Origin of the sequence: Tardiphaga sp. OK245 (genome assembly GCF_900108575.1) — a bacterium.
Classification (GTDB): domain Bacteria; phylum Pseudomonadota; class Alphaproteobacteria; order Rhizobiales; family Xanthobacteraceae; genus Tardiphaga; species Tardiphaga robiniae.
The window spans coordinates 198097-253965 of the sequence record NZ_FNWZ01000004.1 but is presented as its reverse complement, the minus strand read 5'-3'; the positions used below and the strand labels follow the sequence as shown (position 1 = coordinate 253965).

At 61.5% G+C, this 55869-nt stretch carries 55 protein-coding genes (2 of these 55 cut by a window edge); 35 read left to right on the top strand and 20 right to left on the bottom strand.

Annotated elements, in window-relative coordinates; genetic code table 11:
• On the top strand, positions 1-455 hold the 3' portion of the coding sequence (locus BLW80_RS19780; RefSeq protein ID WP_093759309.1) for a DUF1501 domain-containing protein. It extends 772 nt beyond the left edge of the window; the window shows 455 of its 1227 coding nt (coding positions 773-1227); the start codon falls outside the window, past its left edge; its stop codon occupies positions 453-455.
• A gap of 68 nt (positions 456-523) precedes the next feature.
• Here the strand turns inward: BLW80_RS19780 and BLW80_RS19775 are convergent, their stop codons facing one another.
• The 3 genes from BLW80_RS19775 to BLW80_RS19765 form a co-directional block, all read right to left on the bottom strand.
• Positions 524-1465, bottom strand: a complete 942-nt coding sequence (locus BLW80_RS19775; RefSeq protein ID WP_093759308.1) for an aldo/keto reductase — start codon at positions 1463-1465, stop codon at positions 524-526.
• A 96-nt stretch (positions 1466-1561) separates the two neighbouring features.
• Positions 1562-2416, bottom strand: coding sequence for a lyso-ornithine lipid O-acyltransferase (gene olsA, locus BLW80_RS19770; protein WP_093759307.1), 855 nt, complete (start codon positions 2414-2416; stop codon positions 1562-1564).
• Between the two features lie 222 nt (positions 2417-2638).
• Positions 2639-3235 (bottom strand): PAS-domain containing protein, encoded by a 597-nt coding sequence (locus BLW80_RS19765; protein WP_089261730.1) that lies wholly within the window; start codon positions 3233-3235, stop codon positions 2639-2641.
• Between the two features lie 207 nt (positions 3236-3442).
• Here BLW80_RS19765 and BLW80_RS19760 point away from each other — a divergent pair, with 207 nt between their 5' ends.
• The gene (locus BLW80_RS19760; RefSeq protein WP_068731204.1) at positions 3443-3799 is read left to right on the top strand and encodes a DMT family protein; all 357 of its coding nucleotides are present in this window, start codon (positions 3443-3445) and stop codon (positions 3797-3799) included.
• 7 nt (positions 3800-3806) lie between these two features.
• On the opposite strand, the gene BLW80_RS19755 is transcribed toward BLW80_RS19760, so the two are convergent.
• The 4 genes from BLW80_RS19755 to BLW80_RS19745 form a co-directional block, all read right to left on the bottom strand.
• Positions 3807-4970, bottom strand: coding sequence for a PQQ-dependent sugar dehydrogenase (locus BLW80_RS19755; protein WP_093759306.1), 1164 nt, complete (start codon positions 4968-4970; stop codon positions 3807-3809).
• Between the two features lie 82 nt (positions 4971-5052).
• Complete coding sequence (locus BLW80_RS30440) at positions 5053-5226, bottom strand: hypothetical protein (RefSeq protein WP_170849741.1); 174 nt, start codon at positions 5224-5226, stop codon at positions 5053-5055.
• Between the two features lie 140 nt (positions 5227-5366).
• Positions 5367-6020: a glutathione S-transferase family protein gene (locus tag BLW80_RS19750; protein WP_089261726.1), complete on the bottom strand. Its 654-nt coding sequence runs from the start codon at positions 6018-6020 to the stop codon at positions 5367-5369.
• 181 nt (positions 6021-6201) lie between these two features.
• The gene (locus tag BLW80_RS19745) at positions 6202-7422 is read right to left on the bottom strand and encodes a glycosyltransferase family 87 protein (RefSeq protein WP_093759305.1); all 1221 of its coding nucleotides are present in this window, start codon (positions 7420-7422) and stop codon (positions 6202-6204) included.
• Positions 7423-7639: 217 nt separating this feature from the next.
• On the opposite strand from BLW80_RS19745, the gene BLW80_RS19740 reads away from it, so the two are divergent.
• The 9 genes from BLW80_RS19740 (at position 7640) to BLW80_RS19700 (ending at position 16754) form a co-directional block, all read left to right on the top strand.
• Positions 7640-8842 (top strand): pyridoxal phosphate-dependent aminotransferase, encoded by a 1203-nt coding sequence (locus BLW80_RS19740; RefSeq protein WP_068731379.1) that lies wholly within the window; start codon positions 7640-7642, stop codon positions 8840-8842.
• 119 nt (positions 8843-8961) lie between these two features.
• Positions 8962-9492 (top strand): DUF992 domain-containing protein, encoded by a 531-nt coding sequence (locus BLW80_RS19735; protein ID WP_068731210.1) that lies wholly within the window; start codon positions 8962-8964, stop codon positions 9490-9492.
• 179 nt (positions 9493-9671) lie between these two features.
• Positions 9672-10148, top strand: a complete 477-nt coding sequence (locus BLW80_RS19730) for a DUF992 domain-containing protein (protein WP_068731211.1) — start codon at positions 9672-9674, stop codon at positions 10146-10148.
• A 184-nt stretch (positions 10149-10332) separates the two neighbouring features.
• The gene (locus tag BLW80_RS19725; RefSeq protein WP_093759304.1) at positions 10333-12396 is read left to right on the top strand and encodes an elongation factor G; all 2064 of its coding nucleotides are present in this window, start codon (positions 10333-10335) and stop codon (positions 12394-12396) included.
• Positions 12397-12407: 11 nt separating this feature from the next.
• Positions 12408-12917, top strand: a complete 510-nt coding sequence (locus tag BLW80_RS19720; RefSeq protein WP_093759303.1) for a P-loop NTPase family protein — start codon at positions 12408-12410, stop codon at positions 12915-12917.
• Positions 12918-12981: 64 nt separating this feature from the next.
• The gene (locus BLW80_RS19715; RefSeq protein ID WP_089261718.1) at positions 12982-13269 is read left to right on the top strand and encodes a helix-turn-helix domain-containing protein; all 288 of its coding nucleotides are present in this window, start codon (positions 12982-12984) and stop codon (positions 13267-13269) included.
• Between the two features lie 55 nt (positions 13270-13324).
• Positions 13325-15064 (top strand): SulP family inorganic anion transporter, encoded by a 1740-nt coding sequence (locus BLW80_RS19710; protein ID WP_093759302.1) that lies wholly within the window; start codon positions 13325-13327, stop codon positions 15062-15064.
• Between the two features lie 142 nt (positions 15065-15206).
• Positions 15207-16052, top strand: coding sequence for a shikimate dehydrogenase (locus BLW80_RS19705; RefSeq protein WP_093759301.1), 846 nt, complete (start codon positions 15207-15209; stop codon positions 16050-16052).
• 72 nt (positions 16053-16124) lie between these two features.
• Entirely contained in the window at positions 16125-16754 is a 630-nt protein-coding gene (locus tag BLW80_RS19700) for a hypothetical protein (RefSeq protein WP_093759300.1), read from the top strand.
• Positions 16755-16878: 124 nt separating this feature from the next.
• Here BLW80_RS19700 and BLW80_RS19695 read toward each other — a convergent pair whose 3' ends face one another.
• Positions 16879-18018 (bottom strand): alpha-hydroxy acid oxidase, encoded by a 1140-nt coding sequence (locus BLW80_RS19695; protein ID WP_093759299.1) that lies wholly within the window; start codon positions 18016-18018, stop codon positions 16879-16881.
• Between the two features lie 123 nt (positions 18019-18141).
• Between BLW80_RS19695 and BLW80_RS19690 the strand changes: the two genes are divergently transcribed.
• From BLW80_RS19690 to BLW80_RS19630, 13 genes are all read left to right on the top strand, one after another.
• The gene (locus BLW80_RS19690) at positions 18142-18339 is read left to right on the top strand and encodes a hypothetical protein (RefSeq protein WP_093759298.1); all 198 of its coding nucleotides are present in this window, start codon (positions 18142-18144) and stop codon (positions 18337-18339) included.
• A 250-nt stretch (positions 18340-18589) separates the two neighbouring features.
• The gene (gene glmM, locus BLW80_RS19685) at positions 18590-19936 is read left to right on the top strand and encodes a phosphoglucosamine mutase (RefSeq protein WP_089261706.1); all 1347 of its coding nucleotides are present in this window, start codon (positions 18590-18592) and stop codon (positions 19934-19936) included.
• A gap of 473 nt (positions 19937-20409) precedes the next feature.
• Entirely contained in the window at positions 20410-21279 is an 870-nt protein-coding gene (locus tag BLW80_RS19680; protein WP_068731233.1) for an outer membrane protein, read from the top strand.
• Positions 21280-21432: 153 nt separating this feature from the next.
• A complete protein-coding gene (locus BLW80_RS19675; protein ID WP_093759297.1) occupies positions 21433-22275 on the top strand; it encodes an outer membrane protein in 843 nt (280 codons plus the stop codon).
• Positions 22276-22380: 105 nt separating this feature from the next.
• On the top strand, positions 22381-22962 hold the full coding sequence (locus BLW80_RS19670) for a glutathione S-transferase family protein (RefSeq protein WP_093759296.1): 582 nt from the start codon (positions 22381-22383) through the stop codon (positions 22960-22962).
• A complete protein-coding gene (locus tag BLW80_RS19665; protein WP_093759295.1) occupies positions 22959-23423 on the top strand; it encodes a GNAT family N-acetyltransferase in 465 nt (154 codons plus the stop codon). Before BLW80_RS19670 ends, BLW80_RS19665 begins: the two co-directional genes overlap by 4 nt.
• Before the next feature lie 84 nt (positions 23424-23507).
• On the top strand, positions 23508-23810 hold the full coding sequence (locus BLW80_RS19660; protein ID WP_093759975.1) for a hypothetical protein: 303 nt from the start codon (positions 23508-23510) through the stop codon (positions 23808-23810).
• Positions 23811-24062: 252 nt separating this feature from the next.
• On the top strand, positions 24063-24305 hold the full coding sequence (locus BLW80_RS19655) for a hypothetical protein (protein WP_093759294.1): 243 nt from the start codon (positions 24063-24065) through the stop codon (positions 24303-24305).
• 105 nt (positions 24306-24410) lie between these two features.
• Positions 24411-25583 (top strand): phosphoserine transaminase, encoded by a 1173-nt coding sequence (locus BLW80_RS19650; RefSeq protein WP_093759293.1) that lies wholly within the window; start codon positions 24411-24413, stop codon positions 25581-25583.
• A 191-nt stretch (positions 25584-25774) separates the two neighbouring features.
• Positions 25775-27364, top strand: coding sequence for a phosphoglycerate dehydrogenase (gene serA / locus BLW80_RS19645; protein WP_089261694.1), 1590 nt, complete (start codon positions 25775-25777; stop codon positions 27362-27364).
• 202 nt (positions 27365-27566) lie between these two features.
• The gene (locus BLW80_RS19640; RefSeq protein WP_093759292.1) at positions 27567-29246 is read left to right on the top strand and encodes a methyl-accepting chemotaxis protein; all 1680 of its coding nucleotides are present in this window, start codon (positions 27567-27569) and stop codon (positions 29244-29246) included.
• A 291-nt stretch (positions 29247-29537) separates the two neighbouring features.
• Positions 29538-31226, top strand: a complete 1689-nt coding sequence (locus BLW80_RS19635; protein WP_093759291.1) for a cache domain-containing protein — start codon at positions 29538-29540, stop codon at positions 31224-31226.
• 178 nt (positions 31227-31404) lie between these two features.
• Positions 31405-33090, top strand: coding sequence for a methyl-accepting chemotaxis protein (locus tag BLW80_RS19630; protein WP_093759290.1), 1686 nt, complete (start codon positions 31405-31407; stop codon positions 33088-33090).
• Between the two features lie 118 nt (positions 33091-33208).
• Here the strand turns inward: BLW80_RS19630 and BLW80_RS19625 are convergent, their stop codons facing one another.
• The 3 genes from BLW80_RS19625 to BLW80_RS19615 all read right to left on the bottom strand — a co-directional run bounded on the left by BLW80_RS19625 (position 33209) and on the right by BLW80_RS19615 (position 36295).
• On the bottom strand, positions 33209-34564 hold the full coding sequence (locus BLW80_RS19625) for an esterase-like activity of phytase family protein (RefSeq protein WP_093759289.1): 1356 nt from the start codon (positions 34562-34564) through the stop codon (positions 33209-33211).
• Positions 34565-34865: 301 nt separating this feature from the next.
• Positions 34866-35156 carry a GIY-YIG nuclease family protein gene (locus BLW80_RS19620; protein ID WP_093759973.1) on the bottom strand — a complete coding sequence of 97 codons (291 nt, stop codon included), beginning with the start codon at positions 35154-35156 and terminating at the stop codon, positions 34866-34868.
• A gap of 152 nt (positions 35157-35308) precedes the next feature.
• Entirely contained in the window at positions 35309-36295 is a 987-nt protein-coding gene (locus BLW80_RS19615) for a Bug family tripartite tricarboxylate transporter substrate binding protein (protein ID WP_093759288.1), read from the bottom strand.
• Between the two features lie 402 nt (positions 36296-36697).
• Here BLW80_RS19615 and mbfA point away from each other — a divergent pair, with 402 nt between their 5' ends.
• Both mbfA and BLW80_RS19605 read left to right on the top strand, forming a co-directional pair.
• Positions 36698-37669: an iron exporter MbfA gene (gene mbfA, locus BLW80_RS19610; protein ID WP_093759287.1), complete on the top strand. Its 972-nt coding sequence runs from the start codon at positions 36698-36700 to the stop codon at positions 37667-37669.
• Positions 37670-37822: 153 nt separating this feature from the next.
• The gene (locus BLW80_RS19605; RefSeq protein WP_089263582.1) at positions 37823-38116 is read left to right on the top strand and encodes an antibiotic biosynthesis monooxygenase; all 294 of its coding nucleotides are present in this window, start codon (positions 37823-37825) and stop codon (positions 38114-38116) included.
• 62 nt (positions 38117-38178) lie between these two features.
• Here BLW80_RS19605 and BLW80_RS19600 read toward each other — a convergent pair whose 3' ends face one another.
• Complete coding sequence (locus BLW80_RS19600) at positions 38179-38982, bottom strand: sugar phosphate isomerase/epimerase family protein (protein ID WP_093759286.1); 804 nt, start codon at positions 38980-38982, stop codon at positions 38179-38181.
• Between the two features lie 47 nt (positions 38983-39029).
• Positions 39030-39944 carry a DMT family transporter gene (locus BLW80_RS19595; protein ID WP_093759971.1) on the bottom strand — a complete coding sequence of 305 codons (915 nt, stop codon included), beginning with the start codon at positions 39942-39944 and terminating at the stop codon, positions 39030-39032.
• Between the two features lie 367 nt (positions 39945-40311).
• Here BLW80_RS19595 and BLW80_RS19590 point away from each other — a divergent pair, with 367 nt between their 5' ends.
• From BLW80_RS19590 to BLW80_RS19575, 4 genes are all read left to right on the top strand, one after another.
• A complete protein-coding gene (locus BLW80_RS19590; RefSeq protein WP_244528349.1) occupies positions 40312-42021 on the top strand; it encodes a methyl-accepting chemotaxis protein in 1710 nt (569 codons plus the stop codon).
• Between the two features lie 221 nt (positions 42022-42242).
• On the top strand, positions 42243-44567 hold the full coding sequence (locus BLW80_RS19585; RefSeq protein WP_093759285.1) for a TonB-dependent siderophore receptor: 2325 nt from the start codon (positions 42243-42245) through the stop codon (positions 44565-44567).
• A gap of 133 nt (positions 44568-44700) precedes the next feature.
• Positions 44701-45855 carry a PepSY-associated TM helix domain-containing protein gene (locus BLW80_RS19580; protein WP_349633116.1) on the top strand — a complete coding sequence of 385 codons (1155 nt, stop codon included), beginning with the start codon at positions 44701-44703 and terminating at the stop codon, positions 45853-45855.
• Entirely contained in the window at positions 45852-46037 is a 186-nt protein-coding gene (locus BLW80_RS19575) for a hypothetical protein (protein ID WP_089261676.1), read from the top strand. Before BLW80_RS19580 ends, BLW80_RS19575 begins: the two co-directional genes overlap by 4 nt.
• Before the next feature lie 105 nt (positions 46038-46142).
• Here BLW80_RS19575 and BLW80_RS19570 read toward each other — a convergent pair whose 3' ends face one another.
• The 3 genes from BLW80_RS19570 to BLW80_RS19560 form a co-directional block, all read right to left on the bottom strand.
• Positions 46143-46445, bottom strand: a complete 303-nt coding sequence (locus tag BLW80_RS19570) for a DUF3551 domain-containing protein (RefSeq protein WP_093759283.1) — start codon at positions 46443-46445, stop codon at positions 46143-46145.
• Positions 46446-46563: 118 nt separating this feature from the next.
• Positions 46564-47037, bottom strand: coding sequence for a Cys-tRNA(Pro) deacylase (ybaK, locus tag BLW80_RS19565; RefSeq protein WP_093759282.1), 474 nt, complete (start codon positions 47035-47037; stop codon positions 46564-46566).
• Positions 47038-47060: 23 nt separating this feature from the next.
• Positions 47061-47585 carry a carboxymuconolactone decarboxylase family protein gene (locus BLW80_RS19560; protein ID WP_093759281.1) on the bottom strand — a complete coding sequence of 175 codons (525 nt, stop codon included), beginning with the start codon at positions 47583-47585 and terminating at the stop codon, positions 47061-47063.
• Between the two features lie 202 nt (positions 47586-47787).
• On the opposite strand from BLW80_RS19560, the gene BLW80_RS19555 reads away from it, so the two are divergent.
• Positions 47788-48909 carry an HPP family protein gene (locus tag BLW80_RS19555; RefSeq protein WP_089261668.1) on the top strand — a complete coding sequence of 374 codons (1122 nt, stop codon included), beginning with the start codon at positions 47788-47790 and terminating at the stop codon, positions 48907-48909.
• A 111-nt stretch (positions 48910-49020) separates the two neighbouring features.
• Complete coding sequence (locus BLW80_RS19550) at positions 49021-50583, top strand: serine hydrolase domain-containing protein (protein ID WP_093759280.1); 1563 nt, start codon at positions 49021-49023, stop codon at positions 50581-50583.
• 50 nt (positions 50584-50633) lie between these two features.
• Here the strand turns inward: BLW80_RS19550 and BLW80_RS19545 are convergent, their stop codons facing one another.
• Positions 50634-51881 (bottom strand): cupin domain-containing protein, encoded by a 1248-nt coding sequence (locus BLW80_RS19545; RefSeq protein ID WP_093759279.1) that lies wholly within the window; start codon positions 51879-51881, stop codon positions 50634-50636.
• A 109-nt stretch (positions 51882-51990) separates the two neighbouring features.
• The gene (locus tag BLW80_RS19540) at positions 51991-52776 is read right to left on the bottom strand and encodes an alpha/beta fold hydrolase (protein WP_502688620.1); all 786 of its coding nucleotides are present in this window, start codon (positions 52774-52776) and stop codon (positions 51991-51993) included.
• A gap of 263 nt (positions 52777-53039) precedes the next feature.
• Here BLW80_RS19540 and BLW80_RS19535 point away from each other — a divergent pair, with 263 nt between their 5' ends.
• Positions 53040-53951 carry a PhzF family phenazine biosynthesis protein gene (locus BLW80_RS19535; protein WP_093759278.1) on the top strand — a complete coding sequence of 304 codons (912 nt, stop codon included), beginning with the start codon at positions 53040-53042 and terminating at the stop codon, positions 53949-53951.
• 6 nt (positions 53952-53957) lie between these two features.
• Here the strand turns inward: BLW80_RS19535 and BLW80_RS19530 are convergent, their stop codons facing one another.
• Positions 53958-54659, bottom strand: a complete 702-nt coding sequence (locus BLW80_RS19530; protein WP_093759277.1) for a class I SAM-dependent methyltransferase — start codon at positions 54657-54659, stop codon at positions 53958-53960.
• 268 nt (positions 54660-54927) lie between these two features.
• On the opposite strand from BLW80_RS19530, the gene BLW80_RS19525 reads away from it, so the two are divergent.
• The gene (locus BLW80_RS19525; RefSeq protein WP_068731259.1) at positions 54928-55137 is read left to right on the top strand and encodes a cold-shock protein; all 210 of its coding nucleotides are present in this window, start codon (positions 54928-54930) and stop codon (positions 55135-55137) included.
• Between the two features lie 174 nt (positions 55138-55311).
• Positions 55312-55503: a hypothetical protein gene (locus BLW80_RS19520; protein WP_093759276.1), complete on the top strand. Its 192-nt coding sequence runs from the start codon at positions 55312-55314 to the stop codon at positions 55501-55503.
• Positions 55504-55511: 8 nt separating this feature from the next.
• Here BLW80_RS19520 and BLW80_RS19515 read toward each other — a convergent pair whose 3' ends face one another.
• Positions 55512-55869, bottom strand: partial view of a response regulator gene (locus BLW80_RS19515; RefSeq protein WP_231077883.1) — the 3' portion only. The gene runs 35 nt beyond the window's last position; the window shows 358 of its 393 coding nt (coding positions 36-393); its start codon lies off the right edge, out of view; it ends in the stop codon at positions 55512-55514.

Sequence of the window (55869 nt, the reverse complement as noted above, 5' to 3'; positions counted from 1 at the left end):
CGCGCATCGCGGCACTCGCCTTCGATGGATGGGACACCCATGCGCAGGAGGGCGGGCCGGTCGGCCGCCTCGCGCAATTGCTCGGCGGTCTGGATGGTGCACTGGCGGAATTCGAGAGCGGGCTTGGGCCACATTGGCGCGACACGGTGGTGGTCGTGGCCACGGAGTTCGGCCGCACCGCCAAGATCAACGGCACGGCCGGCACCGATCACGGCACCGGCACGATTGCGCTGCTTGCGGGTGGCGCGGTCAAGGGCGGCCGGGTGATTGCGGACTGGCCGGGGCTTGCGAATGGCAAGCTCTATGAAGCCCGCGATCTCGCCCCCACCACGGATCTGCGCGCGATCTTCAAGGGCGTGCTGCACGATCACCTCGGCATCAGCGAGCGTGCACTGGCCGAGCAGGTGTTTCCTGACAGTGCGCTGGTGAAGCCGGCGAAGGGATTGGTGGGGTAGCTTGCTTCCCCTCTCCTGCGGCGCGCGGCTTTGCCGCGCTGGGGGAGAGGGGAAGAATCTGCGCGCAACTACCCCAGCGTAATCCCGTCGATCTCCGTCATCTCCTCCGCCGTCAGCTTCCACTGCGCCGCCTTCACATTTTGCTCGATCTGCTCGGGCGATGATGCGCCGGCGATGACGCTGGAGACTTGCGGGCGGGCGGCGAGCCACGAGAAGGCGAGCTCAAGCATCGAATGGCCGCGCGCGCTGACGAAGGCCTGCAGTTGATCGACCAAGGCGATGTTGCGCGGGTTCAGATAGCGCTCCTGCATATAGGGGGTCTTGCCGAAGCGCGTATCGGCGGGGACGTTCTTCAGGCCGGCATATTTACCGGTCAGCATGCCGCCGGCGAGCGGGAAGAACGGCAGCAGGCCGAGATTGAAATGCTGCGCGGCCGGCAGCAGGTCCTTCTCGATGTCGCGGACGACGAGACTGTATTCGTCCTGGCACGACACGAAGGGCGCGACGCCCATCTGGCGCGCGGCCATCTCGGCTTCGGCGATGCGCCAAGCCGGGAAGTTGGAATTGCCGATATAGCGCACCTTGCCCTGACGCACGAGGTCGTCGAGCGTGCGCAGCGTCTCTTCGATGGGCGTCAGCGCATCGTAATCGTGCTGTTGATACAGATCGATATAGTCAGTCTTCAGCCTCCTCAGGCTGGCCTCGACGGCGCTCATGATGTAGCGGCGCGAGGCGCCCTGCTTGCTGCCGTCATTGCTCATCGGCTTGCAGTATTTCGTCGCGAGTACGATGTCCTTGCGGCGATCGCCCAGCACTTCACCCAGCACCGTCTCGGAGCCGCCCATGCCGGCATAGATGTCGGCGGTGTCGAACAGCGTGATGCCGAGATCGATCGCCTTGTGGATGACCTTGCGCGCGGTCTCCAGATCGGTGCGCTGGCCGAAATTGTTGCAGCCGAGACCGACGGCGGAGACGCGAAGGCCGGAGCGGCCGAGATTGCGGATTTCCATGATGAGTGTGCCTTGTGAGGGAAGCGCGGACCAAGGTTATGGCGCGCGCCTCATCGCGCAGCAAGACGCGCTGCATCATGGCAGTCGCGCGGGCGCTCAGGCGATTGCGGAAGCGGACTCGGGCGTTTGAACTTCGGGTGCGGGCGCGGCGGTCGGGGTCTTCCGCGGCGGGCCGGCGCGCAGGGCTGCGGATGTCATGCGCCGTACAGCGTTTTCCGCGTTACGCGTGATGGTCTTGCGATCAGCGGACATGTCATAGGCGACGGCTTCGCCCCAGCTTACGACGACGTCGATGGCGCCCGACGACAGGATGCCGATGAAATGCGGGATCAGATCGATGTCGCCATACCACGCCACGTTTTCGCGAAAGGCGCGGCCGACCGGCAATCCACCGAAGCCGACATAGGCGATCGACATCGGCTGCACCGTGATCTCTTTGTGATGCGTGGAATCGCCGAGCGCGTGATGCACCGAGCCGACCAGTGCCGAGCGAAACGGCAGCACGCGCATGCCGTCGCTGGAGGTACCCTCCGCGAACAGGACCACCGCGTCGCCGGACAGCATGCGGTCGCCGATTTCCTGCGCCGTCGCGCCGGTCTTCTGCCGGCGTTCGCGCTCGACAAAAATCGTGCGCTGCAATTTGGCGAGCCAGCCGAACACGGGCCATTTGGCAACTTCGCTCTTGGCGACGAACACCACGGGCGCCCTGGCGCCGATGATGATGATGTCGAGCCATGAGACGTGATTGGAGAGGATCAGGACCGGCGTGTCCGTCGTCTGCTTGCCGACCTCGTGAATGCGCACCCCGATCAATGCGCAAAGCACGCGGTGAAACAGATGCGGAATGCTCTGCTGCCAGCGCAGGCCGAAGGCCAGTGCGGTCAGCTGAAACGGCGCCAGCAGCAGCGTCAGCATGGTCAAGGAGATCAGGACGGCGGCGAAACGGATCATGGGTTTATTATACCGGGGCCGACTTCCGCAGGCAAAGTCAGTTGCATGAATTAAGAGAAACCACGGCAAAAAGAAGCGGTCCCGGTCAGCGCGGCAACTGACGGAGACCGCTGGGAAGCACCCGATTGGCGACGGGGGGAAGCAACCGGCTGCATGAGGAGCCTAGCCGGGGCGAGTGACATCGCCATGACAACCCGGGATATCCACAGGCGGCGTTGTGCCCTATTCGGCGGCGTCCAGCCGGTGGGAGCTGAACACGTCGCCCTCGCGCAGCGCCAGATAATAGTCGCGCTCGGAGAGCTCGTCGGTGTGACGAATGAGGTCGGTCACCGGAGTGTAGCTCAGCATCCGCCCGCCATCGGGCAGCACGGCGCAACTCATCCGCAGCACCCGACCATTGGCGAGGCGCAACGTCGTCGGCGTGGAAGTGCCGGCGCGGATCATCTCGACGCGCCTGGCGATGAAGCTGTCGACCTCGTCGTCGGGGAGGGCGTAAGCGTGGATATCGCGCGCGTGATACATCAGCGCGATCAGCGGCGGCTTGCTGTCAGCCTTCTCGTCGGGGAGCGTGAAGTAGTCGCGGAAGGCGCGGTTGATGAATTCGGCGCGGGTGTCGGCATTGAGAAGCACGACACCGATATCGATCTGGTCAAGTGCAGCCGAAAGGCGCTGGGCAGTGGCGTGCTGCTCGTTCTCGCGGGCCCGGGCCGCGCGTCGCAGCCGGAAGAGGCGGATTGCCAAAGTAATCCCGACGGCTGCGATCACAATGATCGCCGTTTCAATTCCCGGATCGAGAATCAGTCGCCAATCGTACTGCATCGGCTGTACCTGTGTCCGTACAAAGGTAAGAAACGCAGGTTGGCCTCTGGTTGCAAAAAGGCCCACAATTTCCCGCCGGTATAGCTAACGGCGCGTGAAGAGCCCGGCATCATTTTCCCCTTGTTCGCTTCAAATGCTATCGATGCCACCGGAACCGGCGCCGGCCCTTGAATGTTAGCGCCGGGATTTAAAAAGGACCCCGATCGAATGCCCTTCACCATTCCGCCGCTGCTGCTGCCGATTTTGATGCTGCTGGCCTCGAATATCTTCATGACCTTCGCTTGGTATGGCCATCTCAAATTCAAGGATCACTCGTTGCCCCTCGTCATCATGGTGAGCTGGGGCATTGCCTTCTTCGAATATTGGCTGGCAGTGCCCGCCAATCGCTGGGGCAGCGAGGTCTACAATGCCGCCCAGTTGAAGACGATGCAGGAAGTCATCACGCTGGTCGTGTTTGCTGCATTTTCGGTGCTGTATCTGAAGGAGCCGCTCGGCTGGAATCACGCGCTGGGCTTTGCCTTCATCGCGCTCGGGGCGTTCTTCATTTTCCACAAGTGGTCGTAGCGACCGCTTACTTCCCGGCCGGCGTAATCCGCAGGATTCGTCCTGCCGAACTATCCGTCAGCAGCCACAGCGCGCCGTCCGGTCCCTGCCGGACGTCGCGGATGCGTTCGTTGAGATTTTGCAGGACGCGCTCTTCGGACGTGACCGTGTTTCCGTTGAGCTGTAGCCGCACCAGCATCTGGCCTGCCAGCGCGCCGGTGAACAGGCTGCCCCGCCAGCGCGGGAAGAGATCGCCGGTATAGAACGTCATGCCGGACGGGGCGATCGACGGCACCCAGTATTTCACCGGCTGCTCCATGCCCGCCTTCGACGTGGTTTCGTGGATCTTCGCGCCGGAATAGTCGATGCCGTAGCCGATCACAGGCCAGCCGTAATTCTTGCCCTTGCCGATGATGTTCACTTCATCGCCGCCGCGCGGCCCGTGCTCGGTCTCCCACAACTCACCGGTCGCCGGATTAATGGCGAGGCCTTGCTGGTTGCGATGACCGTAGCTCCAGATCTCCGGCCTGGCACCGTCGCGGCCGACAAACGGATTGTCCTTCGGTACCGAGCCATCCGGCGCGATGCGGATCAGCTTGCCGAGATGATTATCGAGACTCTGGGCCTGATCGCGGCCGCTATAGTGTTCGCCGAGCGTAACAAACAGGTTGCTGTCAGGCGCCTGAACAATACGGCAGCCGTGGTGATTGCCCGACGACAGCGGGCCGTCCTGGCGAAAGATCACCTTCATGTCGTCGAGACGCGGCGCGGTGCCGTCGATGAGCTTGCTGCGCGCGATGGCGGTGCGAGCGCCGCTGCCCGAACGTTCCGAGTAGCAGAAGTAGATCGTGTTGTTCTGCGCGTAGTTCTTGTCGGTGATGACGTCGAGCAAACCGCCCTGGCCGATGGCCATCACCTCGGGCACGCCTTTCACCGCAGGCGACAACTGTCCCTGCGGCGAGACGATACGGATGCGACCGGGCCGTTCTGTAACGAGCATGCGGCCCTCGGGCAGAAACGCCAGCGCCCATGGATAAGCGAGACCGGAGGCGACGGTCTGTACTTCGAGCCTGCCGGCCGACGAGCCGAACGAGGTGTTTTCGCCACGGGTGGTCGTGGCGATCAGAAGGGTCGCGGTCACGACGATAGCCGCCGTCAACGTGACAGTGACCCAGATCACGGGCCTTTTCATCGAAATGGCTCCATCACGGAGTCGCAGGTTGCATAAGCGATGCGCGGCATCGCGGCTGAGTGTTTATGAGTTGTGGGGACCGTCAGAGCGGCATCGCACTCGCCACCGGGATCGACATCACGGTGAGGGCGACGATGACGCAGAGCGACAGACAGCCAACCGCGAGCGACGCCGCTACGGCGTGGGTCAACCGGGTGGATGCGATGGACGTGGGGCGTGCCTGAAATCCTGCACCCACGCGAAGCGACCGTATCATGGCCGTAAATCCTTCAAATCGCGGGCGAATCACCCGCGTGCTACAAATTCGCAGCTGCGGCAGGCGAGATTTGGGCGGGAATTGCCCAAACTATGGCGGGAAAATGGCATTCACAGCGGTTATGCCCGCTATTTCAGGACTTAAGCGTCGGCGACTACGTCCAAGGTATCGTATTCCGACGACGTCGGGTGCCAGTCCATGGAGATAAAACCCGGCTGGGTTTCCACCAGACGCAGCCAGCGGCGGATCGACGGAAAGCTGGAGAGGTCGAAATCGCACTTCTCGGCGACGTGGGTGTAACCGTATAGCGCGATGTCGGCGATTGTCAGCTGGCCCGCGGCGAAGAAGTCATGGATCTTGAGGTGATTCTCCATCACCTGCAGCGCGGCATAGCCACGCTCCATCCAGTCTTCCAGCGCGTGGGTCTGCAGGTCGCGGCCACCGCGCACCAAGCATAGCCAGAAATAGGCGGCACCGAGATTCGGCTCAAGGGCGTGCTGCTCGAAGAACATCCACTGCATGGCTTCGGCACGGTCCATCCGCGATTCCGGCGCCAGAGATGTACCGATGGCGACATACCACAGGATGGCGTTGGATTCGGCGAGATAGCGGCCTTCGGCGATCTCGAGCAGCGGCACCTGACCGCTGGGGTTCTTGGCCAGAAATTCCGGGGTACGGCTCTCGCCGCGCAGAATGTCCACTTCGATGGCGCGATAAGGCGCGTCCAGGAACGCCAGCGCAAGGCGAACCTTGTAGCTATTGCCAGAGCGCTGCATCGAATAGAGTTTGTACATTCGCAGATGTTCAATTCATTTCAGGTCAAGGCAACTGCGCGATTGGCCAGCGCAGATCGCGGTTAGACAATGATGCTGATGCGAGCCTGTCGCAAGGCCCACGGAATGGAAAAAGTCGAAAACGGCTGCGGCAGTCTGGATTGAGAAAAATGTATGTCAGGCCGCATTCGGCAATGGAAGATCACGCTGCCGCGATCTGTGTGTGAAGGTGCCGCGATGTGCTGTTATCAGCGAGTGCGCGCCGCAGCACGATGATATAGAAAGCGACCATCACCAGAAAGCCGAGCGGCAGTTCGATGGCGCCAGCGATGCTGCGCGTCAGCAGCGGCATGATCCAGGTCAATGCGAGCAGGCTGATCTCGCCCGCGCGAAAGCCATGATCGAGTCCATGCCGCGCGAAGAAGGCGATGGCGAGCACCATGAGATCGTAGTCGAGCACATGGGGCGTCGCCAGCAGACTGCCGATCGCGAGCGCTGTTGCCTTGAGTTCGAACGCTGCATGGCTGCGCCATAGCCACATCAGACTGATGGCAATGCCGGCTGCGAGACTGAACTGTGCGGCATAAGCGACAGGAAGACCGGCGCCCCACATCCGTGTCGCGGCGAAGATCGACTGGATTTTCTGCCACCCGGTGCCGCCTTGTTCGAGTACGACGTCGCGAGTGAAAGCAGTGGAGTCGGCAAAGGCCTGCCAGATGCTGGCGCCGAACAACCCCGTGCTCAATACGATGAGGACAGCGACGGTGAGTGCGGCCGATACCATCGTGATCCAGCGTCTGTCGGCGAGCAGGGCGAGAGGAATCAGCACACCGAATTGCGGCTTGTAGGCCAATAGCCCGATCAACACGCCGGCCAGCCACGGCCGGCGATGGAGCAGAAGCAATGCGCCGCCCAGCAGTGCGGTGGTTAGAAATCCGTTATGGCCGTGACCGACATTGATGAAGACGGCAGGAAAGGCGGCGGCCACCAGCAGCGTTTCCCGGCGGGGCAGGATCGTGCGGATCGCGGCGAGGTAGGCGGCGAAGCTGGCGACGAGCCACAGACCGAGCCCCCATCCATAGGGCACCGTGGCCACCAGCGCGGCAATTCCGAGAAAGAACGGCGGATAGTGCCAGCCGTAGAACGGCACGTCGCGGCCAAACACCCGCTGTTCCGCGGCGTGTTGCAGGGCGGGATCATACGCGTCGGCGGGTTTGCCTTCGAGGGTGAGCCGGCCCGCCGCATAGATGTTGGAAAAGTCGGTCCCGATCGGCTTGCCATTGCGGTCGATCACGCCGTCCGAGACCGCAATCCAGCCGGCGAAGGCCAATGTGCCCAAAGCGAGCACGATCAGGCTGTAAGCCCGCACGCGTTCGAGGGGCAGCCATGCGCCGCTTTCAATGTGCTGCCAGATCCAGATCATTTTAAGGGTGCATTTTGGCCCAAATCGTCGATTGCGACGTGCGGTTGACGCTACCGTCCCCCGTTTAACGCTTGCTGAATTGCATCACTTCCAGATGTGTTTTTGCCCAAGCTTCTTGCGATGCAACGTCGCACGCACTAGGGTGCGCCGATCCCAGCAGGATCAGCCATTTTGACGTCGCCGACCGCGGGTCCGCGACCTTTCTCAGGAGAAGATGATGTCGTTTTTGTCCGCTGCGCTCGACCGTGTGAAGCCGTCCGCGACGATCGCGGTGACGGATAAAGCACGTGCGCTGAAAGCAGCCGGCCGCAACGTCATCGGTCTTGGTTCGGGCGAGCCCGATTTCGACACCCCGGCGAACATCAAGCTGGCAGCGATTCACGCCATCGAGGCCGGTAAGACCAAGTACACCGCCGTGGACGGTATTCCCGAACTGAAGGAAGCCATTATCGGCAAGTTTCAGCGCGAGAATGGCCTGACCTACAAACCGAACCAGATCATCGTCGGCACCGGCGGCAAGCAGGTGCTCTACAACGCGCTGATGGCGACGCTGAACCCGGGTGACGAAGTCATCATCCCGGCGCCGTATTGGGTGAGCTATCCGGAAATGGTGGCGCTGGCCGGCGGCACGCCCGTGTCCGTGGTCTGCACCGCAGAATTCGGCTTCAAGCTGCAGGCTTCCGCGCTGGAAGCAGCGATCACGCCGAAGACCAAGTGGATCATCCTGTGCTCGCCGTCGAACCCGACGGGCGCCGCCTACAAGAAGTCGGAGCTCAAGGCGCTCACCGATGTCCTCGTGAAGCATCCTCACGTTTGGGTGATGACCGACGATATGTATGAGCACCTCGTCTATGACGACTTCGAGTTCACCACGCCGGCACAGATCGAACCGTCTTTGTTCAATCGCACGCTGACCGTGAACGGCGTCTCCAAGGCTTATTGCATGACCGGCTGGCGCATCGGTTACGCCGGTGGTCCCGCCGAGCTCATCAAGGCAATGGCGACGATCCAGTCGCAGTCGACCTCGAACCCGTCGTCGATCGCGCAGTGGGCGGCGGTGGAAGCCTTGAACGGTCCGCAAGATTTCATCCCGAAGAACAATGCCGTGTTCAAGGAGCGCCGCGATCTCGTGGTGGCAATGCTGAATCAGGCCTCGGGCATCAACTGCCCGCGTCCGGAAGGCGCATTCTACGTCTATCCGTCCTGCGCCGGCACCATCGGCAAGACTGCGCCTTCGGGCAAGGTTATCGCCAATGACGAAGACTTCGTCACAGAACTGTTGGAAACCGAAGGCGTGGCGGTGGTGCAGGGTTCGGCCTTCGGCCTTGGCCCGGCATTCCGCATCTCCTACGCGACGAAAACATCCGATCTCGAAGATGCCTGCAAGCGCATCCAGCGCTTCTGCGGAAATCTTCGGTAACAAAACCTGCTCCGAAACTTTTGACGGTTTCGGGGCTTATTCCGGGAAGCGCCTTGTTTTCGACACGGCGCTTCCTTCTTGTCCCCTCGCTATCAAAATCCCCAAGGTGGAGTAACACTATGCGACTTTCCAAGATGTTCGGCCTGACGGCCGTGGCCTTTGCGGCGTCGGTTGCGACCGCAAATGCACAGCAGCCTGGCAGCGTTCAGGTTGGCGTGCTGGAGTGCCGTGGCGGCCAGAACGTCGGCTACGTGGTCGGTTCGAATGCGCACCTCAACTGCGTCTTCCAGAGCGCCGGTGGCCGCGCCGAAGGTTACGTCGCCAACATCCGCCGTTTCGGCCTTGATCTCGGCTTCACCGAAAACACCACGGTGCAGTGGGCTGCCTTCGCTCCGACCACCCGCGTGCCGCGCGGCGCACTGGCCGGCAGCTACGGCGGCGTTGGTACCAACGCATCGGTTGGCCTCGGTTTCGGCGGCAACTTCCTCGTTGGCGGTCCGGGCAACACCTATTCGCTGCAGCCGATCTCGGTGCAGGGCCAGACCGGTCTGAACGTCGCCAGCGGCATCGTTCAGCTCGAACTGGAAGCGACCGGTCCGGTCAGCGGTCATCGCTACAACAAGAAGCGCCGTCATCGCAGCCATCGCTAAGCGATCGCAAGCGATCGGTGTGATCGCGTAAGCGATCCGGCAAGGTTAACGAAAAGGCCCGCGCGAGCGGGCCTTTTTTGTTGCGCGCGCTGCGCGTGCGCCGCTGTCATTGGGCGGTATCATTAGCTATGGATAGTCGATCCACATCCTTACTTCCGTTCATCACCCGGAGATTCCTGATGGTCCGCCTCTCATCGCTTGTTCTCGGTATCGCTGCCGCCGCCTTTTTCACTGCATCGCAAGCGCAGTCGCAGCAAGGCGTGCAGGTCGGCGTCTTGAACTGCCGGGGCGGAGCCAGCGTCGGATTCGTCGTGGGCTCGGTGACCAATCTCGGCTGCGTGCTCACCGGTACCGGTCGTCCAGATCAGCCTTATGTCGCCACGATCCGCAAGGTGGGCATCGATCTCGGTATTACCGAACAGACCGCGCTATCCTGGGCCGTGTTCGTGCCGGTGAACTATAGCGGTCCCGGCGATCTGTCCGGCAACTATGCGGGCGCACAGGGCAGTGCGTCGGTTGGTGTCGGCGTCGGCGCGAATGTCCTGGTTGGCGGTTCGCAAAACGCCTTCTCCCTGCAGCCGCTCAGCCTGCAGGGGTCGGTGGGACTGAATGTCGCCGCCGGTCTGCAGAGCCTGGAGTTGCGCCCCGGTCGCTGATCCCGCGGCGATCGCTCGCACAAATTCATCCGGCTTCGCCCATGGCGGAGCCGGATTTTTTATGGCGCAATCCGATCACGTTCATCGCAGCGCAGCAACTTTTCCATCTTGCCAAATATCCTGACCGGGCGGAGCATTGACCGCCGACCCAATCATGGGCCGAGCTCCACATGAGGAGGCGGCAATGGGACAAGACCTGAGAAGTCCCCGCGGTCCACAAGGCAATGCCGCAAAGTGCATTGCGCTGGTGGGCCCTTTCCAGAGCGGAAAAACCACACTGCTTGAAGCGATCATGGCCCGCACCGGGGCGATTCCGCGGGCCGGCAGCGTCGACAATGGGACAAGCATCGGCGATGCCAATACGGAAGCCAGAGCCCACAAGATGGGCGTCGGCCTGACGGCTGCGACCACCACCTTCATGGGCGACAGCTACACATTCATCGACTGTCCGGGTTCGGTGGAATTCGCGCATGACATGCGCGCGGCATTACCCGCCGTCGATGCAGCCATCGTGGTTTGCGAGGCGGATGCGCGAAAATTGCCGCAGCTGCAATTGATCCTGCGCGAACTCGAAGACCTCGGCATTCCCAGATTTCTGTTTCTCAACAAGATCGACCGCGCCCACAAGCGCGTGCGCGAGACGCTGGCGACATTGCAGCCGGCCTCGCGCGTGCCGCTGGTGCTGCGGCAGATCCCGATCTGGAACGGCGATCTGGTCGCCGGTTTCGTCGATCTCGCGCTGGAGCGCGCTTTCGTCTATCGCGAGCACAAGGCGTCCGAAGTCATCAAGCTCGAAGGCGGCGATCTCGATCGGGAGAAGGAGGCGCGTTTCTCCATGCTGGAGAAGCTTGCGGATCATGACGACGCGCTGATGGAGCAGTTGCTTGACGACATCGCGCCGCCGGCCGACGCCGTGTTCGACGATCTCGCGCGCGAATTGCGCGAAGGTCTGATCTGTCCGGTACTGCTGGGCTCGGCAATGCGCGAGAATGGCGTGCTGCGGCTGATGAAGGCGCTACGCCACGAGGCACCCGGCGTGGCCGAGACGGCCAAGCGCCTCGGCGTGCCTGACAGCAAGGATGCGATCGGTTACGTGTTCAAGAGCAGCCATCTACAGCATGGCGGCAAGCTGTCTTACGCGCGCGTGCTGAGTGGTCATCTCGATGATGGCGCAACATTGCTGTCCTCGTCGGGCGAAAGCGGGCGTGTCTCCGGCATTCTTGCGGCGAGCGGCGGACATGACAGCAAGCGCGCATCGGCCGAAGCGGGCGAGACCGTCGCGCTCGGCAAGCTCGATCATGTCAGGACCGGCGACACGATCTCGACCGGCAAGACTGCGCCGGCCTCTGTCGTGAGTGTCATAGCTGCATCGCCCGTGCTGGCCATGGCGCTTGCGTCCGCCGATCGCAAGGACGACGTCAAGCTCGGGCAGGCGCTGTTGCGGCTGACCGAGGAAGATCCGTCGCTTGCGGTGGTCAATAATGCGCAGACCCATGACGTGGTGTTGTGGGGGCAGGGCGAGATGCATCTGCGCGTGGCGATGGAGCGCCTGCACGAACGCTTCGGCATCAACGTCAAATCGCATGCGCCGGTGATCGGCTATCAGGAGACCATCCGTAAACCGATCACCCAGCGCGGCAGGCACAAGAAGCAGTCCGGCGGTCACGGCCAGTTTGGCGACGTTGTGCTGGAGATAGGCCCGTTGCCGCGCGGCGAGGGCTTTGCATTCCAGGAAAAGGTGGTCGGCGGCGCGGTGCCGCGCAACTACATTCCCGCGGTGCAGGAGGGCGTCGTCGACGGGTTGCAGCGTGGTCCGCTCGGTTTTCCTGTCATCGACGTGCAGGTGACGCTCACCGATGGGTCGTATCACAGCGTCGATTCATCCGATCAGGCGTTCCGGACCGCTGCCCGGATCGGTTTCACCGAGGCGCTGCCGCAATGCCAGCCGGTGCTGCTGGAGCCGATCCATACGGTGGAGATCGTCTGTCCCACCGAGGCCACGGCCAAGGTCAACGCCATCCTGTCAGGACGGCGCGGCCAGATCCTTGGCTTCGATACCCGTGACAACTGGCCGGGCTGGGATACGGTGCGCGCGATGTTGCCGGAAGCGGAGATCGGCGACCTGATCGTCGAACTACGTTCGGCCACCGCGGGTGCCGGCAGCTTCACCCGCAGCTTCGACCACATGGCCGAAGTCTCGGGCCGCGCCGCCGACCAGATCGTTGCGGCGCATCGGGTGGCGGCTTAGTACAGTGGCCCATGACGCTTGGACCGCGGGTTGTAATCATTGGCAATAGCGGCTCGGGCAAGAGCACGCTGGCGCGGCAGCTTGAAAGCCGCGTCGGCGGCGAACGCACGGATCTCGATCATATCCATTGGCTGGACAGGGTCGGTGTGAAGCGCGACGAGGGGCAGGCCAAAGAACTGGTGGCCGCCCTTGCCGTGAAGTCGAACTGGATCATCGAAGGCGTTTACGGCTGGCTGGTCGAAGCGGCATTGCCGCGCGCCACAGCATTGATCTGGCTCGACATGAGCCCGGAGGTTTGTCGTGATAGCCTCGCTCTCCGGGGCCCCTGGGGTGGCGCGACGGCCGAGGAACATGCAGATTTTCTGGCTTGGGCCGAGGCCTACTGGCAGCGCAAAACGTCGAGTTCGTTCGTTGGCCACCTGGCGCTGTTCGACGACTTCGGCGGCGTCAAACGACGCCTGACATCGCGCGCCGCTGTCGCCCAGTTCGTGGCGACCATGGCGGCTTCGCCGATCGAGTGATGTTTTATACATCATTGAAGATATCTCACATATGATATAAGACTCGTGAAACTGGAAACCGCCCTTGATTACATCGTTTCAGATGCGGGCCGCCCGTGCGCTGCTGGGTATCGATCAAAAGCGGCTGGCCGAAATGGCCGGCGTGTCGCTACCGACCATCCAGCGCATGGAAGCGAGCGAAGGCAATGTCAGGGGCGTGGTGGATTCGCTGATCAAGGTTGTCGATGCCCTCGATCGCTCAGGCGTCGATTTGATCGGCGAGAACGTCCGCAGCGATTCCGGCGGACGAGGGGTGAGGCTGAAACAGCCCGGTCCACCACCGAAACTTGAAGAGCCAAAGCTGACGGATTGAGAACGGGCCGCGGCCTCGATCGAGATCCGCGGCAGGTGACAGGGGCGAGTCGGGAATGGACATGTCCAGAAATCGCGCGTGGGGGCCGCATCAGCCGACCTTCGCCGAACTGTTCACGCCGAAATTGATCACGGTGTTGCGCGAAGGCTACGGCATCGCCGATCTGCGCGCCGACATCTTGTCCGGCTTGACGGTGGCAATCGTCGCGCTTCCGTTGTCCATGGCGATTGCCATAGCCTCGGGGACGTCGCCGGATCGTGGCCTCATCACCGCTGTGATCGGCGGCTTCCTCGTGTCTGCGCTGGGTGGAAGCCGCTTTCAGATCGGCGGTCCAGCCGGCGCCTTCATCGTGCTGGTGGCTGCCACCGTGAGCCGCCATGGCATCGACGGACTGATCCTCGCGACCATGCTCTCTGGCGTGTTCCTGATGGTGGCGGGCTATTTGAAGCTCGGCACTTACATCAAGTTCATTCCCTATCCGGTCACGGTGGGATTTACCGCCGGTATTGCCGTCATTATTTTCGCCAGCCAGATCAGGGATCTCCTCGGGCTCACACTCACCGGCAAGGAGCCTGGCGAACTGATCCCGAAGCTGCAGGTGCTCGGAAGTGCGATCCACACCGTCAACCTGTCGGCCGCCGCGATCACCATCGCGACCATTGCGATCATCCTTCTGCTCAAGAAGCTGCGGCCTTCCTGGCCGGGCATTCTGATCGCGGTTGCCGCAAGCGCGGTCGCGGCATGGTTCTTTGCGCTGCCGGTTGAAACCATCGGCACCAAGTTCGGCGGCATTTCGCAATCCTTTCCGCTGCCGTCGCTTCCCGCGATTTCCCTGGCAAAGCTGCAGGCCATTCTGCCGGACGCCATCTCCTTTGCGCTGCTGGGCGCGATTGAATCTTTGCTCTCAGCTGTCGTCGCTGACGGCATGACCGGCCGGCGGCATCGCTCCAATTGCGAACTGGTGGCGCAGGGCATCGCCAATATCGGCTCGGCGCTGTTCGGTGGAATCTGCGTGACCGGCACCATCGCGCGAACCGCCACCAATGTCCGCGCCGGCGCGCACGGCCCGATCTCGGGCATGCTGCATGCGGTATTCCTGCTGGTATTCATTCTCGTCGCGGCGCCATTGGCAAGTTACATTCCGCTGGCGGCGCTCGCCGCGGTGCTTGCCGTGGTCGCCTGGAACATGGCGGAGAAGCATGAATTCGCGACGTTACTGCGGTCATCATGGGGCGATGCTGCCGTGCTGTCGGCGACTTTCCTGCTAACGATCTTCCGCGATCTTACCGAAGGCATTGTGGTCGGCTTCGCGCTTGGCGCGATTCTGTTCATCAACCGCATGGCGCAAACAACCGGCATTGAGGCGGATAAGCCGCTGGTCGTGGCCGACAAGGCCGACGACGCCAATGGCGACCGAAAACCCTATGATCCCGGTCTCGCTGCCGATCCCGACGTCGTTGTCTATCGCATCACCGGCGCATTTTTCTTCGGCGCGGCCTCCACCATCGGATCCGTGCTCGAGGGCTTCTCGGATCGCCACAAGGCTTTTGTGATCGATTTTGCCGCGGTCCCCTTCCTGGATTCGACTGCTGCGAATGCGATCAAGGGCATTGCCGAGAAGGCAAAGCGACAAGGTGTCCGCGTCATTCTCACCGGCACCTCGCAGGGCGTGCGCCGGGCGCTGCTGACCCACGGCGCGCGACCGCCACTGGTCAAATACCGTGCTGATGTTGCAGTGGCCGTCAGCGAGATCAAGATCCGACGCGCTGCAGCGATCCAGGAGACGTCGAGCTGATGGCATCGGCAGTTGCTCGCAGCTGCAGTATTGATCGTCTGCATGGTTGTCGGACTTGCTGTGCGCCGCAAAACTGTCTGATGATTAAGAGCCCCTGCATGATTTTTATGCTACGCACGCTTCCGCCTGAAGCGAAGGATGAATGATGCCGAACGAGACCACGCCCCGCGCCGCCTGTTTGATCGGCTGGCCTGCCGCGCATTCGCGCTCGCCGCTGATCCACCATCACTGGCTGCGCAGCATGGATATTCCGGGCGGTTACAGCATCGAGTCGATTCCACCGGAAGGCGTGGCCGAATTCGTGATGAACCTCTCCAAGCATGGTTACATCGGCGCCAATGTCACGATCCCGCACAAGGAGCGCGTGCTGAAATTGACCTCCCCGGATCGCCGCGCGCGGGCGGTCGGGGCTGCCAACACGCTATGGTACGACCACGGCACGCTGCGCGCGACCAATACGGATATCGAAGGCTTCATCGACAATCTCGATCACGCGGCTCCCGATTGGGACCACACGGACGATGCACTGGTGCTCGGCGCCGGCGGTTCGTCGCGTGCAGTGGTGTTCGGATTGCTGGAACGCGGCATCAAGCATATCTATGTCGCCAATCGCAGTCTCGATCGTGCCGAGGCGATGGCTGCGCAATTCGGGTCGCGGGTCGTGCCGCTGGCGTGGGAGCATGTCGCCAGCATGTTGCCGCGCGCATCCTTGCTGGTGAACACCACGTCGCTCGGCATGAGCGGCCAGCCGCCACTGACCATCGATCTCGATCAGCTGCCTGACCAGGCGGTCGTCGCCGATCTCGTTTACGTGCCGCTCGATACGCCGCTGCTCGCCGGCGCCCGCACGAGGGGCCTCCGCACCGCCGATGGTCTCGGCATGCTGTTGTATCAGGCCGTGCGTGGCTTCGAGCTGTGGTTCGGGCAGCGCCCCGATGTGACGCCGGAACTGCGTCGCCTCGTCGAGGCCGACCTCACAGTGGCGTGAGCGGGGAATAGCTATTTGGCCTTGGGGTTTCCATCTGCAGCGGTGGGCGCTGCCTTCAAAGGAAATTCCCCTATGGTTCAGATCGTATCGACTTCGGCTCGCTTGTTCGCGGGCTCACTTCTTGCTGGTTCATTGCTGATTTCCGCCGCATCGGCGCAGCAGCCGCAACCCCTGCGCATCCGTGGTGCCATCGAAGCCGTCGATGGCACGGTGCTGACGATCAAGACGCGCGACGGCGATGAGCGCAAAGTGAAGATGACGGACAATGTCACCGTGACCGGCATTGCCAGAACGACAATGGCCGAGGTGAAGCCCGGCTCCTATATCGGCGTGACCGGCATGCCGCAGGCCGATGGCACGCAGAAGGCCATCGCGATCCATATCTTTCCAGAAGCGATGCGCGGCACCGGCGAAGGCTCGCGCCCCTGGGATCTGCGCCCCAACAGCAGCATGACCAATGCCACCGTCGATCAGAAGGTCCAGGCCTCCGATGGCCAGACGGTGACGGTGAAGTACAAGGACGGGGAAAAGAAAGTGACCGTGACGCCTGACACGCCGATCGTGACATTCGTGCCGGGCAACAAGGATGAACTCAAGCCTGGCGCCAAGATCATCATCATGGGCGCTACCAAGAAGGATGACGGCACCTTCGAGACGGCACGCGTCAATGTCGGGCTGGATGGGCTGACGCCGCCGATGTGAGCTAGAAAGCTTGCACTAGAACACGATCGTCATGCCCGGCCTTGTGCCGGGCATCCACGTCTTGGGCAAGGCAGAAGACGTGGATGGCCGGGACAAGCCCGGCCATGACGACTGAGAGAGGCATTCAGCTCACCAGCACGTGCCTGTCGATCTCGGCGATCGAATTCACGCCACACAGGCCCATGGTGACGCTGAGTTCGTTGCGCAGGATGTCCAGGGCCTTGGTCACGCCGGGGCCGCCATAGGCGCCGAGACCGTAGATATAGGCGCGGCCGATCATGCAGGACTTGGCGCCGAGGGCGAGCGCACGCATCACGTCCTGCCCCGAGCGGATGCCGCTGTCGAACATCACTTCGATCTCCGAGCCGACCGCATCGGCGATCCCCGGCAGTACCGAGATCGACGACGGCGCGCCGTCGAGCTGACGTCCGCCGTGGTTGGACACGACCATCGCCTGCGCGCCAACCTTTACGGCTTCGCGGGCATCCTCGATATCGTGAATGCCCTTGATCACGATCTTGCCGGGCCAGATGCTGCGGATCCAGTCGAGATCCTTCCAGTTCAACGACGCATCGAATTGCGATGCTGTCCACTGCGCGACGGAGCCGAGATCGTCGGTGTTCTTCACGAAGCCGGCGATGTTGCCGAAGTTGCGCCGCTTGGCTTTCAGCGTGCGCACCAGCCAGCCGGGCTTGCTCATGAAATCGATCAGGTTCTTCACATTCAATATCTGAGGTGGCACCGACAGGCCATTCTTGATGTCGGCATGACGCTGGCCGATCACCTGCAGATCGACGGTCAGCACCAGCGCGCTACACTTCGCCTTGATGGCGCGCTCGATCAATTCCTTGATGAAGCCGCGATCCTTCATGACATAGAGCTGAAACCAGAACGGTTTCTCGACATTCTCGGCGACGTCTTCGATCGAATTGATCGACATCGTCGAGAGCGTATAGGGAATGCCCGCCGCCTGCGCCGCCCGGCAGGCGTGAATTTCGCCGTCGCCATATTGCAAGCCGGTTGAGCCGACCGGCGCGCAGATCAGCGGCATGGTGGCCTTCTCACCGAGGATGGTCGTCGAGGTGTCGCGATTGGCGATGTCGACCAGAATACGCTGGCGGAACTTCAGCTTCTGCAGATCCTCGCAATTCGCACGGAACGTGTCTTCGCTATAGGAGCCGTGGTCGACATAATCGAAGAACGCCTTCGGCACGTTGCGCTTGTGCTCGAGGCGAAGATCTTCGATGCAGGTGATATGCTTCATGAGATGTCCCAGCCGTTCTTGTCTTTGCTTGTATTTGCTTGTTTCGGTGTCATCTAGCATGGTTAAGCGGTCCGCCATATCATCCTTGTCATCGGGATGTCGTCGAAATTGAAGGAGGGCAGAATGTCCGGCTCCAAGGCAAATTCAGCGACAAATCCAGCAGGCCACGGGGCCGGCAAGGCAGCCGCGGACGACGAAAAGCGACAGCTGGAAGTTGCGCTGGACGAAGGGTTGGAGGAGACTTTTCCGGGCTCCGATCCGGTCAGTGTAACCCAGCCTGCCCATTCAAAGGCTGACGCGCATATCAAGCGAAAGGGCTGAGCGGGCCGGGTTCCGGTTAGCCGATGCTCCATCGAAGGCATTACATGAAAGGTAAGGTATATAAGTAATATCAATGGCTTGTCGTTAATTACGTGTTCCGGGCCTTGGTAATGATTCATCATATTTTTTGAAGCGATTTTAGGGGCCCGAGCCTTATAAGTCCGTCACATATATGGCGCTGCCAATGGGTCAGTCGCCTGAGACAGGGTTTTGAGCCCTCGCGCGAAGCGCGAGGGCATTGGGGGTTACCATGAGCCGTAAATATTTCGGGACAGACGGCATTCGCGGCCGCGCCAATGGTCTGATCACGCCGGAACTGGCACTGAAGGTTGGGCAGGCCGCAGGTCTTGTGTTTCAGCGCGGCGAACACCGTCATCGTGTCGTGATCGGCAAGGACACCCGGTTGTCCGGCTACATGATCGAAAATGCGATGGTGGCAGGCTTCACGTCGGTCGGCATGGATGTGCTGCTGGTCGGGCCGATGCCGACGCCCGCCGTGGCGATGCTGACCAAGTCGATGCGCGCCGATCTCGGCGTGATGATTTCCGCATCGCACAATCTGTTCGAGGACAACGGCATCAAGCTGTTCGGACCGCTCGGCTACAAGCTGTCGGACGATGTCGAGAAGCAGATCGAGGAATTGCTCGACGAGAATCTCGACAAGAGACTGTCGCAGAGCGCCAGCCTCGGTCGGGCGCGCCGCATCGACGGGGTGCATGATCGTTACATCGAATTTGCCAAACGCACGCTGCCGCGAAATCTCAGCCTCGATGGTTTGCGCGTCGTCATCGATTGCGCCCATGGCGCCGCCTACAAGGTGGCGCCGGAGGCGCTCTGGGAACTCGGCGCGGACGTCATCTCCATCGGCGTCGAGCCGGACGGTTTCAACATCAACAAGGAATGCGGATCGACTGCACCGGAAGCGCTGAGCCGCAAGGTGCGCGAGATGCGCGCCGATATCGGCATTGCGCTGGATGGCGACGCTGATCGGCTGATCATGGTCGACGAGCGTGGCCATCTGGTTGATGGCGATCAGTTGCTCGCCGTTATCGCGCAGAGCTGGAAGGAAGACGGGCGGCTTGCTAAGCCAGGCATTGTCTCCACCGTGATGTCAAATCTCGGTCTGGAGCGCTTCCTGAAGGGGCAGGGCATCGATCTCATCCGCACGGCAGTGGGTGATCGCTATGTGCTCGAGCAGATGCTGCAGCATGGCTACAATGTCGGCGGCGAACCATCGGGCCATATCATCATGTCGGACCATGCGACGACAGGCGACGGTTTCGTAGCTGCGCTGCAGGTGCTGGCCGTGGTGACCAAGCTCGGTCGGCCGGTGTCGGAAGTCTGCCACCTGTTCGATCCGTTGCCGCAGATTCTGAAGAATGTGCGTTATCGCAGCGGCAAGCCGCTCGATGATGCGGAAGTGAAATCCACCATCGCTGCCGGCGAACAGCGCCTCAATGGTCATGGTCGCCTCCTGATCCGCCCGTCGGGCACGGAGCCAGTCATCCGCGTGATGGGAGAGGGCGATGACCGCGTGATGGTCGAGGAAGTGGTGGATTCCATCGTTGACGCGCTGGGCCACGCAGCCGCGGCGTAAGATTCCTGTTCGTTCGCTCTGGCCAAGGCGCCAGCGCGATGACTGCCGAGCTGACATGAAGAGCCGTCTTGCCCGAATATTTATCGGGTGAGGCGGCTCTTTTGCATTTTGATAGTTCGCGTTGGAGCGCTTTCGAGCGAAGTGGGCACCGGTTCGCATCAAGGAAACGCGTCTCAACAAAAAGCCGGAGCCTCGGTTCTGATCCGGTCAGAGCCGAAATCTCCGGGCAGGTAAGTCCTCGTTAACACCTGGCGATGCCGCGGCGCATTGCAGCGCGGTTTGATAGCAAGACATTGTTAGTAACTGTGGCGACGCAGTGGCGTGATGGAATTTGCGCGCATTTTCGTCACCAAATATCAACCTTAAAAGTTAGGGTTAAGCGCCGCTTAAGGAGTTGGTGTCATCGTCCGTTTGTGAGTTTCCGAGTGTGAGGCCTCCATTAGTTGCCTCTTTGGCCCAAAAGGACGAAGCCAATGCGTAGCGTTAAATTCATTCTGGCCGCGGGCGCGGCTTCCCTGATGTCGACCGCCGTTCTCGCTGCCGACATGCCCATTGCTCCACCGCCTCAGATGTATGCGCCGCCGCCGGTTGAAGACTTCGGCGGTTGGTACCTGCGCGGCGATATCGGTTTCAGCAACCAGCGCGTCAAGAACATCGAGATGGGTGATGGTCGCAACGCCAATCTGCTCTCGCTTCAGCAGACCACTGCCTTCGATACGGCTGGCATCTTCCAGCTCGGCGTCGGTTATCAGTTCAACAACTGGTTCCGCGGTGACATCACCGGCCAGTATCGCGGCAATTCGAATTTCAAGGGCACCGATCACGTGACGTTCCCGTCGAGCGGCCTCGTTGGTACCGGCGTGAACAACTACAACGCCACCAAGTCCGAATGGGTGGTGATGGCCAATGGTTACGTCGATCTCGGCACCTGGTGGTGCGTGACCCCGTTCGTCGGCGCCGGCGTCGGTATGGCTCGCGTCAATATCGGGAACTACACGGATAACGGTGCGATCAATGTCGGTTCCGCCGGCGGCGTGCCCTTCATCGGCGGCCCGTTCCCGAGCTATGCCAGCGCGCCGGCAGCATCGAAGTGGAACTTCGCATGGGCCCTGCACACGGGCCTGGCTTACAAGGTCAATCCGGCTATGACCGTCGAACTCGGCTACAGCTACATGAATCTCGGCGATGGCCAGACCGGGCCGGTCTCGACTTATGACGGCTTCACCCGCGGCGTGGCGATGCAGTTCAAGGACATCACCTCGCATGACCTGAAGCTCGGCGTGCGCTGGAACCTCGACAGCCCGCCGGCCTATGCGCCGCCGCCGTTGATCCGCAAGGGCTAAAGCTAAGCGGATCGCCTCAACTATCTTAAGACATCTTAACGGCGCGGGAGCTTCCCGCGCCGTTTTGTTTTGCACGGGTAGTATCATCGCAACCAATGATTAAGGTTAACAGCGGATGATCGGGACAGTTCGGTGAGTTGAGGAATTGTCGTGATGCGTAGACTTCTGATCGCTGCAGCGCTGCTGGGCGCAGTGCAAACCGCTCAAGCTGCCGACATGCCGGAGTTCCCGGCGCTGCGCGGTTCGTTCCCTGAGGGACTGAGCCGCGACCGCCCGACATGGGAAGGCTTCTATGTCGGTGGGCAGGCCGGATACGGCACTTCCGACGAGAAGTTCACGGGCTCCAACTCGAACATGACGGCGGCCCTGCTCGCCAATACTCTGGTCGAAAGCGAGATGGGCGTGTCGCAATGGCCGCTCAGCTTCTCGAAACAGTCGTCGCATGGCCACGGTTATGGTGGCTTTGCGGGTTACAATTCGCAGTGGGATGACGTCGTCATCGGCCTTGAAATGAGTTATCTGCACGGCAAATTCGGCGGTTCATCGACGGGGTCGATGTCCCGCATAAGCTCTCAGCCGCTGTCGGATGGTGACTATCATTCCGTCACGTCGTCGGCGACAAGTTCGATCAACATCACTGATATAGGCACATTCCGTGCGCGTGCAGGTTACGTCTGGGGCGGCTTCATGCCCTATATGTTCGGCGGCGTTGCGCTCGGTCAGGCTGATACGGTCCGATCAGTCAGGATCGACGGGGACGTTACCGCGGGGCCGGCCTCGACCACCCCGCCAAGTCTGCTCGGGCCAAGGCAGCCGTTGTCCGCGACCAGCGGGCAATATAGCCGCCTGATCTATGGATACACTGCAGGCCTCGGCGTTGACGTCAATCTCGTCGGCGGTCTGTTCCTGCGCGGTGAGTGGGAATACATCCGCTTCACATCCGCGGTTGATACCACCATCAACACCGTACGCGCCGGTGTAGGCTATCGGTTCTGATCTGACACGTCGCGGCGCGGCCTCCGCGTTACGGGACGTCTCGCTGTTGACATGTCTCGATGCAGGTGATGCTTTTAGCCCGTCCATCGCGGCGGGGCAGTCATCATGAAAATCTACGGCGATCTGAATTCCGGCAATTGCCTGAAGGTGAAGTGGGTGAGCGATCACCTCAAGCTTCCCTATACGTGGATTGATATCGACACCAGCAAGGGCGAGAGCCGGACGCCGGAGTTTCTGGCGCTCAACGGCGCCGGTCAGGTGCCGACCGTTGTGCTCGATGACGGCCGTCCTCTCGCGCAGTCCAATGCCATCATCCGCTATCTCGCCCGTGGCAGTGATCTGATCCCGACCGATGCCTATGATGCCGCCAAGATGGACGAATGGCTGTTCTGGGAGCAATACAGCCATGAGCCCTATATCGCGGTGTGCCGCTATCAGATCGTCTATCTCGGCAAGGCGATTTCGGATCTCGATCCCGAAAAGCTGAAGCGCGGCTATTTCGCGCTGGTGCGCATGGAGCATCACCTGACGACATCGCGTTTCCTTGTCGGAGATCACGTCTCGCTGGCCGACGCGTCGTTGCTGGCCTATACGCGCGTCGCCCATGAGGGGGGCTTCCATCTCGACGGTTACGCGTCGATCAGGCGCTGGATCGCCGACAGCGAGAAGGCATTGGGCCTCGTATGAGCACGAAGGTCGTACTGCGGCCGGCGCAGCGCCAGGACGTCGCTGCAATCGTGGCGATGTTGGCCGATGATGCGCTCGGCCGTGGCCGCGAGCGTATCGAGGATCCGCTGCCGCAATCTTATTACGAGGCCTTCGATAAACTCGCGCATGATCCGAATATCCAGTTGATGGTTGCCGAAGGCGGCGATGGCAGCGTGGTCGGATGCCTGCAGCTCTGCATCCTGCCGGGCTTGAGCTCGCAGGGCGCTTCGCGTGCGCTTATCGAGGATGTTCGTGTGTCGACGACGCTGCGCAGCCAGGGCATCGGCGAACAACTGGTGCGATGGGCCATTGGCGAGGCACAGGCGAGGGGATGCAAACTCGTCGAGCTGCTGACGCATCAGACCCGGGTCGATGCCCAGCGCTTCTACAAACGGCTCGGTTTCGCTGACAGTCATGTGGGCATGACGTTCCGCTTCTAGGCCACGCGCGATCACCATGACGTGCGGTCGGGAACGTCGAACAGGACCGGTGGTTGCCCATCGTCATCAACGATGGAGCTGCCCATGCAATCCCGATTTGGCTTTTCCGCTATCGTCGTCGCCTCGCTTCTGGCCTCGACCGGATTCGCCTCGGCCCAAGGCGCCGGCACGGACGGTGTCACGGGCGCTCCGGTGACACAGATGCCGAGCCCCGGCGCTTCGTCGCCTCCTTCAACGCATTCGACGACAGGCATGGGCGGCGGCACGAGTCAGCCGGGCGCGCCGAACACGACGACGCCGGGACGGATCGGCACCGGCGCGTCGCCGAGCGGTTTACCTGGGGATAATCCGAATGCGCCGGGCTTTCCCGGAAAGGTCGGACGATAGGCGTTTCACTCGTGAGAGCGAGTAAGCCGCAACCTCAAACGCAAGGGCAGCGATGGTCATCGCTGCCCTTTTCGTTGACCGCGCATGTTCGTTCCGTCAGCGGGAAATGACGAAGAGGGCCGGTATCATGCGGCTGTGGGTGTCGGTGTTCCGGTTAATGACCCGTAAACCAGCGAAGCGCTGATGGGATTTGTTTCGGAACGTGCGGGGACGAGCGACGTATCCATATACGCGGGGATGTTGGAAGGACTCATGAGCAATTATTCGATTGAGAAGGTCGGCAGCGACTATGTCGTGAAAGTCGACGATCAAAGCGTCATGAAAGTCGGCAGCCGCCGCCGTGCCGCGCAGCTCGTGGTCTATGCGTCGGAATTGCTGAACGACGTGCCCCTGGTACCCGATGACGCTGCATCGTCCGGTGACCTCGCGATGCCTGCGGGTGCATCGTCTGTGAAGGATCACGACCCGGCGGGCGATGTCACCCAAGATCAATGACGCGTGATAGCCCGGAAGTCGCTTGACGCTCCGGGTCGGTTCCCATATCCACGCCAGCGGGACACCTCCCCCCAACGGGAGGCTAGCTATCTGGAAGGATAGAATATGACTGCAGCGAAGCCCGCTTCGCGGCCTAACGTGCCGCATTTCTCCTCCGGCCCCTGCGCCAAGCGCCCCGGCTGGACCCCCGAAAAACTCACCGACGCAGCCCTTGGCCGTTCGCACCGTGCGAAGATCGGCAAGAACAAGCTCAAACTCGCGATCGATCTGACGCGTGAAGTGCTTGAAGTGCCCGCCGATTACCGCATCGGTATCGTGCCGGCATCGGATACGGGCGCCGTTGAGATGGCGCTGTGGTCGCTGCTCGGGCCGCGTCCCGTCACCACCATCGCCTGGGAATCCTTCGGTGAGGGCTGGGTCTCCGACATCGTCAAGGAGCTGAAGCTCAAGGACGTCACCAAGCTGCATGCCGGCTATGGCGAGCTTCCCGACCTGTCGAAGGCCGATCCGAATTCGGACATCGTCTTTACCTGGAACGGCACGACCTCCGGCGTGCGCGTGCCGAATGCCGATTGGATCAAGGCTGACCGCGAAGGCCTGACCATTTGCGACGCGACCTCGGCCGCTTTCGCGCAGCCGCTCGACTGGGCGAAGCTCGATGTCGTCACCTTCTCCTGGCAGAAGGCGCTCGGCGGCGAAGCCGCACATGGCATGCTCGTGCTGTCGCCGCGCGCCGTGGCGCGTCTGGAGAGCTACACGCCGCCATGGCCGCTGCCGAAGATCTTCCGCATGACCAAGGGCGGCAAGCTCAACGAAGGCATCTTCGTCGGTGAGACCATCAACACGCCGTCGATGCTGTGCGTCGAGGACTATCTCGATGCGCTCGGCTGGGCCAAGTCGGTCGGAGGTCTCAAGGCGCTGATCGCGCGTGCGGACGCTAACACCAAGGCGCTCGCCGACTGGAAAGCGAAGACGCCGTGGATCGACTTCCTCGCGGCCGATCCCGCGATCCGCTCCAACACATCGGTGTGCATGAAGGTGATCGATCCCGCGATCACCGCGCTCTCGCCGGACGCGCAGGCTGACTTCGCCAAGAAGCTGGTCGCAGCCGTCGAGAAGGAGAATGCCGGTTTCGACTTCGCGCATTATCGCGATGCGCCGGCTGGTCTGCGCATCTGGTGCGGTGCCACGGTCGAAGCCAAGGACGTCCAAATCCTCACGCAGTGGATCGACTGGGCCTTCGCCGAAACCAAGGCTTCGCTCGCTAAAGCGGCGTAAGGCGGCTTCTTACCCTCCCCTGGAGGGGGAGGGTCGACGAGGACTGGCGACGCGCAGCGTCGTCAGGATTCGGCGGGGTGGGGTGACATCCTCTCCCCGTCCTCTCATTCAATGATCAGCCCGTTGCTTCACCCCACCCCGGCGCTTCGCGCCGACCCTCCCCCTCAAGGGGAGGGTGAAGGAGCCTCATCATGACCGCCCCCAAAGTTCTCATTTCCGACGCTCTCTCTCCCGCTGCCGTGCAGATCTTTCGGGATCGCGGCATCGACGTCGACTTCCAGCCGAACCTCGGCAAGGACAAGGACAAGCTCGCCGAGATCATCGGCAACTATGACGGCCTCGCCATCCGCTCGGCCACCAAGGCGACCGCGAAGATCCTCGAAAAGGCGACGCGCCTGAAGGTGATCGGCCGCGCCGGCATCGGCGTCGACAATGTCGAAATTCCCGCGGCGACCGCCAAGGGCATCATCGTGATGAACACGCCGTTCGGCAATTCGATCACCACCGCCGAACATGCGATCACTTTGATGCTGTCGCTCGCCCGCGAGATCCCGCAGGCCGATGCGTCGACGCAGGCCGGCAAGTGGGAGAAGAACCGCTTCATGGGCGTCGAGATCACCGGCAAGACGCTGGGCGTGATCGGCTGCGGCAATATCGGCGCCATCGCGGCTGACCGCGCGCTTGGCCTGCGCATGAAGGTCATCGCCTTCGATCCGTTCCTGTCGCCGGAGCGCGCCAAGGATATCGGCGTCGAGAAGGTCGAACTCGACGACCTCCTCAAGCGTGCCGACTTCATCACGTTGCACACGCCGCTCACCGAGAAGACGAAGAACATCATCGATGCCGCTGCCATCGCCAAGATGAAGCCCGGCGTGCGCATTATCAACTGCGCCCGCGGCGGTCTGGTCGACGAGCAGGCGCTGGTCGATGCGCTGAATAGCAAGCATGTCGCCGGCGCTGCCTTCGACGTGTTCGTCGAGGAGCCGGCCACCAAGAACGTGCTGTTCGGCCATCCCAATGTGATCTGCACGCCGCATCTGGGTGCATCGACCACCGAAGCGCAGGAGAATGTCGCGCTGCAAGTCGCCGAGCAGATGTCGGATTATCTGCTGTCGGGCGCGATCTCCAACGCGGTCAACTTCCCGTCGATCACCGCGGAAGAAGCGCCGAAACTGAAGCCGTTCATCGAACTCGCCGAGAAGCTCGGCTCGTTTGCGGGCCAGCTCACCGAGACCGGTATTGCCAAGGTGCAGATCACCTATGAAGGCGCGGTCGCCGAAATGAAGATCAAGGCCCTGACGTCTGCTGCATTGAGCGGGTTGCTGCGGCCGATGCTCGGCGACGTCAACGTCGTCTCCGCGCCGGCCGTTGCCAAGGAGCGCGGCATGGTGGTCGATGAAGTGGTGCGCGCGGCGCAGAGCGATTACGAAAGCCTGATCACCGTTACGGTTATCACCGAACGGCAGGAACGCTCGGTGTCCGGCACTGTCTATCATGACGGCAAGCCGCGGCTGGTTGATATCAAGGGTATCCGCGTCGATGCCGAATTCGGGAAATCGATGATCTATGTCACCAACGAGGACAAGCCGGGCTTCATCGGAAAGTTCGCTTCGCTGCTCGGCGATGCCAAGGTCAACATCGCAACCTTCCATCTCGGCCGCAACGAGCAGGGCGGTGACGCCATTGCGCTGGTGGAGATCGACGGCGTTGTGCCGGCCGATGTGCTGAGCAAGGTGCAGGCGCTGCCGCAGGTGAAACAGGCCAAGGCGCTGACATTCTGAGTGTCTCTTACCCGAACTGACATTGCCGAAATCCCCGTCCGAAAGGCGGGGATTTTTTCGTTTTACGGAAAATGTTCACATTCAGGTCGGCGCGGCAGGTTTGCCCCCGCCCCGCACGTGTAAGGATTTGGGAACACTACCCCGATACATTTTACTCCGAGGAATCAGCGATCGAAAATCGCACGCCCGGGGGAATACAGCCGTGAAGCTCGCCAATATCCGTATTACGTACAAGCTCGCCGTTCTGGTGGCCGTGACCATGATTGGCCTCTGCGCCGCGGGCATTCTGGCCGCCTATATGGTCAAGAGCGAGATGCTCTCCGCGCGAACCGAGCAGCTGAAGTCGATCGTCGAAATCGGGACCAACGTAGCGGCCAGCATCCAGAAGGATGTCGCAGCAGGCAAGCTCACCAAGGAAGCCGCGACCGCCGAGTTGGTACGCCGCATCGAGCCGATGACCTATGACAACGGCAACTATCTGTTCATCTACACGATGGACGGTGAGGTGGTTCATTTGCCGGGCTTCAAGGCGGGATCCAACCGGCTCGACGTCAAGGTCAGTGGCGTTGCCATTACGCGTGAATTCCGCGACGGCGTCGCAGCCAACGGCACCAAGATTCTGACCTACGAATTCCAGAAGCCCAATGAGCAAGTCCCGTCGCGCAAGATGGGCTATGCCGCGGCGCTTCCCGGCTGGAACATGTTTATTGCCACCGGCGCCTATCTCGATGACCTCGACGCCCATCTGAAACCGATCATCTGGGCGCTCGGCCTGGCCATGCTGGCCATTGCCGCAGTGGCGGGTGCGATCGCGTGGCTGATCGGCCGTAGCATCACCAAGCCGCTCGGCATGCTGGGATCGCGCATGGAGTCGCTCGCCAATGGTGCGCTGGATGAGGAAATTCCCGGCGTTGGCCGTAGCGATGAAGTCGGTGCGATGGCCAAGACGGTTCAGGTGTTCAAGGACAACGCGCTGCGTATCCGCTCGCTGGAACAGGTCGAGGCGGATGCGCAGGGCCGTATCGCCGCGGAGCGCCGAGCCGCCATGGAGGCGATGGCCACGGATTTCGAGCGCAGCGTGACGGGTATCGTCCGCTCGGTTTCCACCGCCGCAGTCGGCATGCAGAGCACCGCGCAGTCGATGACGGCGACGGCAAGCGATGCAAGCTCGCGCGCCGCGACGGTCAGTGCAGCTTCGACGCGCTCGTCCGACAATGTCAGCACGGTTGCGGCGGCTGCGGAGGAATTGTCGGCGTCAGTCAGTGAAGTGCTGCGTCAGGTATCGGCTTCCAGCGAGATCGCCAGCAAGGCGGTAGGCGATGCCGAGCGCACCAATGCGACTGTTCAGATCCTGTCGAGCGGCGCTGAGAAAATCGGCGAAGTGGTACAGCTGATCCACAGCATTGCCTCCCAGACCAATCTGCTGGCGCTGAACGCGACCATCGAAGCCGCACGTGCCGGCGAGTCCGGTCGCGGCTTTGCCGTGGTTGCGTCGGAGGTGAAGGCGCTGGCCAGCCAGACCGCCAAGGCTACCGAGGAAATTTCGGCGCAGGTCGCCGCCATGCAGGCATCGACCAGCGAGGCCGTTGCATCGATCGGCGCCATCACCGGCACCATCGCCCAGATGAGCCAGATCACCAACACGATCTTTGTGGCGGTGGAGCAGCAGGGCACGGCGACGCAGGAAATCGCGCGCAACATTCAGTCGGTGTCGGCCGGCGCGAATGAGATCAGCAATCATATCGGCGGCGTCAGCAGCGCAGCCGAGGCCACCGGCTCCGCGGCGTCACAGGTGCTGTCGAATGCAAAGGAGCTGGAGAGCCAGTCCGGCATGCTGCGCACCGCCGTGGATGAATTCCTCGCCAAGGTGAGAGCAGCCTGAGTCAAATCCTTCCCCGAGCGCGGCTTAGCTGCGCTCGGGGAGCTACCAGGCTGGACTTGCCTGAACTATTGAGCTTCGGCCGCTGCGTCGTATCGCTGCACCACCAAATTAAAATCTGCACAATGATAGTTCATAGTGGTGCGCAGCTACCTGTCGCGCGACTTTTGGTGCATTCGAGGTAACCTATAACCGCGGTTGCAAAAACGGAACTACACACCACTTCACGAACTCGAAACTACACCCTGCGATGGTGACTCGCTTATTTCAGCGCGCCTTACAGGGATACTTCCCATGAATCGTTTGAAAATTTCGATCGGCCTTCGCCTGTACAGCATCATTGGCTTGAGCTTTCTTGGCCTCGCCGGGCTGGCCTGGATGCAGCTGAACACCCTCGGCGACTCCCTCAAACAGCAGCGTCAGAGCGAATTGACCCATCTTACGGAGCTGGCGCTCGGCATTGCGCAGGAAGAATACGCGACGATTCAGCGTAGCGGCGTGTCGGACGAGGCCGCGCGCAAGACCGCAGCGGCGCGTATCGGTAAACTGCGCTACGGCAATGGCGATTACTTCTGGATCAACGACCTGCAGCCGCGCATGGTGATGCATCCGATCAAGCCCGAGATGAACGGCAGCGATCTCTCCGGCAACAAGGACCCGAACGGCAAGCGGCTGTTTGTCGAGTTCGCCGATGTCGTGAAGAAGCAGAAGGCCGGCTTCGTCGATTATCTTTGGCCGAAACCCGGCAAGGACGCACCGCAGCCGAAGCTGTCTTATGTCGTTGGTTTCGAGCCTTGGGGCTGGGTGATCGGCACCGGCGTCTATATCGACGACCTACAGGTACAGCTCTGGGAGAGTGCGCGCACCGTGATGATCGCGGCACTCGCGGTCATTGTCATTCTCGGCGCGCTTGCCTGGATGATTGGCCGCAGCATCACCATCCCGCTTCGCCGGCTCGGCGCGCGCATGCGCGGTCTCGCCGATGGCGCGCTGGATGAAGCGATCCCCGACGTCGATCGGGGCGACGAGATCGGCGCCATGGCCGCAACGGTTCAGGTGTTCAAGGACAACGCGGTGCGTATCCGCGGGCTCGACAAGATCGAGGTGGAATCGCAGGCCCGTGTTGCTGCCGAACGCCGTGCGGCTATGGAAAGCCTCGCCGATGATTTCGAGCGCAGCGTCAACGGCATCGTGCGTTCCGTCTCCACCGCCGCGGCTGGTATGCAGAGCACCGCGCAGTCGATGACGGCGACAGCCAGCGACGCGAGCTCGCGCGCATCGACGGTCGGAGCGGCATCGGCGCGCTCATCTGACAATGTCAGCACGGTTGCCGCCGCGGCTGAAGAACTATCGGCATCGGTCAGCGAAGTGCTGCGTCAGGTCGCAGCCTCGAGCGATATCGCCAGCAAGGCCGTGGGCGATGCGGAGCGCACCAATGCGACGGTGCAGCAGCTCTCCAGCGGCGCCGAGAAGATTGGCGAGGTCGTGCAGCTGATCCACAACATCGCCTCGCAGACCAATCTGCTTGCGCTGAACGCAACCATCGAAGCGGCACGCGCCGGTGAATCCGGCCGTGGCTTTGCGGTCGTCGCGTCGGAAGTGAAGGCACTGGCGAGCCAGACGGCCAAGGCGACCGAGGAAATCTCGGCGCAGGTTGCGGCGATGCAGGCGTCGACACAGGAGGCTGTCAACTCGATCAACGCCATCACCGGTACGATCGCGCAGATGAGCCAGATCACCACGACGATCTCGTCGGCAGTGGAAGAGCAGGGCTCGGCCACACAGGAGATCGCGCGCAACATCCAGTCGGTTGCCGCAGGCTCGAGCGAGGTCAGCGCTCATATCGGCGGCGTCAGCGCAGCGGCGGAAGCAACGGGGCAGGCGGCAGGCATGGTGCTGTCGAATGCGAAGGAGCTGGACGGCCAGTCCAGCATCCTGCGCAAGGCGGTGGATGAATTCCTCGCGAAGGTTCGCGCAGCGTAGAGCCTTTCCTCTTCTCTCGCGGAGAGCGAGATCTTGTAGCGCTGCAATCGTTGCTCGTCATCAAGTATCACAAGCTCGATGATTTGCGGGTTTGGTTTGTAAAGAACAAAAAAAGGTCTGTTCGGTATTCTCTCCTCAATTGGTATTTGCACCCGCGACCTTTTTTGGAGAACTCATTGTGAAGATAAGTAATCTGACGATCACGCCCAAGCTCGGTATTCTGGTGGGTGTCATGTTGCTCGGGCTGTGCGCGTCAGGCGTTCTCGCGGGATATTTCGTTCAGCGCGAAATGATGACTTCAAGGATCGAGGAGCTTCGTCACTTCGTCGATGCCGCGCGCAGCGTGGCGATCGGACTGCAGAAACAAGTCGACGCCGGCCAGCTCACCAAGGAAGCCGCGATGGCTGAATTCGGTCGTCGTGCAAATACGATGACCTACGACAACGGCGCCGGCTATCTGTTCGGCTCCATGATGGATGGTGTCACGGTGTTGTCGCCGGATGCCAAGCAGATCGGTCAGAACCGTCTCGATGTGGTGACCAATGGCAAGGCGATCGGTCGCGAGTGGCGCGACAGTGTTGCTGCCAAGGGCGAGCACACGATGTTCTACGACTACGTCAAACCTGGCCAGACGGAGCCGCTGCGTAAGGTTGCTTATGCCGCTGCGATCCCGGGATGGAACATGTATGTGGGCGCCGGAGCCTATCTGGAAGACCTCGACGCCAGGTTGAAGCCGATCGTCTGGGCGCTCGGTTTGGCGATCCTTGCTATCGGTGCGGTCGCGGGCGGCATCGCCTGGATGATCGGTCGCAGCATCAGCCGCCCGCTCGGTCAGCTCGGTGCGCGGATGCGCACGCTGGCCGATGGCGCGCTCGAAGACGACATTCCCGGGACCGGGCGCGGCGATGAGATCGGTGCGATGGCATCGACCGTTCAGGTCTTCAAGGACAACGCGGTCCGGATTCGCGGGCTCGACAAGATCGAAGCCGAGACGCAGGCGCGCGCGTCTGCCGAGCGTCGTTCGACCATGGAGAGCATCGCCGATGATTTCGAACGCAGCGTCAACGGGATTGTTCGCTCGGTATCGACGGCAGCGGCAGGGATGCAGACCACCGCGCAATCCATGACGGCGACCGCCAGCGATGCCAGTTCGCGTGCATCGACGGTCGGCGCCGCGTCGGAGCGGTCGTCTGACAATGTCAGCACGGTTGCAGCCGCCGCCGAGGAATTGTCGGCTTCGGTCAGCGAAGTCCTGCGGCAGGTCTCGCAGTCGAGCCAAATTGCCAGCAAGGCAGTCGGCGACGCGGAGCGCACCAATGCGACCGTTCAGCTGCTGTCCAGCGGCGCGGAGAAGATCGGCGAAGTGGTTCAGTTGATCCACAGCATCGCCTCCCAGACCAACCTGCTCGCGCTGAATGCGACCATCGAAGCGGCGCGCGCCGGCGAGTCCGGCCGCGGCTTTGCGGTCGTCGCCTCTGAAGTGAAGGCGTTGGCGAGCCAGACCGCCAAGGCCACCGAAGAGATCTCCGCCCAGGTTGCCGCGATGCAGGCGTCCACCAGCGAAGCCGTGCTGTCGATCAGCGCCATTACCGGCACGATCGCGCAGATGAGCGAGATCACCACCAGCATCTCCACGGCCGTCCAGGAGCAGGGCGAGGCCACGCGGGAAATCGCGCGCAACATTCAGTCGGTCGCGGCGGGCTCCAGTGAAATCAGCGAACATATCGGCGGCGTCAGCAGCGCAGCAGAAGCGACCGGGACGGCGGCCTCGCAGGTGTTGTCGAATGCCAGGGAGCTCGACACCCAGTCCGGCATGTTGCGAACGGCGGTGGACGAGTTCCTGACCAAGGTGCGTGCGGCGTAGAGGCTCTTCTTCCCCTCTCTCCCCTTGTGGGAGAGGAAAGTAGATCACGCTCTAACGCAAAAAGCCCTCCCTTGCGGGAGGGCTTTCGTCGTTTCAGGCGGGGGCCTGCTCGCGTTGCTTACTTCGCCTTCAGAAAGTCGGCGACTTCGAGCAGCACGAACTCGTTGTCATCGGCCTTGTTCGGCTCGCGGCTCGACGAGAACGGCAGGTTGTTGTCGTTGCCGACGATGATGTGGGTGGCATCAACCTGGTCGACGTTCTCGATGGTGAAGAACGGGAAGGTCAGCACACCATCATTCAGCGGCTTGCGGGCCAGCTTGTTCGGGTCCTGGATTTTCATCAGGTCGATGAAACCAATCTTGCGAACGGGCTTGCCGACATTGGCGTCGTTCAGTTCGATCTTGTAGACCTTCTTGAACTTGGCGAGATCCGGGAAGCAGTCTTCACCGCGCTTGCCGTCGGCGCAGGCCTTGTCCTTGGTGCCTTCGCCGTTGTCACGCTCGATGATCAGGCCGTTGTCGGCGGTGATCATGTTGAAGTCGCCGATGGCATTGCCGTTCTGTTCGAACACATACTGCCAGTAGCGACCGGTGAACTTCTCGTTGGCGACGTCGAATTCCAGGATGCGCGAAGCTTCCTTGCCGTCGACCTTTTCCCAGTCCTTCTTCTCGGCATCCCAGATCGGGCCTTCGAGCAGGCCGTAGAGGAACTTGCCATCCTTGGAGGAGGCGAAGCCTTCATAGCCCTTGGAGCGGCGCAGATTGACGGTGGTGTAGGTGGCGCCCGGCGCACCCGGCGACTGCACCGACCAATGGTCGGGCGAACGCACCGGCTTGCCGTCGGCGACGGTGTCGAACACAGCCAGAACCTTGCCGGTCTTGTCGGCCTTGATGATGTAGGGGCCGAATTCCTCGCCGATCCAGAAATTGTCGCCGACGATCTGGAAGCCTTCGGTGTCGACATCGGCGCCGGTCAGATAGCGCTTGGCGGTGTCTTCATGAACGATGCGGAACGGCACCTTCTTGTCGGGATCGTGCAGGAACACGGTGGCCTGACGCTCGACCTTGCCGTTTTTCCAGTCGATCTTGTGATGATTGAGATAGATCATGTAGTCGGCCGAATTGTAGCGCGAGCCGGCGCCATTGTCGGTCAGCACCCAGAACGAACCGTCGGGCATCACCTTGATGCCGGAATGGCCCTGCAGCGGCTGGCCCTTCATCGGCAGCGAGATGCCGGTGGCGCGCTCATAGGACTTGCCCATCACGGTGCCGAGCGCGTCGACGCGCTTGCCGGTGGTGTATTTGCCCGAGGTCTTCAGGTCGTTCGGCGCATCCGCAGGCGCATCGATGGTCGACGTCGCCGGCAGCACGGCATGGCCGGCGAGCTTGGCGGGGAATTCACCTTCGGTCTGGGCGAAAGCGGCGGATGTGAGCATGACGAGGGAAGCGACGGAGCAGAGGAATGTGCTGCGCATGGTGTGTCTCCTTGTGGTGACCATGCGGCGTGTTCTGAGGCGCGGGCGTTACGCTGCGCTGACAGTTCCGTGACGACTGGGTGACAGCAGGGGAAAGATCTGCGGCATGGCGTCGCCTCGGCTGCGGGTTAGGCTACCGCTGTTGTCATCCTGCTCAGGTCTTTCCGTCGTCCCCGCGCAGGCGGGGACCCATAACCAAGGTCAGTGCATTGACGCTCTGCCGCGAGAGCTTCTTTTGACAGGACGGAGGCTATGGGTCCCCGCCTTCGCGGGGACGACCCGTTGAAAGGTCATGGCCAAGTTACGAGTCATTCGCCAGCAGCGGCGACAGGTCGCTCCATTCGGGATTGTCCGTCTCGATCAGCCGGATCTTCCAGTCACGATTCCACTTCTTGAGCTGCTTTTCACGCGTGATGGCATCGCTGGGTCGGTCGTAGCTCTCGACATAGACCAACCGGAAAATCTTGTACTCCCGAGCGAATTTCGAACCCTTTCCCGTCCGATGCTCCATTATTCGCCGAGCCATATTATTAGTTACGCCGATATACAGCGTACCATGACGACCGCTGGCGAGAATGTATACGTAGTACATGCACGCCAGCCCCTCCACGTCGTCCCCGCAAAGGCGGGGACCCATAACCAAGGTCAGTGCTTCGACACTCTGCCGCGAGAGCTTCTTTTGACAGGACGGAGGCTATGGGTCCCCGCCTTCGCGGGGACGACAGTTGAGAGGCCGATCCCTAGTTACTGCTTCTCGATCCCCGCATCCGTGATCAGCTTCTCCCACACCTTGAGCTGATCCTTCAGGAAGGCGTCGAATTCTTCCGGCGTACCGGAGAAGGCTTCCATGCCGCGGTTGGCGAGGTCTTTCTGGATCTCGGGGCGTTCGACGATCTTGCGGATTTCGGCGTTGAGCTTGACGACAATGTCCTTCGGCATGTTGGCCGGGCCGAGATAGCCCTGCCACGACGTAATGTCGAAGCCCTTCACGCCGGCCTCGTCCATGGTCGGAAGGTCGGGCAGAAGCTTGGAGCGATACTTGGTGGTCACCGCGAGCGACTTCAACGCCTTGGCGTTGACATGCGGCAGGCCGGTCGGAACGTCGACGAACATCATGCTGACACGGCCGGCGATGACATCGGTGAGCGCCGGTGGTGAGCTCTTGTAAGGCACGTGCAGGAGATCGAGCTTGGCGAGGCGGGCAAAGGTCGCGCCCGAGACGATCGCCGACGAACTGCCCGATGCGTAGGAGTACTTGCCCGGCTCTTTCTTGGCGAGCGCGATCAGCTCTTCCACGGAGTTGGCGGGAATCTCAGGATTGATCACCAGCATGAAGGGCAGGTCGCCGGTGCGCGCGATCGGCGTGAAATCCTTGATCGGATCATAGCTCATGGTCTTGAGCAGAAAAGGATTGGCCGAATGCGTCGTGTTGGTCGTGACGAACAGCGTGTAACCGTCGGCGGGGGCGCGGGCGACGAAACTGGCGGCGATCGAGCCATTGGCGCCGGCCTTGTTGTCGATCACGGTGTTGGCGTTCAGTGCGGTGCCGAGTTCCTTGGCGATCAGGCGCGTCGTGGTGTCGGTGCCGCTGCCGGCGGCGAAAGGGAGCACCAGCGTGATCGCCCGGTTAGGATAGTTCGCAGTTTGTGCGATGGCATCCGGCGTCGCCAACAGCAGCGCTCCGATAAAGGATGTGCTCGCCACACCGCGAAGAATTGAAAGTCCGTGCATTCCGCTTTTCTCCCTGAATCGGCTTTGGTAGCCCACATTTGTTGCGGGCAAACTAGCGGAGGTCGGTGACACACGGAAGCGGAAAGGTATGCAGTTCGGGTTAGTGCGCTGTCGATGGTGTAGGCCATGCATCGACGTCTGCAGCACCGGGTCGACCTTATCGCGTTCGTGAGCGACAGCACCTGCAGACGGCCGCTGATCCGCAGCGTCTCCGCGTCGGGGTCGATGCGAATGCCGGGGCGTCTGGAGCACGCGCGGTCGTTTCGTCGCGGTGCTGCTCGTCGCCGCTACTGCTTCCTGACCAGCGACAGGTTCAGCGCCGCGCAGGCGCAAAGCTCTTTGACAAATGCACAGCAGCTCTTATATAAATTAGAATAGTTCTAAACTAAGTAAGGCATTGATATGAAGGCGTTTTCGGACCTCACCGAACGCGAGGTGCTAGCGGTTGCGATCTCCAGCGAGGAAGAGGACAGCCGGATCTATCTCAGCTTCGCCGAGGATCTGGCAGAGCGCTATCCCGATTCCGCGAAAGTCTTCAGCGAGATGGCCGAAGAGGAAAAGGGCCATCGGCATCTGCTGTTGCAGATGTATGAGGAGCGCTTCGGACCGAACCTTCCGCCGATCCGGCGCGAAGACGTCAAGGGCTTCATCCGCCGCCGACCAATCTGGCTCACGCGTAACCTGTCGCTCGAAACCATCCGCAAGGAGGCCGAGAGGATGGAGTTCGAGGCCGAGCGCTTTTATGCCAGGGCCGCCGAGCAGGCGACGGATGTCGGCGTTCGCAAGTTGCTGGGCGATCTGGCCGAGCTGGAAAAAGGACACGAGCATCTCGCGGCCAAATTATCGGATGCCATCCTGACGTCCGACGTTCGTACGGTGGAGGACAACACCCGCCACCGGATGTTCGTCCTGCAATATGTCCAGCCAGGTCTTGCGGGCTTGATGGACGGCTCCGTATCGACGCTGGCGCCGCTGTTTGCGGCCGCGTTTGCAACACATCACAACTGGCAGACATTCCTTGTTGGCCTCGCCGCGTCGATCGGCGCCGGCATCAGCATGGGTTTCGCCGAAGCACTGTCGGACGATGGCTCCATGACCGGACGCGGCTCGCCGTGGCTACGTGGCGGCATCTGTGGGCTGATGACGACGCTGGGCGGTCTCGGCCATACTCTGCCTTATCTCGTGCCGGACAGCTGGCCGAATGCATTCTGGATCGCGACGGCCATCGCGGGTGTTGTCGTTTTTTTCGAACTCTGGGCCATCGCCTATATCAGGGCGCGCTATATGGATACGCCGTTCCTGCAGGCCGTCTTTCAGGTGGTGCTTGGCGGCGTCATCGTTCTGGCGGTGGGAATATTGATCGGAGGCGCATAGTGGGTGGGGAGGCGTCAGATGGCGTCGTTGCGCGGGATGGCGTAGGTTCTATGGGCGGGAAACCCTGCTGCTCGTCCCGCCGATGATGAGTGTGTGCGATGCATGATCGCGGCAGGTGCGATCGCGGGCAGCTTACGGGTAAAGGAGCGTCCCATGTATGCTGCCATTCGTCAGAGCAAGGCAAAGACCGGCATGGCTGAGGAACTGACGCGCAGGATCAAGGAAGGTGCCATTCCGATCATCAGTGATGTCGAAGGTTTCATGGCCTATTATGTGGTCTATGCGTCCGACGATACGGTGACGGCGATCAGCATCTTCAACAATTTCGCGGGCGCCGAGGAGTCGAACCGACGCGGGCTCGCATGGAGCGAACAGAATCTAGCGCCCTTGCTGATTGGACCAGCCACAGCGATAGCCGGGCCGGTTATCGTTCATACACTGGCATAACGCGCGCGGGACAGGTGCTATGCCGGGCAGTGGCATGTGCGTGTAGATGACTCGCTGGATTCTCAATCTCCCAGCAGGCGCTTCGCGCCGGCGATTGCGCGGCGCGCGACTTCTTCGGGGCCGCGCTCCCGGGTCAGCGCATCCATCGGCACTTCGAGCGCGACCGGAATATGCTTCGGCAGGTGCGCGACGATGGCGCGGAGGTCGATGCCGCCGTCGCCAGGTGGCAGCCGTTCAGCGCGCGCGGTGTGCAGCAGTCCTTCCACCGTGCCAGGCTTCTCCGCCGGAGCATCGCAAAAATGGAAAAACGGCAGTAAGTGCGATGGCATGTCGTCGAGTTCGGCGAGGCTGCTGTCGGAGCGGTCAAAATGCAACGTATCGACAAGGATACCCGCATTGGCGCGGCCCGCGGTCTCGACGATGGCGCGTGCCTTGTGCAGGTTCGACACATTGGTCCAGGGAAAGAACTCCATCACCGGCATGATGCCGTATCGCGCCGCAAGATCGGCGATGGCCGCCAGTCGGTCGGCGAGGCGGGACAAGTCGGGATCATAGGGCGCGACGATGACATGGCGGGCTCCGAGCTCCGCGCCGGCGGTGAGCATCGGCTCAAGCGCCGCGACGTCGATCCCGGGCGTGATCTTGACGAGTTCAATATCGAGCACGTGCAGTCCGGTGTCGGCGAGACGCGCCTTGGTTTGCCGCATCATCGCCTTGTCGTTCATCAGCGGGTAGCCGGGGCTTTCCGCGGTCACGGCGATCAGTCTCAGTCCGACACTCCGGTAGCCGCAGCGCGCGGCGAGGTCGATCATCTCTGGCGGCGCCAGCGATAGCACGGTGAGGTGGGCGAGCGAGAAAACGGTCATGAGATGTTTCTACTCCCGAGTCTGGCAGGCCGGACCGGATGTTCGGTCTATCGCCGCGATGCGATCAATACGCCCGACAGTACCAGCACGTAGCCGATGAGGTGAAACAGTTGCGGCTGCTCGCCGAGAAACGCGATGGCCAATACCGAGCCGAACACCGGCATCAGATGCAGAAATGGTGCCGCGCGATTCGGGCCGATCAGTACGATGCCGCGATTGAAAAACAGATAGGCCAGCGCTGATGGAAAGATCATGGCATAGGCGAGCGTCAGCAGCGTCACGGTGTCGAAGATCAGCGGCGAACCCGAATTGAGTTCCCAGATGCTGACCGGCAGGGTCAGGATCGCGCCGCCGGCCGTGGTGAAGGCGATCAGCGACATCGGATGCGTCACCGGTCGCCGCAGCATCAGCGCCGAATAGATGCCGAACACCAGCAGCGCTGCGAACAGCATCGCATCGCCCTTGTTGATCTGAATACTGGCCAGTGCGGTGAGATCGCCGCGCAGGATGATGATCAGCACGCCGGCCATGGAGACCACAATGCCGAGCAGTTGCGCCACCGTCAGCCGCACGCCGAACAGGATCAGCGTCCACAGCGCGACGCAGAGCGGGCCCGATGACTGGATCAGCAGCGCATTCAGGGCCTGCGTGTATTGCAGGCCCCAATAGGCCAGCACCGTATTGGCGGCGAAGCCGGTCAGCGCCAGCATGGTCATGAGAGAAAGCTGCGCGCGGAGGACCGGCCAGTCCGTGCGCAGATGCGCCCAGGCGAAGGGGAGCAACAGGAAGAAGGCCCCAATCCAGCGCACGCAGGCCAGTGTCACTGGCGGGACGTGGCCCGCGACATAGCGGCCGAGCACGATATTCCCGGCCCAGAACAGCGAGGTGAGGCTGAGCAGGAGATAAGGCTGGTTGGCGAACCAGCCGACGATCGTTTGTCGCGGCGGAGCGGAAGGGGTCATCGGCTCGATGGTCAATGCAGCTTTCCATAGGCGGCAGTTCGCCGGGTGGCACAAGTCACGCTGGCGCGCGGGCACCATGCGCGGCAGCGGAGCGCGCATCGGTAGATGCGTCGAATGGACGCCAGGAATGAGCCTCGATTCAGGTATTTAGATGCCGAAAAACACGCAAGATCAGACGATTATACCTTTTCCGCCAGGCGAACATTAACTGCTTTCCAACGGCTAGCCGATAGAACTGAATCATAATGATGGAACTTGTTTCTTGAATTGCGGGTCCGGATACCTCGTCGACGTTGTGCAGTGAGTGTGTCTGGAGCCGTTCGGCTTTGAGCGCACGACCGAGGGGTCGGCGCGACAGGAGATCGCAATGCCATTGTCCGCCTTCCAACCCAAACCCGGCCGTCGCCGGGGTCTCGGTCTTGGCCCGCGCATCATGTTGATGACGGTCTCCGGCATTCTCATCCTCGGCGTCTGCATCACGCTGGTCGCCAAATATGTGCTCGAACAGGGCGCCGCCAAATCCGCGACAGAGCGGGTCGAGACCAATATGCGCGTCGCCTGGAACGTGCTGCGTGAGAGCGGCGACAAGTACAGTATCGCGGATGGCAAGCTGCTGGCGGACGGCAAGCCGCTGAACGGCAATTTCGCAGCGGTCGACAAGATCAAGACGCTGGTCGGCGGCACCGCAACGATCTTCATGAATGATACCCGCATCTCCACCAATGTGATGAAGCCGGATGGCACCCGTGCCATCGGCACGCAGCTGGCGAAAGGGCCGGCCTATGACGCGGTCTTCAATGGCAAGACCGCGTTCCGTGGTGAAGTGGCTATCCTCGGTGAGCCGTATATGACCGTCTATGATCCGATCTTCGACGCCAACCGCAACGTGATCGGCATTCTCTATGTGGGCATCAAGAAGGTCGAGTTTCTCGAAACCGCCAACGACACGCTCTGGACCATTATCTATGCGACGCTCGGCGTGATGCTGCTCGCCATCGTTGTCAGCTATGTTGTGGCGCGCAGCAGCGTGGTGCGTCCGTTGAAGGCAAGCATCGCCACGATGAACAAGCTCGCTAAAGGAGACCTCACCGTCGACATTCCGGCAAGCAAGCGCGCCGACGAGATCGGGGAGATCATGACGGCGCTGAGTGTATTCAAGGAGAACGGCCTCGAAGTCGAGCGCATGAAGGTTGCGCAGATCGCTACGGAAAGCCGTACGGCCGAACAGCGCAAGGCGGATATGATGAAGCTTGCCGCCGATTTCGAGGGCGCCGTCGGGCAGATTGTCGAGACCGTATCGTCTGCTTCGAAAGAGCTGGAAGGTTCAGCCACCACATTGACGGCAACATCGGATCGCTCGCAGGCTTTGGCGATCGCTGTGTCGGCGGCATCGGAAGAAGCCGCGACAAACGTGCAGTCGGTCGCATCCGCCACCGAGGAGATGTCGTCGTCCGTGCACGAGATCAGCCGCCAGGTGCAGGGCGCCGCGCGCATTGCCAGCGAGGCCGTTGCGCAGGCTGACAATACCAACAACCGCGTCAGCGAACTGGCGACGGCCGCGGCACGCATCGGCGATGTCGTCGAGCTGATCAACAATATCGCGGGCCAGACCAATCTGCTGGCGCTCAACGCGACCATCGAGGCCGCGCGCGCCGGTGAGGCCGGTCGCGGCTTTGCGGTGGTTGCCGCGGAAGTGAAGGCGCTGGCCGAGCAGACTGCAAAGGCCACGGGTGAAATCAGTCAGCAGGTCTCGGGCATCCAGAAAGCGACCGAGGATTCGGTCTCGGCCATCAAGGAGATCTCCATGACCATCGGCCAGATGTCGGAGATCGCCTCCGCCATCGCATCGGCCGTTGAAGAGCAGGGCGCCACCACGCAGGAGATTTCGCGCAACGTGCAGCAGGCCGCAGCAGGTACGATGCAGGTGAGTTCGAACATCACCGATGTGCAGCGCGGTGTCGAGGAAGCAGGCTCGGCCTCATCGCAGGTTCTGTCCGCGGCGCAGTCGCTGTCGAGCGAAAGCACGCGACTGAAGCAGGAGGTAGGCAACTTCCTGCGCTCGGTGCGCGCCGCGTAACTATTCACCGGGAAAGGCAAGAATCGCGCGCGACGGCGCCACAACTATTTGCGGGCAGACATGACCGCCGCGCCTGGACTGCATCTTGCTGAGAAAAATACCCGCTGAATTTAGAACCATTAAAATCTGCGGCAGTGATGTCACACTGCCGCAGAATGCTTGTTGTTTGGAACGCTTCTATTGGCGGTGACGCGGCCGTCCCTCTAACCCCGATCCATCATATGAGGTCATCCATCATCGAATATGTCGATGCGGATGAGATTTTGGGGATCACCTTGAACAGTACCATTCGTTTGTCGCGTCTCGCGCTTCTGTCGTCGGTCTGTGCGCTCAGCGTCGTCACGCTCGATACGTCGCTGGCGCAGTCCAGTTCCACGCAGACCGGTGCGCAGCCTTTGCCGCCCGTGGTCGTCAACCAGCCGCAGCAGCGTCGCCGCGCGGCCGCCGCGCCGAGCCGCACGCCGCGCGCCCGCACCGCCGTTGCGCCGCGTCCGGTGGCTCAGCCGCCGCGCAGCAACGTATTCGTGGAGAGCCCGCGCGGTCCGATCCAGGGTTATGTCGCCAATCGCAGCTCGACGGGCACCAAGACCAACACGCCGATCAACGAAACGCCGCAGTCGATCTCTGTGATCGGTGCCGAGCAGATCCGCGATCAGAAGCCACGTAGCTTTGATGACGCCTTGCGCTATGCGCCGGGCGTGTTGGCCGGCACCTTCGGTTCCGACTTCCGCAACGACTGGTTCCTCATCCGTGGCTTCAAGTCCGACGACAACAGCGTGTTCCTCGACGGTCTCCAGCTTTTCTACACCTCCTATGCAAGCTGGAAGCTGCAGCCCTCCAACATGGAGCGCGTGGAAATCCTGCGCGGCCCGTCGGCGATCCTGTATGGCGGCTCCAGCCCGAGCGGTATTGTTAATGTCGTCAGCAAGATGCCGCAGGCCGAGCCGATCCGTTACATCGAGACGGGCGTCGACAATTTCGGAAATGCCTATATTGGCTTTGACATCAATACGCCGATCAAGCTCGCACCGGGCAATGGCGAACTTTATACTCGCTTCGTCGGTCAGGTGCAGAACGGTGGCACGCAAACCGACTTCACGCCGAACAACAACTACTTCATCGCACCATCGGTAACCTGGAAGCCGGATGTCGACACCACGCTGACGATCCTCGCGTCGGCCTCCTACAACGAGACCCGCGCCGCCCAGTTCCTGCCCTATGTGGGCACGGTCACCAGTGCGCCGTTCGGCCGTATTCCGACCAGCTTCTTCGGCGGCGAACCGAACTTCGACAAATTCAAGCGCGAGCAGGAAATGCTCGGCTACCAGTTTGAGCGCAAGCTGTCGGACAGCGTGACCTTCCGTCAGAATGCGCGCTTCGCGCATGTCGACGTGAACTACACGGGTGTCACCGGCAGCGGTTACGCCAACCAGACGACAGGCGATCTCGCGCGCTTTCCCTTCGGCACGCGCGGTATCGCCAATCAGGCGCAGATGGACAGCCAGGTCGAGTACCGATTCAACACCGGCATCCTCAGCCACACCACATTGTTCGGTCTTGACCTGAAATACTACTCGATCAGCGACACCCAGGCTTTCGCTGGAGGTGTGCCGCCGATCAACGTCCTCAACCCTGTCTACACTGGTGCTGCGCCGTTGACGGCTGCTCCTTATCGCGACAGCCAGCTCACCCAGCAGCAGCTCGGCGTCTATTTGCAGGACCAGATCAAGCTCGACCGCTTCACCCTCGTGTTGTCCGGCCGCAACGACTGGGTCGATACCAGCGATATCAGCCGCATTGCCGGCACCCCTTCGCTGAGCCGCGATACCGGCAAGTTCAGCGGTCGCGCCGGCCTGATCTACAACTTCGACAACGGCCTCGCGCCCTATATCTCCTATGCAACCAGCTTTAACCCGGTTATTGGCGTGAACGGCTCCGGTCAGTTGCTGCTGCCCGAAACCGGTCAGCAAACCGAGGTCGGCGTCAAGTTCCAACCGGTGGGTTTCGACGGCCACTTCGGCTTCGCCTATTTCGACCTGAAGCGGCAGAACGCGCTTACTACCGATCCCACCAGCGTGCTGATCCCGACCCAGAGCGGCGAAGTGACGTCGCGTGGTATTGAACTCGAGGCCGTGGCCAATCTAGCGCCCGGCTTCAAGGTGCTCGGGTCGTTCACCTCCTACCACCTGTTCGTCAGCAAGGACTTCGATCCGACGCTGATTGGCAAGACGCCGACGAATACGCCACAGCAGGTGGCATCCGGCTGGGCCGACTACACCTTCCAGGAAGGCATCCTGCGTGGCTTCGGCTTCGGCGGTGGCGTGCGCTATGTTGGTTCGTCCTACGCCGATCAGGCGAATACGTTGGGAGTGCCGTCGCGAGTCCTCGGTGATCTCGCGGTGCATTATGATTGGCAGAATTGGCGGTTTGCAGTGAACGCCAACAACGTCACCGACGAAATCTACGTCGCCAACTGTTCGACTGCGACAGCCTGTTTCTACGGCGATCGCCGCCGCGTGACCGGCAGCATCGGCTACAAGTGGTAACGGTACGGGCGAGCGAGCCGGCACGACAATAGGTCGCTGTACGTCACGCTCGCCGCACGGTCGCCACGTCAAAATGATCTGCTCATGTCGTCTCCGGCTCGCCGGGGACGACATTTTCAGTAGTTGAAGAAGGATCGATCCCCTGAAAGCGCGTACGGCCCGCATCTGGTCGCTGATCCACAAATGGACCAGCCTTGTCTCGACCGTCTTTCTGCTGCTGCTGTGCCTCACGGGCCTGCCGTTGATCTTTCATCATGAGATCGACGAGGCGCTTGGCTATGCGCCGAAGATGGATGTGCATGTGCCGGGCGCGGCGAAGCTCAGTCTCGATGCCATCGGCCGCGCCGCGATCGCGGATCATCCCGGCAGTGTGTTGCTCTATGTGGCGTGGGACAAGGACGAGCCCGGCATGGTCTCGACCTTCACCAACACGTCGGTGACCTCCGATCCGCAGACCACGGTGGTGAAGGCACTCGATGCCTATACGGCGAAGCCGGTGGGTCTCCTCGGCACCGGCCCGATGCTGGTGATGCTGCGGCTGCATACCGACATGTATCTCGGGCTTCCCGGCAAATGGTTCATGGGTGTCATGGGCTTCCTCTTCATGATCGCCATTGTTTCCGGCGTGGTGCTGTACTGGCCGTTCACGCGCCGTCTGAATTTCGCGGCGATCCGCAAACAGAAATCGCGCAGGATCTTGTGGCTCGACTGGCACAATCTGCTTGGCGTGGTCACCATCGTGTGGGCGCTGGTGGTCGGCGGCACCGGTGTCATCAACGCCTATGCCGAAGTCATGCTCGGCATCTGGCAGCGTAATGAATTGGCTGCCATGGCCGCACCCTATGCCGGCAAGCCCACGCCGACGCAGCTCGCGTCGCTGGACAAGGTCGTCGGCAATGCCATGAAGACGACGCCCGGCATGGATCCGGCCTTCATCGCATTTCCTGGCACGCCGTTCACGTCAACGCATCACTTCGCCGTTTTTCTGCGCGGCGACACGCCTTTGACATCGCGGTTGGTGAAACCCGTGCTGCTTGATGGCGAGACCGGCGAGGTGTCCGACACCAGCGAGCTGCCAACCTATCTGAAAGCCGTGCTCGTCTCGCAGCCGCTGCATTTCGGCGACTATGGCGGCATGCCGCTGAAGATTATCTGGGCGCTGCTCACAGTCTTCACGATCATCGTGCTCGGCAGCGGGCTGTATCTGTGGGCAGTGAAGCGCAGCAAGGTCAGGCGCGGGGCGCGGCTGTCTGCCGGCGCGACGGCAGCATTCGGACGATCGTCATGAGCGAGGTGCAGGAGCGCAGGGCGAGCTGGTGGCGCGTGTTCGGCGCGCCGATCGTCATTGGCGTCTTATCGCTGGCAGGCTTGTTGTCGGCGCTGCTCGCGGGCGATCCCGGCCGCTATTTTGCGTGGTTCGGCGTTGGGCTGCCGATCGCGATCGTGATGTGGGCGTATTGCCGAAAGTGACAAGGGAGACGTGGCGGATCAGCGAAGCGCAATCCGCCACGTCTCCGACATCGTAACGCCTGCGACGGATTACGCCTTCGGCTAATCCGTCATTGGCCTATGAGGCTACCAGCGCCGATCCCAGTTATTGTTCCAGCCGTTGTTCCATCCATTGTCCCAGTCGTTGGGCTGACCGCGCATTGCGCGGCTCTGGCCGCGGCGCTGGTCGCCATAGGCCAGCATCGGGTTCTGCATGCAGTCGCCGCGCTGGCCGCTCACGGTGGCCATGCACTGGTTATAGGAGGTGAACGTACAGCTCGGATTGAAGCCGGTGGCCGAGGTGCGCGAGCACCATGGATATTCGCGGGCCATGGAGGGCGTGGCGCCCATCACGACCAGAAGTGCAGCTGCTGCCAGGATTGAGCGCATGTCGATTCTCCCTTGAGGTCTGAAATCGATAATGCGCAGCCTACATTGCTGTTCCCGCCTGCGACAGTGGATCGTGATCACACCGGCATACCCGCGCTTCAAACAGCGGTGATGCGCATCAGTCCGTCAGTGTGGCCGCCATCGCATCCAGTGCTGCCCGTGCGGCCTCCGGCGCAATCTCGATCTGCAGCCCGCGCTGGCCGCCATTGAGATAGATCGTATTTTCCGACAATGCCGCCTGCTCCATGGCGACCGGCACGCGCTTCTTCTGTCCGAACGGGCTGATACCGCCGACGTGATAGCCGGTCATCCGTTCGGCGTCGGCCGGGCGCATCATCTTCGCGCTCTTGCCGTGAAACGCTCCGGCGAGCTTCTTCATGCTGACCTCCTTGTCGGAGGGCACGACGACGCAGACCGGCTTGCCATCCACCTCTGCCATCAGCGTCTTCAACATGCGTTGTGGCGCAATGCCGAGTGCCTCCGCTGCCTGCAGGCCGATGCTCTCCGCATTCGGATCATACTCGTAGGTATGCAGGGTGAACGCGGCGCCGAGCTTGCTCAGCGTCTGTGTGGCGCGGGTGGTTTTCGACATGGAGTGCTCAAGCAGTGGTGAATTCAGACGACCTCGGACACGGGCTGCATGTCGATAGCAAAACTTTCGAGGAATTTCGAGGTCATGATGTAGAAGCCGACTGACAACTGCAATTCCACCAGCGCGCCGGGTGTCAGCTTGGCTGCGATCGCCTTGAAGGTCGCGTCGGTGGGGCGATGCAGTTTGACGATCTCATCGGTGAACGCCAGCGCCGCGCGCTGCGTGTCATCGAAACATGTCGCCGCCTGCCAGTCGTCCAACGCGGCGTTCTGTTCGTTTGACACACCGACATAGCCGCCGATGCGCTTGTGTGCCGCGACTTCATACGGCGCCTCGCAGAGAATGCCGGTGCGGGTGATCGCCAGTTCGCGGATGATGGGATCGAGCTCGCCCTTGTTGCGGATGGCGCCGCCGAGCCGGCAATATTGTTCGAGATAGCTCGGCGAATGCGCCATCATGCGGAAGATGTTGGCATTGCGGTTCTTGCCGAGGATCTCGTGGGTGCGTTCGCTGGCTGTGGCGGGGTCGCTGTAGTCGATGCGGGCCATGGGTCCTCCCTTGAGATCGCCGTCGCGCCCTCCTGATGGGGGCGTTCGGGCGAATGGCCGTGCCGTTGTAGCCGAGCAGGGATAGCTCTGCCAGATCGCGATGGTCAGGCCGGCGTGTCGTATTCAACATTGCAGGCGCTTGCGCATAGTGGTCAAAGGGGGGCCCGTCATTCTGGCGGGGCCATGCGCCGGTCTCGATTCAATGACAAAAAGAGAAGACCCAAGGAACGTTTCGAGCGACGTTGCACCTCGCAAGACAGGTATTCGACTGTTCGTCCCCATCCTGGCGGGGGCACGGCTTGGCGAGCGCATGATTGCTTGCCTGGGCGCACTGCTGGGCATCGTGCTCACGGGATTGATCTGCCGATCTGTGCTGGGCGACAGCTCCAGCCTGCCGCTGATCGTGGCGCCGCTTGGCGCATCTGCTGTGCTCTTGTTTGCGGTTCCCACGAGTCCGCTGGCCCAGCCATGGGCGATCATCGGCGGTAACACCATCTCGGCTCTGATCGGTGTCGCTGTCGCGCATCTCATTCCTGATCAGATTCTGGCGATCGGCTTCGGCGTATCGCTCGCCATCGCGGCGATGTCCTTTGCGCGCTGCCTGCATCCGCCCGGTGGCGCGACGGCCCTTACGGCCATCATCGGCGGGCCAATCGTTACGTCATCTGGTTATCTGTTTCCATTCGTGCCTGTCGGCCTGAACTCGGTGCTTCTGGTCGGGCTGGGCTATCTGTTCCACAAGATCTCGCGGCGGACCTATCCTCACAGGGCGCCGGTGCCATCAGCAAATCCGCATCAGACATCGGATATCAGCCCGGAGCTCCGGGTCGGCTTTCGTGCCGAGGATATCGACAAGGCGCTGGAAGCGCTCAGCGAGACTTTCGATATCAGCCCCGACGATCTCGAAACGCTGCTGCGGCAGGTCGAGCTGCAAGCCATGTTGCGCTCGCACGGCACGATCCTGTGCGGAGACATCATGTCGCGCGATGTCGTCACGGTCGGATTGCGGGATAGTGCCGAGCTGGCCCGCTCGCGGCTGCTCCTGCACAATGTCCGCACGCTTCCCGTCCTGGGCAAGCAGGGACAGCTCGTCGGAACGGTCGGCCTCCGTGAGCTGATGAAAGAATCGGGCGATGTCGGAAAATCCATGTCGCCCGCAGCGACGGCGACGATGCAGACGCCCGCGGTGACCTTGCTGCCGACGCTGACCGATGGACGAACACACGCCGTCATCATCGTCGATCAGGACCGCATGATTCAGGGGCTGATCACCCAGACCGATTTGCTCAGCGCCGTCGCGAAGCTTGTTCCTGTTGCCGTGTAGGCGATTGTGCACCTGCAAGTCCGCGGACGGAATGAAGCTGCAATTCGGTTGAACAATCTGTAGCTGGAGATATGGTTCTCGCGCAGCGTTAAAACTCACAGCGAGGCCGTCATGCGATCTTCACGAATTCCCGTTCTGAAGCTTGTGCTCGGCCTGGGCATGTTCGCCGCCGCGTTTTGTAGTGCGGGCGTCATCGCAGAGGAGGGACGGGCCGTCGTGTGGCCGACCCAGGGCTGGCAGACATCGACGCCGGAAGAGCAGGGCGTCGATTCGGCAGCGCTCGCCGCACTGCTGGAACTCGGAAGCCGCAACGATTTCGACAGCCTGCTGATCGTGCGTCATGGCAAGATCGTTCTGGATGCCTATTACGCGCCTTACACTGCCGATCTGCCGCACGTGGTCAATTCCGTCACCAAGGCCGTCATCGGCACGCTGACATCGATGGCGTTGCAGGATGGTCTCCTGAAGGGTACGGACCAGCGGATGCTGGCATTCTTCGGCGAGCGCAGTGCTGCTAACCTTGATGACAACAAGAAGGCGATCACGCTTCAAAGTCTGTTGGACATGACGTCCGGCCTGGCGCGGGACGGCCGGGCCGGTGTCAACCGTTCATTGGAGTCGACGGCCGGCATGGAGCGGAGCCGGGACTGGATCCAGTACATTCTCGATCGTCCGATGGCTGCTTCGCCGGGAGACGGCTTCAATTACGATAGTGGAAATGCACATCTGCTATCGGCCATCCTTGCCAAAGTGACCGGCATGAGTGCGGAGGATTACGCGAAAGCGAAGCTGTTCGGTCCGTTGGGCATCACGGCGTGGAAATGGCGGCGCGATCCGCAGGGCATCTCGACCGGCGGATACGGCCTGGCGCTGCATCCGCGCGACATGGCGAAATTCGGCTATCTGTATCTGCACAACGGGACGTGGGAGGGCAAACCGCTGGTGTCGCCCGCCTGGATCGACGGAGTGAGTCACGCCACGGTGGACATGAAGCTCTCCTTTGCGCCGGAGTTTCGCTATTCGAACTTCTTCTGGGCGCGACCTGACCGCAATGTCTATTGGGCGAGCGGGCTGCACTGTCAGCTTGTGATGGTCTATCCAGTACTGGACCTCGTTGCCGTGACGACCGGCCGAGACAATTGCCCGGTGACCGACATCGTGGAAGCCATCCCAAAGGCTGTCAGGTCCGAGACGGCAATACAGCCGGACCCTGCAGGCACTGAGCGACTCGCAAGCGTTGTTCGCGCCATTTCAACCGAGGCACAGGTGGAAGTTAAGGAAGCACCTCCGATTGCCTCGGCGGTATCAGGCAAGACCTACACCTTTTCGCCCAATCCTCTCGGTGTGAAGTCGCTGTCGCTGACATTCGTGGACTCCCATCCGCACTATGATTTCGAAATCTATAGTCGCGATCCCACGAGAGGGGCTGAGAAAATCAGTGGCCCTCTCGGGCTCGACGGACGGTATCGCAGAGGGACGCCAACGGCATTTGGTATTATTGCCGTGAAAGGGAGGTGGCTCGACGAACATGCGTTCGAAATCGAGCGCAGGACCCTCGGCGAGGACGGTCGCCCGCGGACATGGACGTTGTCATTCGACGGCGACAAGGTCAGTCTTCGCGGTAAGAATTTTGAAGGTGTCGATGTTGCGATCGACGGTAAGTCGGGTGGTTGATCGCCGAAAGGCACGGGAAGTCCTGAGACCTCCCGTGCGGTGTTGCAGCGTCAGGCCGGCATGATGCCCGGTGCCTGACGCGGCCATTTGGCGATAACTTCGGGTGCCACATTGAGATGTTGTGCGACGAGAGCCGGCGGCGTGTGCGTCAACCAGTCGGACAGCGACACTTCCTCGTAATGCGCCGCGCGGAACACCTCGATGAATTGCAGGTCGGTGTCGCCGGTGTTCTCGATATAGTGGCCGAAGTTGCGTTTGACGTAGCCGACATCGCCCGGCGTGAAGTCGATGGTGGTGGCGTTCGGGCCGGAATTGAACAGGGTCATCCGCGCGCGGCCCGCGAGATAATACTGCCACTCGTCGGCATTCGGATGCCAGTGCATCTCGCGCATGCCGCCGGGCTTCACCGTCACCAGCGCCACCGCGATCGTCGCCGAAGCGGTGAAGTTGCTGGTGTCGGCAATCCGGATCTCGCCGTTGCGTGTCGATTTGACCGGCTTGGACGATCCCAGCGAATAGGTGAACGGATAGAGCGCGACATCCGCATCGCGATAGGACGAGGCCTGATCGGCCGCGAGCGAACCGGGAACCGTGCCCTGGAAGATCCAGAGATTTTGCAGCGGGATTTTCGCGAAGCTTTCGACTGGCACACCGAAATTCTTGGCGAGGATTTCCGGCGGCGTATGCGCGATCCAGTCCAACAGCAGCAGCGTATTGAACTCGTTGGCCTGGCCGTCATCGAAGCAGATCACGAATTCGCAGCCATCGGGGCCGAGGCCCTGCAGCGAATGCGGCGCGCCGGAGGGGAAGTACCAGAGATCGCCCGCATTGACGTCGGCAACATAAGGCCGACCCTGATTGTCGAGCACGGTCACCCGGCACGAGCCGTAAGTCATGATCGCCCATTCGCCGGCCTGGTGCCAATGCATCTCGCGGATGCCACCGGCGGTGAGCCGCATATTGACGCCGGAGATCGTGGTCGAGATCGCAAAGTCTGCTTGCGTCACCTGCCGTGCCCAGCCGCCGTTCTGGATGCGCCGCGGTGCATTGTTGAACGTGGCCCAGGGCAGCGCCATGCCGCCGATATCGGTCGCCGGCGGCAATTGCGAGGATGGAAACTGGCCGGCGATAACGGGATTCTGCGGGCCGGGATCACTCAGATTGTTCGGCCCCTTGGCATTGATCGCGCCCTGCGGCGGCAGATCCGGATTGCCGAATGTCGCGGCCTGTGCCGATGCTGCGGCGGTCATCACGATGCCCGATGCTGTGGCTGCCATGAGATCTCTCCGTGAGAACATGGGACGTCCTCCTGTTGCGACGCAGATCATGCGTCATGATTGTCGGATCGATGAAAGCGATGCGCGCCGGGTACGCCCGACGCGCGCTGTTAAGGGGAAAGAAACAGCTCTACTTCTTGACGCCTGCGGCCGCGAGGATCAGGTCGGCGACTTCCTTCGGGTGCGACACCAGCGAGAGGTGGCCGGCATTGAGTTCGATCGTCGTCGCATTCATGCGCTTGGCGAGGAAACGCTCGAGATCGGGATTGATCGTCTTGTCCTCTTTCGACACGGCATAGAATGACGGCTTGTCATGCCACGCGGCCGCAGTGGTGCGGCCTGCGAAGATCGATGCGGCGGTCGAGCCCTGCACGGCATAGAGCACTTCGGCCTGCTTGCGCGGAACGCCATTGGCGAAATATTTCAGGAACGAGTCTTCGGAGAGCTGGGTGTAGCCATCATGGGTCTGGATTCCGGCGCGCACCTCGCCCGTCGGGAATTTGCCGGACAGCGCCACGAAGTCCTCATTGGCGTCCGGCGCGCGGGCTGCGACATAAACCAGCGCCGAGACCTTCGGGTCGGTGCCGACGTCGCTGATCACGGTGCCGCCCCAGGAATGCGCGACGAGGACGGTCGGCCCATCCTGCAAGGCGAGCGCGCGGCGGGTCGCGGCATTGGAGTCGTCCAGCGAGCTCAGCGGATTTTGCACGGCCGTCACATGGAGGCCTGCCTTCTGCAACAGCGGAATGACTCCGGCCCAGCTCGATCCGTCGGCCCAGGCGCCGTGCACCAGAACCACGTTCTTGGCTTTCACGGGCGCTGCGGTTGCAGCTTGCGCCATCGGCGCCGTCAGCAGGCACATGGTCGCCATCAGCATCGCACGCAGAGTCGTCTTGGAAAGGGAGTTCATCAACATGGTATCACCATTCGGTTGCCGGCGATTGTCCTCGCCGGAGGGATGAAGGAAGCATGGATGTTGCACTTGACGAGTTCGCGCCGGTCAGCTCGAACGGGAGCGGATCGGCATGACATTATCGGGTTTACGGGATGGCGAGGCTGCGGTGAATCGGACGGTGGTGTGCAGCCGGCATACCTAGGTTTATGGCTACGAATACGCAGGGCCGGCGCCGACTGTTACGTCGGCGAACCCGGCGGTAACGGAATGGTGAGGGCTACAGCATGATCGACTATGTCACCGTGGATGTGTTCACGGACCAGCGTTTCGGCGGCAATCCGCTGGCAGTCGTTCCGGATGCGCGCGGCATCGACGATGCGCTGCTGCAGAAGATCGCCACCGAGTTCAACTATTCGGAAACGACCTTCGTGTTTCCCCCGGATGATCCCGCACATACCGCACGCGTTCGCATCTTCACGCCGACCACTGAAATCCCTTTCGCCGGTCATCCCAATGTCGGCACCGCCTTCGTGCTTGGCCGCCAGGGCACGGCCTTCGGCAGGCCTGTCGGCGATCACATGGTGTTCGAAGAGAAGGCAGGCCTCGTCCATCTCGATCTGCTGCGCGATGGCGGCGCGATTGTCGGCACCGGCTTCGTCGCGCCGCAGCCCCTCACGATGCATGGTGAGATTGACCGTGACATGATGGCCGCCTGCGTATCACTCGCGCCCGATGCCATCGTCACGTCAACGCACGGGCCGCGCATGGTGTCCGTCGGTCTGCCTTTCGCGGTGACCGAACTGAGCAGTCTCGATGCGCTGGCGTCCGCACGGCCAAACACAACGGCCTTCGAGCAGGCCGAACGGAAACACCGGCATCACGACGATCGTTTTTCGGCCTTCATCTATGTCCGGATCGGCGATGGTTTCGATCGCCTGCGCGCGCGGATGTTCGCGCCGCTCGACAACGTCCCCGAAGATCCCGCCACCGGCAGCGCCTCCGCGGCGCTCGCGGCCTATCTCGTCACGCTCGACCCGCGCCGCGATGCGGTCTGTAGCATCACCATCGAGCAGGGCGTTGAGATGGGGCGCCGCAGCCTCATTGAGGTTGGAGTGCACAAAGCCGAGGGGCAGGTGCAGAGCGTTCGCATTTCCGGCCGTTGCGTGCCGGTGATGCAGGGCCGTATCGACGTGTAAGCTGAATCACGCCCCGTCCGGCAGATCTCTCACGCGCCACAGGGCCAGCGACTTGTCGGCATAGTCGCCGGCAGCTTCCGTGCAGCCTTCGTTGATCACGGCTAAGGGAGCAGGAAACAGGAACGGTGCGTACTGCAGATTGAGCACGCGCCAGTCACCGTCCTCGATATCGCGATTGGCTGATGCGTCGGGAAATGTCGTGGTCACCAGCCAGCAGGTGCCGGAGCGTTTCAGATTGGCGATGGCGCGGTGGATGTTGGCGAATGACAGATGCACAAGGCAGTCGCGGCACAACACCAGATCGGCAGCGGGCAGGGTATCGCTGACGAGATCGAGTCGGGCAAAATCGATATGGCCTGCATTGCCATAGTGCGCGGCATTGGCTGCCACGATATCCGGAACGATATCGGCGCCGAGATAGCGGATACCGCCGAGGTCCATCTGCGCCATCCAGGTGAAATCGCCGCAGGGCAGATCGAGGATCGATTGCACCCGCAATCGCCGCAGCAATTGCGTGAGGTCGCGGCGGAGTGACATTGTTGCGTCGAGTTCGGAGCCGAGGCCGGATTGCGATTTTTCAGCGCCCCACAGATTGGTGCGATAGATCAGCTCGAAACGCGTGGTGAGATCGAGCCCATCGAATTCGCAGCGCCGCTCGGCGAAGCGAATTTCGGCCAGAACCGGTGTGCGTCGCCTCGATCTGTCCATTCGCGTGCCCGCTGCAGCAACGGTAAATCAGAGTTCCGTAGCCAGCTTCGATCTGAAGTTCAGCGTTGTAAATGCTCGTTAAACACGCTCTGGAATCATTGTTCTTGTAATTCGGCTGAAATCGTCTATATTGCAGTTATTCGAATATATGCTCTGGCTTGTTGACCGCGCCGTAATCGGCTCCATTCCCCAAGACATCGTTGAAATCGGATCGGGCTCACGCGATGTCGCGTAGGGCTCGCGCATTCGCGCATCTTGGAGAATAGTTATGGCAGTCGGTACAGTTAAGTGGTTCAACGCGACCAAGGGTTTCGGTTTCATTCAGCCTGATGACGGCGGCCAGGATGTGTTCGTTCACATCAGTGCAGTCGAGCGCGCTGGATTGGGTTCGCTCAATGAAGGCCAGAAGGTTTCTTTCGAAGCCAAGGCTGACAAGATGCGCGGCAAGACCAGCGCGGAAGATCTCCGCGCGATCTGAGCTTGAAGGTCCTGAAATTTCCACGGATGTACTGGGATTTCTCGACCGACAAGTTTTGCGTCGTCTCATAGATTTGAAATGACTGAGGCCCGCCGGTGATCATCACCGGCGGGCTTCATGCTATACGCATGACCATACGCCTGATTTCAGCATCCGATATGAGGATCGATCAAGATGATTGAACGTCTGGATACGCTCAAGGCGGCGCGTATGCGCATGATCGAGGAACGTGATGCGCACGCAAAAGTGCTGGCGGCGCCCTTCAATCGCGATAATGCGGAACGGGCTCGCATGAAGTTTGTCGAGATTCAGAACGTGGTCGACGCCATCGATCGCGCCATCGTCGGCGAGCAACCCGTCCAATAGCGCCGGCTCTAGCCGATCAGCGCGCGTAGTTCCGCGATCATCTTCGTCGTCTCGAACGGCTTGCCGAAGAAGCGGCTGTCGTCGGGCAGATCGTTCTTGGCGACCTGCAAATGGCCGGAAACGATCACGATCTTGATCGGAGGCCAGCGGTTGCGTACCGCGTGGGCCAGTTTCAACCCGTCCATGCTTCCAGGCATCTGTACGTCGGTGAACAGCAGAACGATGTCGTCGCGCGTTTCCAGAATTCGCACGGCCTCGTCGGCATTATTGGCCTCGATGGCGAAGAACCCGGCTTCCTCGACGATGTCGGCCGCGTGAATACGGAGCAGAGGCTCGTCCTCGACGATGAGGACGGCGGGGCGCTGC

What these genes read in the sequence shown, in the direction of transcription:
- BLW80_RS19570 (WP_093759283.1), bottom strand. Translation starts at nt 46,445, where the DNA reads ATGCGCTCAATCCTGGCAGCAGCTGCACTTCTGGTCGTGATGGGCGCC.
- olsA (WP_093759307.1), bottom strand. Translation starts at nt 2,416, where the DNA reads ATGATCCGTTTCGCCGCCGTCCTGATCTCCTTGACCATGCTGACGCTG.
- BLW80_RS19650 (WP_093759293.1), top strand. Translation starts at nt 24,411, where the DNA reads ATGACTGCAGCGAAGCCCGCTTCGCGGCCTAACGTGCCGCATTTCTCC.
- BLW80_RS19545 (WP_093759279.1), bottom strand. Translation starts at nt 51,881, where the DNA reads ATGTTCTCACGGAGAGATCTCATGGCAGCCACAGCATCGGGCATCGTG.
- BLW80_RS19735 (WP_068731210.1), top strand. Translation starts at nt 8,962, where the DNA reads ATGCGACTTTCCAAGATGTTCGGCCTGACGGCCGTGGCCTTTGCGGCG.
- BLW80_RS19760 (WP_068731204.1), top strand. Translation starts at nt 3,443, where the DNA reads ATGCCCTTCACCATTCCGCCGCTGCTGCTGCCGATTTTGATGCTGCTG.
- BLW80_RS19695 (WP_093759299.1), bottom strand. Translation starts at nt 18,018, where the DNA reads ATGAAGCATATCACCTGCATCGAAGATCTTCGCCTCGAGCACAAGCGC.
- BLW80_RS19555 (WP_089261668.1), top strand. Translation starts at nt 47,788, where the DNA reads ATGACAAAAAGAGAAGACCCAAGGAACGTTTCGAGCGACGTTGCACCT.
- BLW80_RS19575 (WP_089261676.1), top strand. Translation starts at nt 45,852, where the DNA reads ATGAGCGAGGTGCAGGAGCGCAGGGCGAGCTGGTGGCGCGTGTTCGGC.
- BLW80_RS19590 (WP_244528349.1), top strand. Translation starts at nt 40,312, where the DNA reads ATGCCATTGTCCGCCTTCCAACCCAAACCCGGCCGTCGCCGGGGTCTC.
- BLW80_RS19595 (WP_093759971.1), bottom strand. Translation starts at nt 39,944, where the DNA reads ATGACCCCTTCCGCTCCGCCGCGACAAACGATCGTCGGCTGGTTCGCC.
- glmM (WP_089261706.1), top strand. Translation starts at nt 18,590, where the DNA reads ATGAGCCGTAAATATTTCGGGACAGACGGCATTCGCGGCCGCGCCAAT.
- BLW80_RS19755 (WP_093759306.1), bottom strand. Translation starts at nt 4,970, where the DNA reads ATGAAAAGGCCCGTGATCTGGGTCACTGTCACGTTGACGGCGGCTATC.
- ybaK (WP_093759282.1), bottom strand. Translation starts at nt 47,037, where the DNA reads ATGTCGAAAACCACCCGCGCCACACAGACGCTGAGCAAGCTCGGCGCC.
- BLW80_RS19540 (WP_502688620.1), bottom strand. Translation starts at nt 52,776, where the DNA reads ATGTTGATGAACTCCCTTTCCAAGACGACTCTGCGTGCGATGCTGATG.
- BLW80_RS19775 (WP_093759308.1), bottom strand. Translation starts at nt 1,465, where the DNA reads ATGGAAATCCGCAATCTCGGCCGCTCCGGCCTTCGCGTCTCCGCCGTC.
- BLW80_RS19690 (WP_093759298.1), top strand. Translation starts at nt 18,142, where the DNA reads ATGTCCGGCTCCAAGGCAAATTCAGCGACAAATCCAGCAGGCCACGGG.
- BLW80_RS19765 (WP_089261730.1), bottom strand. Translation starts at nt 3,235, where the DNA reads ATGCAGTACGATTGGCGACTGATTCTCGATCCGGGAATTGAAACGGCG.
- mbfA (WP_093759287.1), top strand. Translation starts at nt 36,698, where the DNA reads ATGAAGGCGTTTTCGGACCTCACCGAACGCGAGGTGCTAGCGGTTGCG.
- BLW80_RS19665 (WP_093759295.1), top strand. Translation starts at nt 22,959, where the DNA reads ATGAGCACGAAGGTCGTACTGCGGCCGGCGCAGCGCCAGGACGTCGCT.
- BLW80_RS19585 (WP_093759285.1), top strand. Translation starts at nt 42,243, where the DNA reads ATGAGGTCATCCATCATCGAATATGTCGATGCGGATGAGATTTTGGGG.
- BLW80_RS19670 (WP_093759296.1), top strand. Translation starts at nt 22,381, where the DNA reads ATGAAAATCTACGGCGATCTGAATTCCGGCAATTGCCTGAAGGTGAAG.
- BLW80_RS19745 (WP_093759305.1), bottom strand. Translation starts at nt 7,422, where the DNA reads ATGATCTGGATCTGGCAGCACATTGAAAGCGGCGCATGGCTGCCCCTC.
- BLW80_RS19655 (WP_093759294.1), top strand. Translation starts at nt 24,063, where the DNA reads ATGAGCAATTATTCGATTGAGAAGGTCGGCAGCGACTATGTCGTGAAA.
- BLW80_RS19680 (WP_068731233.1), top strand. Translation starts at nt 20,410, where the DNA reads ATGCGTAGCGTTAAATTCATTCTGGCCGCGGGCGCGGCTTCCCTGATG.
- BLW80_RS19550 (WP_093759280.1), top strand. Translation starts at nt 49,021, where the DNA reads ATGCGATCTTCACGAATTCCCGTTCTGAAGCTTGTGCTCGGCCTGGGC.
- BLW80_RS19660 (WP_093759975.1), top strand. Translation starts at nt 23,508, where the DNA reads ATGCAATCCCGATTTGGCTTTTCCGCTATCGTCGTCGCCTCGCTTCTG.
- BLW80_RS19535 (WP_093759278.1), top strand. Translation starts at nt 53,040, where the DNA reads ATGATCGACTATGTCACCGTGGATGTGTTCACGGACCAGCGTTTCGGC.
- serA (WP_089261694.1), top strand. Translation starts at nt 25,775, where the DNA reads ATGACCGCCCCCAAAGTTCTCATTTCCGACGCTCTCTCTCCCGCTGCC.
- BLW80_RS19750 (WP_089261726.1), bottom strand. Translation starts at nt 6,020, where the DNA reads ATGTACAAACTCTATTCGATGCAGCGCTCTGGCAATAGCTACAAGGTT.
- BLW80_RS19520 (WP_093759276.1), top strand. Translation starts at nt 55,312, where the DNA reads ATGATTGAACGTCTGGATACGCTCAAGGCGGCGCGTATGCGCATGATC.
- BLW80_RS19700 (WP_093759300.1), top strand. Translation starts at nt 16,125, where the DNA reads ATGGTTCAGATCGTATCGACTTCGGCTCGCTTGTTCGCGGGCTCACTT.
- BLW80_RS19605 (WP_089263582.1), top strand. Translation starts at nt 37,823, where the DNA reads ATGTATGCTGCCATTCGTCAGAGCAAGGCAAAGACCGGCATGGCTGAG.
- BLW80_RS19615 (WP_093759288.1), bottom strand. Translation starts at nt 36,295, where the DNA reads ATGCACGGACTTTCAATTCTTCGCGGTGTGGCGAGCACATCCTTTATC.
- BLW80_RS19560 (WP_093759281.1), bottom strand. Translation starts at nt 47,585, where the DNA reads ATGGCCCGCATCGACTACAGCGACCCCGCCACAGCCAGCGAACGCACC.
- BLW80_RS19740 (WP_068731379.1), top strand. Translation starts at nt 7,640, where the DNA reads ATGTCGTTTTTGTCCGCTGCGCTCGACCGTGTGAAGCCGTCCGCGACG.
- BLW80_RS19730 (WP_068731211.1), top strand. Translation starts at nt 9,672, where the DNA reads ATGGTCCGCCTCTCATCGCTTGTTCTCGGTATCGCTGCCGCCGCCTTT.
- BLW80_RS19620 (WP_093759973.1), bottom strand. Translation starts at nt 35,156, where the DNA reads ATGTACTACGTATACATTCTCGCCAGCGGTCGTCATGGTACGCTGTAT.
- BLW80_RS30440 (WP_170849741.1), bottom strand. Translation starts at nt 5,226, where the DNA reads ATGATACGGTCGCTTCGCGTGGGTGCAGGATTTCAGGCACGCCCCACG.
- BLW80_RS19705 (WP_093759301.1), top strand. Translation starts at nt 15,207, where the DNA reads ATGATGCCGAACGAGACCACGCCCCGCGCCGCCTGTTTGATCGGCTGG.
- BLW80_RS19530 (WP_093759277.1), bottom strand. Translation starts at nt 54,659, where the DNA reads ATGGACAGATCGAGGCGACGCACACCGGTTCTGGCCGAAATTCGCTTC.
- BLW80_RS19675 (WP_093759297.1), top strand. Translation starts at nt 21,433, where the DNA reads ATGCGTAGACTTCTGATCGCTGCAGCGCTGCTGGGCGCAGTGCAAACC.
- BLW80_RS19625 (WP_093759289.1), bottom strand. Translation starts at nt 34,564, where the DNA reads ATGCGCAGCACATTCCTCTGCTCCGTCGCTTCCCTCGTCATGCTCACA.
- BLW80_RS19600 (WP_093759286.1), bottom strand. Translation starts at nt 38,982, where the DNA reads ATGACCGTTTTCTCGCTCGCCCACCTCACCGTGCTATCGCTGGCGCCG.
- BLW80_RS19725 (WP_093759304.1), top strand. Translation starts at nt 10,333, where the DNA reads ATGGGACAAGACCTGAGAAGTCCCCGCGGTCCACAAGGCAATGCCGCA.
- BLW80_RS19710 (WP_093759302.1), top strand. Translation starts at nt 13,325, where the DNA reads ATGGACATGTCCAGAAATCGCGCGTGGGGGCCGCATCAGCCGACCTTC.
- BLW80_RS19525 (WP_068731259.1), top strand. Translation starts at nt 54,928, where the DNA reads ATGGCAGTCGGTACAGTTAAGTGGTTCAACGCGACCAAGGGTTTCGGT.
- BLW80_RS19720 (WP_093759303.1), top strand. Translation starts at nt 12,408, where the DNA reads ATGACGCTTGGACCGCGGGTTGTAATCATTGGCAATAGCGGCTCGGGC.
- BLW80_RS19635 (WP_093759291.1), top strand. Translation starts at nt 29,538, where the DNA reads ATGAATCGTTTGAAAATTTCGATCGGCCTTCGCCTGTACAGCATCATT.